Source organism: Pseudomonas paraveronii (assembly GCF_963681955.1).
GTDB classification, from domain to species: Bacteria; Pseudomonadota; Gammaproteobacteria; order Pseudomonadales; family Pseudomonadaceae; genus Aquipseudomonas; species Aquipseudomonas paraveronii.
In genome coordinates this window covers 3365497-3419092 of sequence record NZ_OY817130.1, presented here as the reverse complement: position 1 = coordinate 3419092, position 53596 = coordinate 3365497, and the positions used below count along the sequence as shown (strand labels likewise).

General features: G+C 59.0%; 65 protein-coding genes, 1 tRNA gene and 2 pseudogenes (2 of these 68 running past the window's edge). 15 read left to right on the top strand and 53 right to left on the bottom strand.

What is annotated here, in order from left to right; genetic code table 11:
* From U5A08_RS15740 to U5A08_RS15640, 21 genes and pseudogenes are all read right to left on the bottom strand, one after another.
* A protein-coding gene (locus tag U5A08_RS15740; protein WP_321847364.1) for a PIG-L deacetylase family protein crosses the window boundary here: on the bottom strand, nt 1-19 show its 5' portion. The gene continues 743 nt to the left of window position 1, outside the view; 19 of the gene's 762 nt are visible here — the first part of the coding sequence; it begins with the start codon at nt 17-19; the stop codon falls past the left edge of the window.
* A gap of 177 nt (nt 20-196) precedes the next feature.
* The gene (locus tag U5A08_RS15735) at nt 197-325 is read right to left on the bottom strand and encodes a hypothetical protein (RefSeq protein WP_321847363.1); all 129 of its coding nucleotides are present in this window, start codon (nt 323-325) and stop codon (nt 197-199) included.
* A 2-nt stretch (nt 326-327) separates the two neighbouring features.
* Nucleotides 328-459, bottom strand: a complete 132-nt coding sequence (locus U5A08_RS15730; protein ID WP_425262805.1) for a hypothetical protein — start codon at nt 457-459, stop codon at nt 328-330.
* Nucleotides 456-1454: an acyl-CoA dehydrogenase family protein gene (locus U5A08_RS15725; RefSeq protein WP_321847362.1), complete on the bottom strand. Its 999-nt coding sequence runs from the start codon at nt 1452-1454 to the stop codon at nt 456-458. The genes U5A08_RS15730 and U5A08_RS15725 overlap by 4 nt, the downstream gene beginning before the upstream one ends.
* 1 nt (nt 1455) lies before the next feature.
* Entirely contained in the window at nt 1456-3615 is a 2160-nt protein-coding gene (gene glgX, locus U5A08_RS15720; protein WP_253396220.1) for a glycogen debranching protein GlgX, read from the bottom strand.
* A gap of 129 nt (nt 3616-3744) precedes the next feature.
* Nucleotides 3745-4014, bottom strand: a complete 270-nt coding sequence (locus U5A08_RS15715; RefSeq protein ID WP_321847361.1) for a DUF2934 domain-containing protein — start codon at nt 4012-4014, stop codon at nt 3745-3747.
* Between the two features lie 29 nt (nt 4015-4043).
* Complete coding sequence (locus tag U5A08_RS15710) at nt 4044-6806, bottom strand: malto-oligosyltrehalose synthase (RefSeq protein ID WP_321847360.1); 2763 nt, start codon at nt 6804-6806, stop codon at nt 4044-4046.
* On the bottom strand, nt 6803-8887 hold the full coding sequence (gene malQ / locus U5A08_RS15705) for a 4-alpha-glucanotransferase (protein WP_321847359.1): 2085 nt from the start codon (nt 8885-8887) through the stop codon (nt 6803-6805). Before malQ ends, U5A08_RS15710 begins: the two co-directional genes overlap by 4 nt.
* Complete coding sequence (treZ, locus tag U5A08_RS15700) at nt 8884-10629, bottom strand: malto-oligosyltrehalose trehalohydrolase (protein WP_321847358.1); 1746 nt, start codon at nt 10627-10629, stop codon at nt 8884-8886. The genes malQ and treZ overlap by 4 nt, the downstream gene beginning before the upstream one ends.
* 19 nt (nt 10630-10648) lie before the next feature.
* Entirely contained in the window at nt 10649-12205 is a 1557-nt protein-coding gene (gene glgA, locus U5A08_RS15695; RefSeq protein ID WP_321847357.1) for a glycogen synthase GlgA, read from the bottom strand.
* Nucleotides 12206-12698: 493 nt separating this feature from the next.
* Complete coding sequence (locus tag U5A08_RS15690) at nt 12699-13652, bottom strand: D-2-hydroxyacid dehydrogenase family protein (RefSeq protein ID WP_321847356.1); 954 nt, start codon at nt 13650-13652, stop codon at nt 12699-12701.
* Nucleotides 13653-13701: 49 nt separating this feature from the next.
* Nucleotides 13702-14157 carry a YqaA family protein gene (locus tag U5A08_RS15685; protein WP_321847355.1) on the bottom strand — a complete coding sequence of 152 codons (456 nt, stop codon included), beginning with the start codon at nt 14155-14157 and terminating at the stop codon, nt 13702-13704.
* A gap of 3 nt (nt 14158-14160) precedes the next feature.
* Nucleotides 14161-14607 (bottom strand): DUF411 domain-containing protein, encoded by a 447-nt coding sequence (locus U5A08_RS15680; protein WP_253396207.1) that lies wholly within the window; start codon nt 14605-14607, stop codon nt 14161-14163.
* A gap of 107 nt (nt 14608-14714) precedes the next feature.
* On the bottom strand, nt 14715-15968 hold the full coding sequence (locus U5A08_RS15675; protein WP_321847354.1) for a ferredoxin reductase family protein: 1254 nt from the start codon (nt 15966-15968) through the stop codon (nt 14715-14717).
* A gap of 136 nt (nt 15969-16104) precedes the next feature.
* Nucleotides 16105-17430, bottom strand: a complete 1326-nt coding sequence (locus tag U5A08_RS15670) for an MFS transporter (protein WP_321847353.1) — start codon at nt 17428-17430, stop codon at nt 16105-16107.
* Between the two features lie 82 nt (nt 17431-17512).
* Complete coding sequence (gene lhgO / locus U5A08_RS15665) at nt 17513-18706, bottom strand: L-2-hydroxyglutarate dehydrogenase (RefSeq protein WP_253396204.1); 1194 nt, start codon at nt 18704-18706, stop codon at nt 17513-17515.
* Between the two features lie 112 nt (nt 18707-18818).
* Entirely contained in the window at nt 18819-19529 is a 711-nt protein-coding gene (locus tag U5A08_RS15660) for a FadR/GntR family transcriptional regulator (protein WP_321847352.1), read from the bottom strand.
* A 152-nt stretch (nt 19530-19681) separates the two neighbouring features.
* Nucleotides 19682-20143, bottom strand: coding sequence for an SRPBCC family protein (locus U5A08_RS15655; protein WP_253396201.1), 462 nt, complete (start codon nt 20141-20143; stop codon nt 19682-19684).
* 90 nt (nt 20144-20233) lie between these two features.
* Nucleotides 20234-20428, bottom strand: a pseudogene (locus U5A08_RS15650) (hypothetical protein); the annotation flags it as partial.
* A gap of 29 nt (nt 20429-20457) precedes the next feature.
* Nucleotides 20458-22221, bottom strand: a complete 1764-nt coding sequence (locus U5A08_RS15645) for a M91 family zinc metallopeptidase (protein WP_321847351.1) — start codon at nt 22219-22221, stop codon at nt 20458-20460.
* A 6-nt stretch (nt 22222-22227) separates the two neighbouring features.
* A complete protein-coding gene (locus U5A08_RS15640; RefSeq protein ID WP_017846380.1) occupies nt 22228-22362 on the bottom strand; it encodes a hypothetical protein in 135 nt (44 codons plus the stop codon).
* A gap of 172 nt (nt 22363-22534) precedes the next feature.
* Between U5A08_RS15640 and U5A08_RS15635 the strand changes: the two genes are divergently transcribed.
* Nucleotides 22535-22729 (top strand): hypothetical protein, encoded by a 195-nt coding sequence (locus U5A08_RS15635; protein ID WP_321847350.1) that lies wholly within the window; start codon nt 22535-22537, stop codon nt 22727-22729.
* 14 nt (nt 22730-22743) lie between these two features.
* On the opposite strand, the gene U5A08_RS15630 is transcribed toward U5A08_RS15635, so the two are convergent.
* Both U5A08_RS15630 and U5A08_RS15625 read right to left on the bottom strand, forming a co-directional pair.
* Nucleotides 22744-23124 carry a fe2+ zn2+ uptake regulation protein gene (locus tag U5A08_RS15630; protein WP_253396197.1) on the bottom strand — a complete coding sequence of 127 codons (381 nt, stop codon included), beginning with the start codon at nt 23122-23124 and terminating at the stop codon, nt 22744-22746.
* Between the two features lie 166 nt (nt 23125-23290).
* Complete coding sequence (locus tag U5A08_RS15625) at nt 23291-26881, bottom strand: membrane-targeted effector domain-containing toxin (RefSeq protein WP_321847349.1); 3591 nt, start codon at nt 26879-26881, stop codon at nt 23291-23293.
* A 172-nt stretch (nt 26882-27053) separates the two neighbouring features.
* Here U5A08_RS15625 and U5A08_RS15620 point away from each other — a divergent pair.
* A pseudogene (locus U5A08_RS15620) lies at nt 27054-27216 on the top strand (penicillin acylase family protein); the annotation flags it as partial.
* Nucleotides 27217-27430: 214 nt separating this feature from the next.
* A tRNA-Cys gene (locus tag U5A08_RS15615) sits at nt 27431-27504 on the top strand.
* 100 nt (nt 27505-27604) lie between these two features.
* Here the strand turns inward: U5A08_RS15615 and U5A08_RS15610 are convergent.
* From U5A08_RS15610 to U5A08_RS15580, 7 genes are read right to left on the bottom strand one after another with little or no spacing between them, the layout of a single operon-like run.
* Nucleotides 27605-28654 (bottom strand): tyrosine-type recombinase/integrase, encoded by a 1050-nt coding sequence (locus U5A08_RS15610; protein WP_321847348.1) that lies wholly within the window; start codon nt 28652-28654, stop codon nt 27605-27607.
* A 1-nt stretch (nt 28655) separates the two neighbouring features.
* Nucleotides 28656-28898 carry a DUF4224 domain-containing protein gene (locus U5A08_RS15605; RefSeq protein WP_128191380.1) on the bottom strand — a complete coding sequence of 81 codons (243 nt, stop codon included), beginning with the start codon at nt 28896-28898 and terminating at the stop codon, nt 28656-28658.
* A 2-nt stretch (nt 28899-28900) separates the two neighbouring features.
* Nucleotides 28901-29122: a hypothetical protein gene (locus U5A08_RS15600; RefSeq protein ID WP_321847347.1), complete on the bottom strand. Its 222-nt coding sequence runs from the start codon at nt 29120-29122 to the stop codon at nt 28901-28903.
* Between the two features lie 49 nt (nt 29123-29171).
* Nucleotides 29172-29528, bottom strand: a complete 357-nt coding sequence (locus U5A08_RS15595) for a hypothetical protein (protein ID WP_321847346.1) — start codon at nt 29526-29528, stop codon at nt 29172-29174.
* 49 nt (nt 29529-29577) lie between these two features.
* Nucleotides 29578-29934: a hypothetical protein gene (locus tag U5A08_RS15590; RefSeq protein ID WP_321847345.1), complete on the bottom strand. Its 357-nt coding sequence runs from the start codon at nt 29932-29934 to the stop codon at nt 29578-29580.
* Entirely contained in the window at nt 29931-30530 is a 600-nt protein-coding gene (locus U5A08_RS15585; RefSeq protein ID WP_321847344.1) for an ASCH domain-containing protein, read from the bottom strand. The genes U5A08_RS15590 and U5A08_RS15585 overlap by 4 nt, the downstream gene beginning before the upstream one ends.
* 4 nt (nt 30531-30534) lie before the next feature.
* Nucleotides 30535-30846: a hypothetical protein gene (locus U5A08_RS15580; RefSeq protein ID WP_321847343.1), complete on the bottom strand. Its 312-nt coding sequence runs from the start codon at nt 30844-30846 to the stop codon at nt 30535-30537.
* Nucleotides 30847-30973: 127 nt separating this feature from the next.
* Between U5A08_RS15580 and U5A08_RS15575 the strand changes: the two genes are divergently transcribed.
* Together U5A08_RS15575 and U5A08_RS15570 are read left to right on the top strand one after the other, a co-directional pair.
* On the top strand, nt 30974-31306 hold the full coding sequence (locus tag U5A08_RS15575) for a hypothetical protein (protein WP_321847342.1): 333 nt from the start codon (nt 30974-30976) through the stop codon (nt 31304-31306).
* Nucleotides 31307-31405: 99 nt separating this feature from the next.
* Complete coding sequence (locus U5A08_RS15570; RefSeq protein WP_321847341.1) at nt 31406-31612, top strand: hypothetical protein; 207 nt, start codon at nt 31406-31408, stop codon at nt 31610-31612.
* Between the two features lie 288 nt (nt 31613-31900).
* Here U5A08_RS15570 and U5A08_RS15565 read toward each other — a convergent pair whose 3' ends face one another.
* The gene (locus tag U5A08_RS15565; RefSeq protein ID WP_321847340.1) at nt 31901-32581 is read right to left on the bottom strand and encodes a phiTE_072 family protein; all 681 of its coding nucleotides are present in this window, start codon (nt 32579-32581) and stop codon (nt 31901-31903) included.
* A gap of 49 nt (nt 32582-32630) precedes the next feature.
* On the opposite strand from U5A08_RS15565, the gene U5A08_RS15560 reads away from it, so the two are divergent.
* Nucleotides 32631-33455: a DUF2971 domain-containing protein gene (locus U5A08_RS15560; RefSeq protein ID WP_321847339.1), complete on the top strand. Its 825-nt coding sequence runs from the start codon at nt 32631-32633 to the stop codon at nt 33453-33455.
* 31 nt (nt 33456-33486) lie between these two features.
* Here the strand turns inward: U5A08_RS15560 and U5A08_RS15555 are convergent, their stop codons facing one another.
* Nucleotides 33487-35571, bottom strand: coding sequence for a DNA cytosine methyltransferase (locus tag U5A08_RS15555; RefSeq protein ID WP_321847338.1), 2085 nt, complete (start codon nt 35569-35571; stop codon nt 33487-33489).
* A gap of 47 nt (nt 35572-35618) precedes the next feature.
* Here U5A08_RS15555 and U5A08_RS15550 point away from each other — a divergent pair, with 47 nt between their 5' ends.
* Nucleotides 35619-36272: a hypothetical protein gene (locus tag U5A08_RS15550; RefSeq protein ID WP_321847337.1), complete on the top strand. Its 654-nt coding sequence runs from the start codon at nt 35619-35621 to the stop codon at nt 36270-36272.
* A gap of 1 nt (nt 36273) precedes the next feature.
* Here the strand turns inward: U5A08_RS15550 and U5A08_RS15545 are convergent, their stop codons facing one another.
* Nucleotides 36274-37041 carry a phosphoadenosine phosphosulfate reductase domain-containing protein gene (locus U5A08_RS15545; protein WP_321847336.1) on the bottom strand — a complete coding sequence of 256 codons (768 nt, stop codon included), beginning with the start codon at nt 37039-37041 and terminating at the stop codon, nt 36274-36276.
* 246 nt (nt 37042-37287) lie between these two features.
* On the opposite strand from U5A08_RS15545, the gene U5A08_RS15540 reads away from it, so the two are divergent.
* Together U5A08_RS15540 and U5A08_RS15535 are read left to right on the top strand one after the other, a co-directional pair.
* The gene (locus U5A08_RS15540) at nt 37288-37986 is read left to right on the top strand and encodes a hypothetical protein (RefSeq protein ID WP_321847335.1); all 699 of its coding nucleotides are present in this window, start codon (nt 37288-37290) and stop codon (nt 37984-37986) included.
* A gap of 118 nt (nt 37987-38104) precedes the next feature.
* Nucleotides 38105-38539 (top strand): hypothetical protein, encoded by a 435-nt coding sequence (locus U5A08_RS15535; RefSeq protein ID WP_321847334.1) that lies wholly within the window; start codon nt 38105-38107, stop codon nt 38537-38539.
* Here U5A08_RS15535 and U5A08_RS15530 read toward each other — a convergent pair.
* From U5A08_RS15530 to U5A08_RS15470, 13 genes are all read right to left on the bottom strand, one after another.
* Nucleotides 38532-38858 carry a hypothetical protein gene (locus U5A08_RS15530; RefSeq protein ID WP_321847333.1) on the bottom strand — a complete coding sequence of 109 codons (327 nt, stop codon included), beginning with the start codon at nt 38856-38858 and terminating at the stop codon, nt 38532-38534. The genes U5A08_RS15535 and U5A08_RS15530 overlap by 8 nt on opposite strands.
* An 81-nt stretch (nt 38859-38939) precedes the next feature.
* The gene (locus U5A08_RS15525; protein WP_321847332.1) at nt 38940-39401 is read right to left on the bottom strand and encodes a hypothetical protein; all 462 of its coding nucleotides are present in this window, start codon (nt 39399-39401) and stop codon (nt 38940-38942) included.
* Nucleotides 39398-39640, bottom strand: a complete 243-nt coding sequence (locus U5A08_RS15520) for a hypothetical protein (protein ID WP_046382944.1) — start codon at nt 39638-39640, stop codon at nt 39398-39400. The genes U5A08_RS15525 and U5A08_RS15520 overlap by 4 nt, the downstream gene beginning before the upstream one ends.
* A 2-nt stretch (nt 39641-39642) precedes the next feature.
* The gene (locus U5A08_RS15515; RefSeq protein ID WP_321847331.1) at nt 39643-40305 is read right to left on the bottom strand and encodes a lambda exonuclease family protein; all 663 of its coding nucleotides are present in this window, start codon (nt 40303-40305) and stop codon (nt 39643-39645) included.
* Complete coding sequence (locus U5A08_RS15510; RefSeq protein WP_321847330.1) at nt 40305-41294, bottom strand: RecT family recombinase; 990 nt, start codon at nt 41292-41294, stop codon at nt 40305-40307. Before U5A08_RS15510 ends, U5A08_RS15515 begins: the two co-directional genes overlap by 1 nt.
* 53 nt (nt 41295-41347) lie before the next feature.
* A complete protein-coding gene (locus U5A08_RS15505) occupies nt 41348-42475 on the bottom strand; it encodes a coiled-coil domain-containing protein (RefSeq protein ID WP_321847329.1) in 1128 nt (375 codons plus the stop codon).
* A 57-nt stretch (nt 42476-42532) separates the two neighbouring features.
* Nucleotides 42533-42760 carry a hypothetical protein gene (locus U5A08_RS15500; protein ID WP_321847328.1) on the bottom strand — a complete coding sequence of 76 codons (228 nt, stop codon included), beginning with the start codon at nt 42758-42760 and terminating at the stop codon, nt 42533-42535.
* Nucleotides 42757-42987: a hypothetical protein gene (locus U5A08_RS15495; protein WP_321847327.1), complete on the bottom strand. Its 231-nt coding sequence runs from the start codon at nt 42985-42987 to the stop codon at nt 42757-42759. The genes U5A08_RS15500 and U5A08_RS15495 overlap by 4 nt, the downstream gene beginning before the upstream one ends.
* On the bottom strand, nt 42965-43231 hold the full coding sequence (locus tag U5A08_RS15490) for a hypothetical protein (RefSeq protein WP_321847326.1): 267 nt from the start codon (nt 43229-43231) through the stop codon (nt 42965-42967). The genes U5A08_RS15495 and U5A08_RS15490 overlap by 23 nt, the downstream gene beginning before the upstream one ends.
* 19 nt (nt 43232-43250) lie before the next feature.
* Nucleotides 43251-43487: a DUF551 domain-containing protein gene (locus tag U5A08_RS15485; protein ID WP_321847325.1), complete on the bottom strand. Its 237-nt coding sequence runs from the start codon at nt 43485-43487 to the stop codon at nt 43251-43253.
* A 21-nt stretch (nt 43488-43508) separates the two neighbouring features.
* Nucleotides 43509-43805, bottom strand: a complete 297-nt coding sequence (locus U5A08_RS15480) for a hypothetical protein (protein ID WP_321847324.1) — start codon at nt 43803-43805, stop codon at nt 43509-43511.
* A 557-nt stretch (nt 43806-44362) separates the two neighbouring features.
* Nucleotides 44363-44560 (bottom strand): hypothetical protein, encoded by a 198-nt coding sequence (locus U5A08_RS15475; protein ID WP_321852234.1) that lies wholly within the window; start codon nt 44558-44560, stop codon nt 44363-44365.
* A 66-nt stretch (nt 44561-44626) separates the two neighbouring features.
* Complete coding sequence (locus U5A08_RS15470; protein WP_003212725.1) at nt 44627-44815, bottom strand: hypothetical protein; 189 nt, start codon at nt 44813-44815, stop codon at nt 44627-44629.
* A gap of 748 nt (nt 44816-45563) precedes the next feature.
* Here U5A08_RS15470 and U5A08_RS15465 point away from each other — a divergent pair.
* Nucleotides 45564-45881, top strand: a complete 318-nt coding sequence (locus tag U5A08_RS15465) for a DUF1654 domain-containing protein (protein ID WP_321847323.1) — start codon at nt 45564-45566, stop codon at nt 45879-45881.
* A gap of 79 nt (nt 45882-45960) precedes the next feature.
* Complete coding sequence (locus U5A08_RS15460) at nt 45961-46788, top strand: hypothetical protein (RefSeq protein WP_321847322.1); 828 nt, start codon at nt 45961-45963, stop codon at nt 46786-46788.
* A 75-nt stretch (nt 46789-46863) separates the two neighbouring features.
* Here the strand turns inward: U5A08_RS15460 and U5A08_RS29930 are convergent, their stop codons facing one another.
* The 4 genes from U5A08_RS29930 to U5A08_RS15445 all read right to left on the bottom strand — a co-directional run bounded on the left by U5A08_RS29930 (nt 46864) and on the right by U5A08_RS15445 (nt 48759).
* Nucleotides 46864-47274 (bottom strand): VOC family protein, encoded by a 411-nt coding sequence (locus U5A08_RS29930; RefSeq protein WP_425262804.1) that lies wholly within the window; start codon nt 47272-47274, stop codon nt 46864-46866.
* 380 nt (nt 47275-47654) lie between these two features.
* Nucleotides 47655-47873 (bottom strand): hypothetical protein, encoded by a 219-nt coding sequence (locus tag U5A08_RS15455; protein ID WP_321847321.1) that lies wholly within the window; start codon nt 47871-47873, stop codon nt 47655-47657.
* A 190-nt stretch (nt 47874-48063) separates the two neighbouring features.
* The gene (locus U5A08_RS15450) at nt 48064-48324 is read right to left on the bottom strand and encodes a hypothetical protein (protein WP_321847320.1); all 261 of its coding nucleotides are present in this window, start codon (nt 48322-48324) and stop codon (nt 48064-48066) included.
* A gap of 216 nt (nt 48325-48540) precedes the next feature.
* Nucleotides 48541-48759: a hypothetical protein gene (locus U5A08_RS15445; protein WP_321847319.1), complete on the bottom strand. Its 219-nt coding sequence runs from the start codon at nt 48757-48759 to the stop codon at nt 48541-48543.
* 160 nt (nt 48760-48919) lie between these two features.
* Here U5A08_RS15445 and tnpA point away from each other — a divergent pair, with 160 nt between their 5' ends.
* Genes tnpA through tnpC form a run of 3 tightly spaced genes read left to right on the top strand, consistent with a single transcriptional unit; the run spans nt 48920 to nt 51151 of the window.
* Nucleotides 48920-49243, top strand: a complete 324-nt coding sequence (gene tnpA / locus U5A08_RS15440; RefSeq protein ID WP_321847318.1) for an IS66-like element accessory protein TnpA — start codon at nt 48920-48922, stop codon at nt 49241-49243.
* Nucleotides 49240-49575, top strand: coding sequence for an IS66 family insertion sequence element accessory protein TnpB (tnpB, locus tag U5A08_RS15435; RefSeq protein WP_157900781.1), 336 nt, complete (start codon nt 49240-49242; stop codon nt 49573-49575). Before tnpA ends, tnpB begins: the two co-directional genes overlap by 4 nt.
* A 49-nt stretch (nt 49576-49624) precedes the next feature.
* The gene (gene tnpC / locus U5A08_RS15430) at nt 49625-51151 is read left to right on the top strand and encodes an IS66 family transposase (protein ID WP_321847317.1); all 1527 of its coding nucleotides are present in this window, start codon (nt 49625-49627) and stop codon (nt 51149-51151) included.
* Nucleotides 51152-51430: 279 nt separating this feature from the next.
* Here tnpC and U5A08_RS15425 read toward each other — a convergent pair whose 3' ends face one another.
* Genes U5A08_RS15425 through U5A08_RS15415 form a run of 3 tightly spaced genes read right to left on the bottom strand, consistent with a single transcriptional unit; the run spans nt 51431 to nt 53369 of the window.
* On the bottom strand, nt 51431-51880 hold the full coding sequence (locus U5A08_RS15425; protein WP_040266821.1) for a MaoC family dehydratase: 450 nt from the start codon (nt 51878-51880) through the stop codon (nt 51431-51433).
* Between the two features lie 17 nt (nt 51881-51897).
* The gene (gene panB / locus U5A08_RS15420) at nt 51898-52731 is read right to left on the bottom strand and encodes a 3-methyl-2-oxobutanoate hydroxymethyltransferase (RefSeq protein WP_040266819.1); all 834 of its coding nucleotides are present in this window, start codon (nt 52729-52731) and stop codon (nt 51898-51900) included.
* A 14-nt stretch (nt 52732-52745) separates the two neighbouring features.
* Complete coding sequence (locus U5A08_RS15415) at nt 52746-53369, bottom strand: LysE family translocator (protein WP_425262803.1); 624 nt, start codon at nt 53367-53369, stop codon at nt 52746-52748.
* Between the two features lie 133 nt (nt 53370-53502).
* On the opposite strand from U5A08_RS15415, the gene U5A08_RS15410 reads away from it, so the two are divergent.
* Nucleotides 53503-53596 carry the 5' end (the start) of an Lrp/AsnC family transcriptional regulator gene (locus U5A08_RS15410; RefSeq protein WP_040266815.1) on the top strand. The gene runs 362 nt beyond the window's last position, so only the first 94 of its 456 coding nucleotides appear in the window; its start codon is at nt 53503-53505; the stop codon falls past the right edge of the window.

The window sequence follows — 53596 nt, the reverse complement described above, 5'->3', positions numbered from 1 at the left end:
TCAGGGAGGCGGGCTTCATGGGAGTCACGTCCTTGTCAGTTGATGCAGGGTCGTAGCCCGTTGACGGGACGACGCTCTTTTATTGGCCGCAGGCTGCGCTGCAGTGTTCGCTCGGCATTCCATCCCTGGATTGCCGGCAGGGCGTCATCAGCATAGTCAAGGATTCGCCGCTTTCACATCCTGTAACCACGATTTTTTAAGGGGCCTGCATCTGGCTCTTCAAGTCATCGCCAAAGCCACCTTCGGCGCGGCAGTCCAGGCGGGCGCGATCAATCAGGCGGCCGAGGTCATCGGCGTCGAGGTAGTAACACAGTTCACTTAGCACGATCAGGTCGAACCTGCGCGATGGCCTTCAGGCACCAACTGTTCGACGCTGATCTGCGCCAGTTCGGCCATGTGGGACGAGGCCTGCCACTGATGCAGCGGCGTGCCCTGGCCCACGATCGGATTGGCTTTCATAACTGCCACCTCCCTGGGGGCTCGCCGGCAACCTGTTCGCCGAGGGCGGCCAGGTCGCGCTCGGCATGGCTTTGACGCACATACACCGGCAGATCCGCCATCAGTTGGGCAAAGTGCGGGTCTTTGCCAAAAGGCCCCGCGCCGGCTGCGCGACCAACATGGCGCATGACCTGTTCAACCGTGTCTTCGAGGGCCGCGCGTACCTGTTGGGCCAATTGCCTGGCATCGGCGCGCGGGGCGCGGTCGATCTGCCGCGCACTGGCGCGCAGCACACAGGCGGCACTGTTCAAGGCACTGTCGACCGCGCCGAGGTGTGCCAGGGCATGCGGCTCGGGACGCCTGTTGCACTGCTCGCGCAGCACTTCGGCCAGGCGTTGCGCAGCGCCATACCAGCACGCCGCGATACCAACGCCGCCTTGCCAGAAACCGGGGCGGGCGAGGTAGTCGCCGGGCCCACCGACGGCAATCCCGGTGGCGCCCGCGAACAGAATGTCGACGCTGCCGGTGGCCGCCATGCCCACGGCATGCCAGCCCTCATCGGTCACGGTGATGCCGGGCTGGCCCATGTCCACTGCGACCAATTGCTGGCGATCCTCCTCGTCCCAGGCGGTCAGCAACCCATGGCTGACCACCGCCGCACCGGAGCACCAGGCTTTACGCCCCTCCAGCAGCAGGCGGTGGCCATCGCGCCGCGCCCGCACCCTGGCCGTCGGCGGTTCGGCTGCCCACATGCCCCAGATGCTGCCCTCCGGCGGCAACGGGCTGCGCAGCTCGGCAATGACGGCCAAGGCATCGGCGTGGCCTTCGAACAACTTGCACAGTCGCAGGTCGTGCCCGGCCACCTGGGCCAGACGACTGAACCGCTCAAGGGTCTGGCCACTGCCGGGGAAGGGCAGTTGGTCCAGGCCCGCTGCCTGCAGCGCCTTCAGGGCCGCGCCCAGAGCCTGCGTGTCCGCATAACCCCGGTAGCCTTGAAGGAACCCATGTAGACCCACGTCACACCTCGTCGTCGTGTTGCAGTTCAAACAGCAGCAGCGAGCGCCCGGTGACGGCGTATTCATGGTGGAAATCAAAGCGCTCCTGACCGCGTACCGCCGTGTCATTGGTGTCGAGCATGCAGGTCCAGAACTGGCCTTCCGGAACGGGGGGCAGGCTGAAATTGACCTGGTCGTGATGGGCGTTGACCACCAGCAGCAAGGTCGCATCGCCACCCGGACGGCGAATCCCGGTCTCCTGGGCACGGCCATCCATCAGCATGCCCAGGCAGCGGCCGTGGCTGTCTTCCCATTGCTCGGTGCTCATCTCGTTGCCATCCGGCGCGAGCCAGGTGACGTCCTTCACGCCGATCTCTTCGTTGTAGTCGCCCACCAGGAAACGGCCACGCCGCAGGATCGGGTAAGCCATGCGCAGTTTGATCAAGCGTTTCACAAACTTGAGCAGCGCCTTGCCGTCATCGTCCAACTCCCAGTTGACCCAGCCGATCTCGCTGTCCTGGCAATAGGCGTTGTTGTTGCCGTGCTGGGTACGCGCGAACTCATCCCCGGCCACCAGCATCGGCGTGCCCTGGGCGAGCAACAGGGTGGCGAAGAAATTGCGCATCTGGCGCAGGCGCAGGGCGTTGATTTCCGGGTCGTCGGTGGGACCTTCGACGCCATGGTTCCACGACAGGTTGTTGTTGCTGCCGTCCTGGTTGTTTTCGTCGTTGGCTTCGTTGTGCTTGTCGTTGTACGACACCAAGTCATGCAGGGTGAAACCGTCGTGGGCGGTGATGAAGTTCATCGAGCTGTAAGGCCTGCGGCCACGGTGATTGAACATTTCGCCCGACGCGGTCATACGTCCGGCGAAGTCCGCCAGTTGGCCGTCATCGCCTTTCCAGAAGGCGCGCACGGTGTCGCGGAAACGGTCGTTCCATTCCACCCAGCCCGGCGGGAAATTGCCCACCTGATAGCCGCCGGGGCCGCAGTCCCAGGGTTCGGCGATGAGTTTCAACTGGCGCAGTACCGGGTCTTGACGGCAGGCGACGAGGAAACTGTGGCGCTCGTCGAACCCGTCACGATAACGGCCGAGGATGGTCGCCAGGTCGAAGCGGAACCCGTCGACATGCATCTCGGTGGCCCAGTAGCGCAGGGAGTCGGTGACCATCTGCAGCACGCACGGGTGGCTCAGGTCCAGGGTGTTGCCGGTGCCGGAGTCGTTGATATAGAAACGCTTGTCGTCCGGCATCAGGCGGTAGTAGGAGGCGTTGTCGATGCCGCGCATGGACAGGGTCGGGCCGCGCTCGTTGCCTTCGGCGGTGTGGTTGTAGACCACGTCGAGGATCACTTCGAGCTTGGCTTCGTGCAGGTGCGCGACCATCTCCTTGAACTCGGCGATCTTACCGCTGGCCAGGTAGCGCGGGTCCGGCGCGAAGAAGGCGATGCTGTTGTAGCCCCAGTAGTTGGTCATGTCTTTTTCCAGCAAATGCTGGTCGTTGACAAAGGCATGTACCGGCAACAGTTCGACGGAAGAAATACCCAACTGACGGATGTGCTTGAGCACATCGTCTTCCATCAGCCCGGCGCAGGTGCCGCGCACGGCTTCGCCGACGCTGGGGTGACGCATGCTGATGCCGCGCAGGTGGGTTTCATAAATGATCGTGCGGTCCCACGGCACGCGCACCGGCTGGTCGTTGCCCCAGGTGTGCGCCGGGTCGATGACCTTGCACTTGGGCACGAAGGGCGCGCTGTCGCGTTCGTCGAAACTGAGGTCGTCGTCGGGGTGACCGATGGTGTAGCCGAACAGCGCTTCGGACCATTTAAGTGCGCCCACCAGCTGTTTGGCGTAGGGGTCGATCAGCAATTTGTGGTGGTTGAAACGGTGGCCGTTGGCCGGGTCATACGCGCCGTACACACGGTAGCCGTAAATCAGCCCAGGGTGGGCGTCGGGCAGGTAGCCGTGGAAGATCTCATCGGTGTATTCGGGAAGTTCGATACGTTCGAGCTCGACAACGCCGGCGTCGTCGAACAGGCACAGCTCGACTTTGGTGGCGTTGGCCGAGAACAGCGCAAAGTTGACACCCAGGCCGTCCCAGGTCGCACCCAGGGGGAAGGGCAAACCTTCGCGAATCCGCGACGGCTCGGGGGCCGGCGTCGCTGGGGTTTTATCGGCTTTGCTCATTGTGTTGCTCCTGCACAGGTCTTTTTTCGGGCCGAACGTGGCCCTGCTGACGAGGGTTCAGCTGATGATCCAGAAAGTGCTCGACCTCCGACCGGGGTTGCCGGTGGGAGGTTCATGAGGCCACAGGGTTTACGGCTTGGGTTTTTTCGCGGCCGCCGGCTTTTTAGCCGCCGGCGCTGCCGGTTTGCCTGGGGCCGCTGCCGGCGGCTTGGCTTTCGCTGTGGGCTTGGCTGGGGTTTTCGGCTTGGCGGCGGGTTTGGGTTTGCTTGGCGTCAGCGCTTCGGCCTCGGCCAGCTTGCGGGCCATCTCCCAATGGCGCGCCTCCTGACCTTGCGGCTTACCCTCCGATTCCCAGATCTGATACGCGAATTCTCGAACACGTTTGTCTTCAGTACTCATCACAATGCTCCTCGCAGAAAATTTCAGCTTTATTGATCATCAGGATTGATAAAGACATTGACCGGGAAATCCTCCAGCGCAGTACTGATTAACAGCTCCTTGTCTGCTGTGACTGCGCCTGTATGAAAAAGTCCCTTCCAGTTTTCGGTTGGCGCGGCGAACGGTAATTTCACCCGCGTATCGCCCCAAACCCGCGCATTGACCTGGGGATACACACCATTTTCCAGCAGGCGATGGGGCCAGCGTGGCACCACCACCAGTACGCGCATGCCCTGGTGTTCGCGGCAGAACGCAACCACGTGCTCGGCGTGTTGGCCGACCACGTCCAAGGGCGTGTAGCTGCCCCGATGGAACACCTCAGGGTGGGCCTTGCGCAAGGCCAGCACCTGGGCAATCAAGGCTTGTTTGATGCGCCCGTCATGCCAGTTGAACAACAGCTCGCCCATGTCTGGCAGGGTCTCCAGCGCGCGTTGCCGTGCGTTGAAATCCACCGGGCGACGGTTGTCCGGGTCCACCAGGCTGAAGTCCCAGAACTCATCGCCCTGGTACAGGTCCGGCACACCCGGCACGGTGACTCGAAGCAAGGATTGCGCCAGCCCATTGAGTGCGCCGGCGGGGGCAATGGCCTGGGCGACGGCGCTGATGGCCGTGCGCAGTGTGCGGCCTGCGTCGCTGAGCAGCAGGCGCGTGAGAAAGGTTTCCACGCCCTGCTCGTAGGCCTCGTTGGGCGCACTCCAACTGCTCTGCAATTTGGCTTCGCGCAGGGCTTTTTGTTGCCATTGCCAGAGGCGTTGTTGATAGGCCTCGAGTGCCGGCTGGTCATCCAGGTGCAGGTCCAGCGGCCAACTGCCGAGCAGGGCCTGATAGAGGATCAATTCATCGCCCGCCGACGGGCTGGTGGCATCGCTGCGCAACGGTGCGGCTAGCGTGCGCCAATGCTCCACGTGTTCGGCATACCAGGCGGCGCACTCACTCAGCACGGCCAAGCGGGCGCGGCTGTCTTCGCCGCGTTTGTGGTCGTGGGTGGCGGTGGCCAGCAGGTTGTCGGGGAACGCCTGCAAGCGCTGCTGATTGGCCGCGTGAAAATCGGCCAGCGGTGCGCTGAACTGTTCGGTACTGAAGCCCACGTCGTTGCGCGACAGCAACACCGCCGAGCGATAGAACGCGGTGTCTTCCACGGCTTTGGCGGCGGCAGGCGAGGTCAATTGCTGGAAGCGCACGCAGGCATGCTTGAGCAGTTTGCGCTCGCGGCCGATCGGACGATTGCGCCACGGCTGGCCACCCAGCCATTTGTCCAGGTTGTCCAGCACCGGCCAGTCGCCTTCGCTCAAGGTGTTGCGAGCGCCGGCCAGGGCTTGCTGGAAAAACACATCGTCGCGCTCGCTACGGCCAAGGGCGCTGACGTAAGTGCGGTACACCGGGAAATGCACGATCAATTCTTGCAGCGCACGGCGGATCGCGCCGAGCGTCAGGTCACGGCTCATCACGTCGTCGCGGGCCACTTGCAGCAGGGCCTGGGCCACGCTTTCGAAGTCGCCGGCGAGGGAACCGTTGAGGATCTGCTGGCGCGCCAGCCAGGCTTCTTCGATAAAGGCCGACGGCCGTTCGCTGTGGCGTGTCCACAGCTCGGCCAGCGTTTCGAAGCCCTGCGGGTCGTGTTGCAGCAGCGACAGCTGGTTCATGAATTCGTAGCCGGTGGTGCCGTCCACCTTCCAGTCGTGGCGCAGGGTTTCGCCTTCGCCGAGGATTTTTTCGACGAAGATCGGTAAGTGACGTTCGGGCGACAGCGCATCGACCCGACGGCGCAGCTTGCGGCAATACCCGCGTGGGTCGGCCAGCCCGTCGATATGGTCGATGCGCAGGCCATCCACCAGACCTGCGTTGATCAGATCGAAGATCTTGCCGTGGGTGGCTTCGAACACGGCGCTGCGCTCTACGCGCAGGCCGCCCAGTTCGTTGACATCGAAGAAGCGTCGCCAGTTGATATCGTCCGCTGCGGTGCGCCAGCTAGCCAGGCGGTAAGCCTGTTGCTCCAACAGCGCGTGCAGGCGCTGGAAACCTTCGGGTTGGCGTGCGTCGAAGGCGCCCAGGCGGTGTTCGATGGCCTTTCCCACGGCGCTATTAGTGGCGCGTTCGGCCAGGGCTTGTTTGAGCCAGGCGGCTTCGGCGTAGGCGTCGTCCTGGAAGGCGAGGGCGCTGAAGCGGTCGGCGAGCGGTTTGAGCAGGTCATCGGCGCCCAGAATCATCGCGTAATCCCGTGGGCAGATCGGGAAGCGGTGCTCGTAGTGCTCGACGAAAAAACTGCCGTGTGCCGCGTCGAAGTGCAGGGTCAGCGTGCCGGTTTGCAGGGCTTCGCCGTAGTCGCTGCCGAGGAACGGCATGAGCAGTTGGCCCTTGAGCAGCGGGTCGGGCGAGTGCCATTGAATGTCAAAAAATTCACTGTAGGGGCTCAACCGGCCCCATTCCAGCAGGTCGAGCCACCAGGGGTTATCGGCGCCGCCCACGGCCATGTGGTTGGACACGATGTCGAGGATCAGCCCCATGTCGTGCTCGCGCAGAGCGGCCACCAGGCGGCGCAACGCCGCTTCGCCGCCCAGTTCCGGGTTGACGCTGGTCGGGTCGACGACGTCATAGCCATGCATCGAACCTGCGCGGGCGCTGAGCAGCGGTGAGGCATACACATGGCTGATACCCAGCCGCGCGAAATACGGCACCAGGGGCACCGCGTCATCGAGGGTGAAGCCTTTATGGAATTGCAGGCGCTGGGTGGCGCGCAGGGGCAGGGCCTTCATCGGTCACGCTCATGGGCTTGATTGCGCGCCACGGCCAGCAGTTCCAGGCGGCGGGCGGCACCGGCATTGTCGAGCAGGCTCGCCGCCTCACCTGGCAGGCGCCGACGCCAGTTGGGGTGGGTGTCGGTGGTGCCGGGCAGGTTGGCTTGTTCTTCGAGGCCCAAGGCATCTTCCAACGGCAGCAGCACCAGCGGCGCACGGGTGTGGCCCAGGTAGCGCACGCTGGCGTCGATCATGTGGTCGGTTTCATTGCGCACTTCATCGACGAAGTTCTGCGGGTCCTGGCTCAAGGCCTGGCGCAGTGCCTGGCGTTCGCGCAGGCGGTGCTCGCGCCATTGCTCCGTGCCGGGTGCATCAATCAAGCCGAGCTGGACGTTCCAGTCGATGTCGCGGCTGTGCCACCAGCCATTGAGGGTGGGCAAATCGTGGGTGCTGGTGGTGGCCAGGGCGTTGTCCGGCCAGTCGAGGATCGGCTTGAATTGGCCGTCGTGGCCCTGTTCGAACAGCAGCACGCGCATGCCGAGAATCGAGCGGCCGATGAGTTTGTCGCGCAGGCCGTCGGGCACGGTGCCGAGGTCTTCGCCGAGGACGATGGCCTGGTGGCGGTGGGATTCCAGCGCCAGCAGACGCAACAGGTCGTCCACCGGGTAATACAGGTAGGCGCCGTCCTGCGGCGAGGCGTCCATGGGGATCACCCACAGGCGCTGCAGGCCCATCACGTGGTCGATACGCAAGCCGCCAGCATGGGCGAAATTGGCCCGCAGCATTTCGATAAAGGCGCGGAAGCCGTGGCGCTTGAGACCTTCGGGGGCGAAGGCGGAGATGCCCCAGCCTTGGCCGGCGCGGTTGAGGATGTCCGGCGGCGCGCCGACGGTCAGGCCGGCGAGCAATTCATCCTGACGGCTCCAGGCCTGGCTGCCGCCGCCGTCGGCACCGACGGCCAGGTCGGCGATCAGGCCGATACCCATGCCGCTGCCACGGGCGGCTTGTTGCGCGCGTTCCAGGCAGCGTGCGATCAGCCATTGGCCGAAGGCGTAAAAGCCGATGTCGTCGCGGTTTGCTTCGGCGAAGTGTACGAGCGCCGGGCTTTGCGGGCTGCGCCATTCCTCTGGCCAATGGCGCCAGTCGAGGTCTTCCCCGGCAGCGGCACGCACGGCCTGTATGGCTTCGAAACGGCAGTGGTTTTCCAGGGCTTCAGCGCCGGCCTGGCGGAAACTGAGGAAGTCGGCGTGTTGCGGGTGATGACCGTGACGGAAGTCGTCATACAGGGCACGCAACAGGCGTTGTTTGGCCTTGGCTGCGGCGGGCCAGTCGATCAGGGTGTGTTGTTCGAGGGTGTGCAGTTCATCGGCCAAACCGCAGGCCTCGATGGCATTGCGCACTTCGCGCTCACCCAGGATGCAGCCGGGCGATGCGTACAGGCTATTGAGAAACAGCCGGCTCGACGGCGAATACGGGCTGTAGCGCTCGGGGTCGGCGCTGAACATCGCGTGCATCGGGCTGATCGCCAGGGCATCGGCGCCGCGTTCGGCGGCCGAGCGGGCCAGGTGTTCCAGGGCCAGGGTGTCGCCGAACCCGCCATCGCCGAGGCGGCGCAGGGCATACAACTGGGCGCTCAAGCCCCAGGCTCGCGGGGTGTGGCTGTCGACGGCGTCAGCGACGCGGTAGCAGTGGCGGGGCGCCACGGCCAGGGTGAAGGTCTGGCCGGCGATATGCACTTGGTGGTAACCGAGGGCGATCACGCCGGGCAGCACCGCGTCGCGGTCGAGGCGCAATTCCATGACTTCGCCGCCTTCCAGGCTGACCCGGCAGGCGGTGTCGGGCTCGAAGTAGCGCGCCAGGTCCAGGCCTTCGCCGCTGTCGACGGTGAGCAAGGGCGGCAGGTGTTTGTCCTGTTGGACCTGCTCCAGGTCGCGCAGGCTGGCGTTGATCTCGGCATCGTTGTCGGCCGGGTGGCCCAGGCCTTTGAGGACGGCGCGCAGGGCGTCGGGGCTGACACGTTGCGGGCGGCCGTTTGCGTCGATCCAATCGACGGCCAGGCCCGCTCGGCCAGCGAGGATTTCCAGGTTCGCTTCGCTCAAGAGTGCTCTCCAACAGGGGATAGGGTAACGCGTGCGCTGAAGGGCGCCAGGTGCGTGTGGTCATGGGCCGGCGTCTGGAACAGTACGTGCTGCCCAGCGGCGTGAGCCAGGGCCGTGGCACTCAGGTTCAGGTCGATCTGCAACAGGCTGCCATTGCCCAGGCGCCAACGCGCGGTGACGGCGCCGTCTGCCAGCACCTGGGCACCGAGCGCAATGCTGCCGGGTAAATGCGGCACGATATGCGTGTGCCGCAGGTTCAGCAGGTGACGGTAGAACTGGGTGTGCGCGTTCTCGGCGAAAGACGGCGCTGACTGCTCAAAGGTCGACAGCGCGTTGGGGTCGGGAATCCGCGCGCGGCGCTCCGGGTCGTGGAACGCGGCAAAGTCGGCGAATTCATTGCGTCGACCTTCACGTACCGCTTCAGCCAGTTCGCCATGGTGGTCGGTGAAAAACAGAAACGGCTCGCTGGCGTTGACTTCGTCGCCCATGAACAGCAACGGGATCATCGGCGACAACAGCAGCAAGGTGGTCGCTGCCTTGAGTGCCTGGGGCGAACAAAGCTGGTGCAGGCGTTCGCCGAGGGCGCGGTTGCCGATCTGGTCGTGGTTCTGCAAAAACGCGACGAAGGCGGTGGGTGGCAAACCGCTACTGGGTTCGCCGCGCGCATGCCCGTGGCGTGTGGTGTGGCCCTGGTAAATAAAGCCTTCGCCGAGGCAACGTGCGAGTTTGGCGGTAGGCGTTTGGGCAAAGTCGCTGTAGTAGGCATCGGTTTCGCCGGTCAGTAAAACGTGCAGCACGTTGTGGAAGTCGTCGTTCCATTGCGCATCGAAATCGTGCTTCAACAGGCTGGCCTGGTTGAGTTCGTTTTCCAGCACCAGCCATACGTGACGGCCGGTGTCGACCTGTTGGCGCACCCGTTGTGCCAGCTCATGCAGGAAGCCGGGATTGTCGATGGCGTGTACCGCGTCCAGGCGCAGGCCGTCGAAGCGGTAGTCGAGCAGCCACATCAGGGCGTTATCCAGAAAGAAGTTCCGCACTTCACGCCGATCGAAGTCGATGCCGGCGCCCCATGGCGTGTGTACATCTTCCTGGAAGAAGTCTTTGGCGTACTGGCCCAGGTAGTTGCCATCGGGGCCGAAGTGGTTGTAGACCACGTCGAGGATGACCGCGAGCCCGTGTTCATGCGCGCTGTCGATCAGATGCTTGAGTTGTTCGGGACTGCCGTAGGAGGACTGCGGTGCGTAGGGCAGAACGCCGTCATAGCCCCAATTGCGCTCGCCGGGAAATTGCGCCAGGGGCATCAGCTCAATCGCGGTAACGCCCAGCTCGGCCAGGCGCGGCAGGTGTTTTTCGACTTGCGCGTAGCCCCCCAGCGCACCGACATGCAGTTCGTAGATCACGGCTTCATGCCAGGGCCGGCCTTGCCAGTGGTTGTGTCGCCATGCATAGGCGAGCGAGTCGACCACCAGGCTCCAGCCGTGCACGTCCGCGTCCTGGGCCCTGGACGCGGGGTCGGGAACATCCATTTCGCCATCGATGTTGTAGCGATAGCGCGTGCCCGCGGGGCACGTTATCTCCGTCTCGAACCAGCCATCTGCCTGGGGCAGCATGGCTATTGACTTACCATCTTCCAATTCAACGCTGACATAAAACGCGTCTGGCGCCCACAACGCGAAACGCGTGTGTTGCGCGTCCAGCATGATTGCGCCGTGGGGCCAGGTTTCCAGAGTCCGTAACGGCATCTATGAAGACCTCCCTTGATTATTTAGTCGATTTCCCCAAGGCCTTGGCCACCAGTTGTTCATACAGTTCTGCATAGGGTTCGACCGCCTGGCACCAGTTGAATGGCTGGGTCATGGCGCGGCAGCGCATGGCGTTGAGCAGGCCTGGGTAGGCGAACACCTTGAACGCACGGCTCAGGGCTTCGCGGTAGCTGTCCACGCTGGATTCGTTGAACAAGAACCCGGTGACGCCGTCTTCGATGGTGTCCGCCAGGCCGCCGGTGTTGCGCGCGACCGGCAGCGAGCCGAAACGCTGGGCGTACATCTGGCTCAAACCGCATGGTTCATAGCGCGACGGCATCAGCAGAAAGTCACTGCCGGCAAACATGCGACGGGCGTCGGTTTCGTTGAAGCCGATGCGCACACCGACCTGGCCCGGGAAGCGCAGCGCCAGTTCGCGCATGGCGTGTTCTTCTTCCGGCTCGCCACGGCCGATGATCGCGATCTGGCCGCCGTTCTCGACGATAAAACTGGCGACCGCTTCGGTCAGGTCCAGGCCTTTCTGATAGACCAGCCGCGAGACCACGGCGAACAGCGGGCCGCTGGAGTCGTGCAGGCCAAACAGGCTGCGCACGTGAGCGGCGTTGAGCGCCTTGCCTTCCCAGTCGCCGATATTGAAGTTGTGGGTCAGGTGCGTGTCAGTGGAGGCTTCCCAGCTTTCGTCGATACCGTTGGGAATGCCGCTGAGCAGGCCTTGCTGGGTCTTGCTGGCGAGAAAGCCGTCCAGCCCGCAGCCGAATTCCGGGGTGGTGATTTCCTGGGCGTAAGTGGCGCTCACGGTGGTGATGTGACTGGAGTAGGCCATCCCCGCCTTGAGGAACGACATCTTGCCGTAGAACTCCATGCCTTCCTGTTGCAGGGCATGGGGCGGAATACCCAGCTCCGGCGTGGAAGCCAGGCTGACCACGCCCTGATACGCCAGGTTATGGATGGTGAACAGGGTGGGCGTGCGTGACCCACGCCAGTGCATATAGGCAGGCGCCAGGCCGGCGGGCCAGTCGTGGGCATGCACCAGGTCCGGGCACCAGTGGATTTGGGCGAGGTTGGCGGCCATGTCGGCAGCGGCCAGGCCCAGGCGTGCGAAGCGAATATGGTTATCCGGCCAGTCGCGGCCGTTGTTGGCGCCATAGGGCGTACCTTCGCGCTCGTACAGTTCAGGGCAGATCAGTACGTAGATCACCAGGCCGTCCTTGAGGTCCATACGCCCGATCTTGCACGGCGGCAGCGCGGCGTGGCCACCCAGTTCACCGATGATATGGATCGGGTTGTCGCTTTCCATCACCTGCGGGTAACCGGGGATCAGCACACGCACATCGTGCAAGTGCGCCATGGCGCGGGGCAGGGCAGCGGAGACGTCGCCGAGGCCGCCGGTTTTAATCAGGTCGGCAAATTCGGAGGTGACGAACAAGACTTTCTTTCGATTGGGGTTATGACTCGCGATCGGCCGCACAGTGTTGGGCAGATCGACCAACGATGTTGGCCCCCCTGCCGATTTACTAAAACGCTCTCCCTGAGTATCTACTGCGGCACTGATCATAGTTCTCTCCCACATGTTGGTTGGCTGGTGGCCCGCTGCCACTAGCTCCGAAGACCGCTTCCTGCGGCCAGACGCACAAGCGCTATACAAACTGGCAAGGCTTGTGCCAGTTGCACGGTTAGCTGAAATAGATTGGATGGACGGGCATTCGGTCTGAACCGTTTATGCACGCCTAACCCTAAACCTGACCTACGGCAGAGTTCTAAAGTTTCGATTTTTTGCGGGGCTTTTGTTTTGGAACGGACCCATCGGTGATGAGTCTAGGACAAATCCTAAAGACTGTAGGGTTTATGTGGAAATTTTGTAGGACAAAAAACTTGTAACGATATGCGACATTGAAAAGCTGCGCAGGCGCTTGCGGATTAGCGCACTACGACTGTGGCTCGGGAGCGTGCTCACGCTGGGCGCGAAGCGGCCCCGATACAGGGCCGCGATGTAGCCAACGGGAGCAAGCGCCCTCGCCACAGTAGTGCGCGTGCGCCGAGTTGGTGCGTTAGCCGAGCACGCGAATGGGCGTGCCCTCGGCCCAGGCTTGGATATCCTCGATCATCTGCTGATAAAACTGCCGGTAATTCTGCTCGCTCACATACCCGACGTGAGGGGTGGCCAGCACATTCGGCAAATGGCGCAACGGATGTTCCACCGGCAGCGGCTCCTCGGCGTACACATCCAGCGCTGCCCCCGCCAGGCGGCCGTTGCTCAATGCCTGCAGCAGCGCGGGTTCGTCCACAATCGGCCCGCGTGCCGTGTTGACCAGGCGTGCCGTCGGTTTCATCCAGCCCAGCGCCTCGGCATCCACCAGCCCACGGCTACGCTCGCTGAGCACCAGGTGGATGGTGAGAATATCGGCCTGTTCGAACAAGTCGCGCTTGCTGACCCACGTGACCCCGGATTCCGCCGCGCGTTGCGGTGTAAGGTTTTCACTCCAGGCAATCACCCGCATCCCGAACACCTGGGCAAATTGCGCGACCTTCTGGCCGATGCTGCCCAGCCCGAGAATCCCCAGGGTCTGGCCATGCAGGTCGCCGCCCAGGCCCACCTGCCAGTGGCCGGCGCGCAGGGAATTGGCTTCGGCCAGCAGGTTGCGCGTGGACGCCATGATCAACGCCCAGGTCAGCTCCGGCGCCGCGTGTTTATAACTGTCGGTACCGCACACCTGGATACCGAGGGCTTTGGCGGCAGGGAGGTCGATGGCGGCGTTGCGCATGCCGCCGGTCACCAGCAGCTTGAGGTTCGGCAGGCCTTGCAGCAGGGGTTTGTCGAAGGTCGAGCGTTCGCGCATCACGCAGATCACGTCGAAGCCTTTGAGGCGTTCGACCATCGTGGTGGTGTCTGCCGGATACTCATGCAGAAAATGCACCTGGCCGAGCGCCGCCAGGGCTGACCAGTCCACCACATCGCGGGCGACGTTCTGCCAATCATCAATGACTGCGATCTGTAGCGACATTTATGCTTGCCTCTTAAGAAGGTGGATTAGACCGATAAGTGGGGGGCTTTTAGCTCGCCGGGTAAGGGGGGCTGGATACCCATTGCAGGGTCAACGCGACCAGCACGCCATAACGCACGCCCTTGGCCAGGGTCACCAACAGCAAAAAACGCCACAATGGCTCGCGCATCACCCCGGCGATCAAGGTCAGCGGGTCGCCAATGATCGGCAGCCAACTGAGCAATAACGTCCAATGCCCCCAGCGTTCATAGTGGCGGCGCGCCTTGTCGAGTTGCCTGGCGTTGACCGGAAACCAGCGCCGCGCCTTGAAGTGCTCGATCGAGCGCCCCAGCAGCCAATTGACCAGCGAGCCGAGTACATTGCCCAGCGTTGCGATGACCAGCAGCCACCACAGGCTGTAATGCCCGCTGAGCAGCAGGCCCACCAGCACGGCTTCCGACTGCAAGGGCAGGAGGGTGGCGGCGCCGAATGCAGCGAAAAACAGCCCCAGGTAACCCGTCAGCATCGATCAGTGTGCCGGGTAGTCGGCCACCACCACATCTTTGCCGTCGCGGGTCAGGCCGATGACTTGGTAGGCGTCACCATGGCCGTTCATTTCCATGCCGGGCGACCCCATGGGCATGCCCGGCGCGGCGATCCCGAGCAAATCATCGCGCTTGCGCAGCGCCAACACGTGCTCGGCGGGTACGTGGCCTTCGACGAACTTGCCGTCGATCACGGCGGTATGGCACGACCCCAGGCGCGGCGCGACGCCGAGGCGTTGTTTGACCGCGCTCATATCGGCTTCAACGTGGTCATTGACCTTGAAACCGTGGCTTTCCAGATGGCTGATCCATTGCTTGCAGCACCCGCAGTTGGCGTCGCGGTGTACGTCGATGGGGATCAGGTCGGCCGCCTGGGCCAGGCCGGTGGTCAACAGGGCTGAAAGCAGGGCCAGTCGCAATGGGGTTTTCATGGGGCATCTCGCTAGTCAGAGCAGGTCGTCGGATGGGCACTATCATGCCAGTTTATGTGCACCGCCAAACCCCCTTCGGGGGCTGGGTTGATCCGCGTTCGGTTGTTTCAGCGAAACTCGAACCGTTCGCTGTGCAGGTTGGCCGGCGGAATCCGCTGGGCGTTCATCAGTTCGCGGACCTTGACCAGCAAGCCCTTGGGGCCACAGAAGCTGACATGCACCTTGTCGGGGGCGGTCTCGGTCACGGCCTGGCGCAGGGTGTCGGCCAAGCGCTCCAGACCGCCGGCATTACTGACGAATTGCGCACCGCGTAAGCGGGCCATGGTTTGCACCTGCTCGGCAGGCGGGAAGGCGCGCGAGGGCGTGAAGCAATAGACCAGCGTGGCTTTGTCGAAGTCTTTGGCCGCGGGGTCTTGCAGCCAGGAAATAAACGGCGAAATTCCCACGCCGGCACCGATCCAGATCTCCCGCTCGGCCTGGACGACGCGCTTGAAGCGCCCGTAAGGCGCATACAGGTCGGCGCGCATGCCGACCTTGGCGCAGTCTGCCAGGGCGTTGGTGTAATCCCCCAGCCCTCTGATCATGAACGAAATCTGCCCGTTCGCACTGTTTGCGCTGGCGATCGTGAACGGATGCGGCTCGCGCAGTCCTTTGACCTGCATCGCCAGGAACGCGAACTGCCCGGCCTTGAAGTCGAACCCTTTGTGAATCGGCGCCAGCGTCAAGTGCAGGGCGCCGTTGGCGCGGTTGACGGCCGTCACCTGGTATTCGCCGGCACGAGCTACCGAGGGGTAAAGCACCAACTTATAGAAGACCGCGATTACGCCCAGGCCACAGCACACCATCAACCAAACGCCCGATGGGCTGGCCAGGGTGATCGGCGATTTGAAGCTCAGCCAGTGCAGGATCACGATCAGGAACAGCGGGCCAGACAGTTTGTGCCACCAGCGCCAGACGCTGTAAGGGATGTTGCGGTTCAACGCCAACAACACGATCAGGCCCAGCGCCACGTAGCTCAACTGACGGACCAGGCGCGTCCAGTATTTGGGCAGCTCCATGATGGGCACGCTGTTCCACACATCCAGGTTGGCCTTGAACACAAAGTGATACGTGGCAAATACCAGCGCCCAGATGCCCAGCCACTTGTGTACCTCATAGACGCGATCCAGGCCGCCAAACACGCTCTCCACTACCGACCAACGACTGGCCAGAATGCAGGAAGTCGCCATGTACACCAGGGCGGCAGTGCCGAGCAGCAAGCTGAGGGTCGCTGAGGTCAGCCAGGTATCGACCGGGATATCAGCGAGTAACGTCAACGTCGTGATCAGGAAGAGGACGACGAGGCAGTGGCGGGTTTTCAACGGGTACTCCTAGGGTTTCTTCGGGGGTGAGTGAGTGCTCATCTCTCGTTTTTCAGGGTATCCGGTTACGCGAAGGGCGGCCTTGACGTCGGTCATGCGCAGGGGCATGGGCCGACGTCTGGCCGACGTTTCTCGCTCAGTTCTTGAAGGTCGAGTGTTTACGGCCCTGGTCGCACAGGGCAAACACCACCACCAGCAGTGCCGCGATCGCGAGGATAATCACCACGCCACCCGTAGCGTGGGTCGGTGACGCGGCCACCAGGGACAAGGCACCCAGCGGCGCCAGGCCGCCGGCGATAGCAGTGCCGATTTCGCGGCCGGTGCCGAAGCCCGAGGAGCGCGTCTGGGTGGGAAATTGACGGCTTAAGAACGAGCCCTGGGGTGCGAACATCATGGGGGCGAGCAGGCCGGTGCCGACGCCGATAGCAATGTAGATCATCAAGCTTTCGCCGGTATCGAGCAGGGCCAGGAACGGGTAGGCAAACAACAGCGAGCAGACGCCGCCGAGCACCAGTACTTTTTTGCTGCTCCATTTGTCGCACAGCCAGCCGAAGCACGGCACCGCGACGATGGCGATCAGGCTGGCAATGGTCACCGACAGCGACGTGACGTGCACATCGACGCCTTTGAACTGAGTCAGGTAGGCCAGGGAAAACGTCTTGAAGATATAGCTTAAGGCGTTGTAACCAATGGCTACGAAGAACACCACCGCCAACCCCTTGAGGTCATTCTTGAACAGCGCTTTGAGCGGCGAAGGCTTGGCGGCCGCAGCTGTCTGGCTCAACTCCTTGAACTCCGGGGTTTCCGGAATGCTGTTGCGCACCCACAGGCCGACGCCGACCAACGCGATGCTGCAGATGAACGGGATGCGCCAGCCGCCTGCCAGCATGAAGTCGTTGCCGTTGATGGTCAGCAGGTACACGGTCAACGAAGACAGCAGCAGGCCCAGGTTCAGGCCCAGCGCCGGCCAGGCGCCCTGGCTGCCGCGCTTGCCTTCCGATGCGTGCTCGTAGGAAGTGACCGCCGCGCCCGACAACTCGGCCCCGGCGCCCAGCCCCTGGATGATCCGGATAAACACCAGGATGATCGGCGCCCAGATGCCGATGGAGGCATAGCTGGGGATCAGGCCGATCAGCGTGGTACATACGCCCATCATGCAGAAGGTCAATACCAGCACTTGTTTTCGGCCGAACTTGTCGCCCAGGTAGCCGAACAGAATGCCGCCGAACGGCCGAGCGATAAAGCCGATGGCAAAGGTGGAAAAGGCCATGAGCGAGGCGGTTTTCGGGTCGCTGTTATCAAAGAAAATCTTCGAGAACACGATGGCCGCCATGGTGGCGTACAGGTAAAAGTCGTACCACTCCAGCATCGATCCGAAGATCGTGGCGGCGGCGACTTTGCGCAGGCGTTTTTTGCTGTGTGCCGGCGTTTCCGGGGCAGCGGTATGCGGTGTTGCCGTCATTCTGTACTTCCTTCTGAGTCATTATATTTATTGTCAAAGTGACGCTTGTTGCGTTGGTCCGGGTGAGGCCGGGGAAGCGGTATCAGCTGGGTGTGAACATGCGATCGGCGATCATTTCGCCGATGGGAATCGCCGAGGTCGCCGCGGGTGAGGGCGCGTTGCAGACGTGGAGCATGCGGGGCGTCTGGGCGAACAGAAAGTCGTGGACCAGGCTGCCGTCGCGCATCACGGCCTGGGCGCGGATGCCCGCTTCATAGGGCAGTAAATCGTCGAGGTTCAACGACGGGCAGTACTTGCGGCATTGCTCCAGGTAGCCGGACTTGAACAGTGAGTTCTTCATCTCGACGCTGCCCGACCCCAGGTTCTGCCAGAGGGTTTTCCAGAAACCGGGGAAGCTGGCGTACTGCGCCACGTCGCGCCAGTTGATCGAGAACTTGCGGTAGTTCTCCCGGCCCAGGCCCAGCACGGCGTTGGGGCCGACCGTGATGCTGCCGTCGATCATCCGCGTCAGGTGAACGCCGAGGAACGGCAGTTCCGGGTCCGGGATCGGGTAGATCAGGTGGTTGACGAGGTTGTTCTTCGACGCCGGCAGGCGGAAGTACTCGCCGCGAAAGGGAATGATCTGGTGGTCGATCTTGACCCCGGCCATCGTCGCCAGCCGATCCGACTGCAGGCCGGCGCAGACCACCAAGTGCCTGGCTTGCCAGGCTTCGCCGCGGGTGTTGACGGTGACCTTGTCGGTGTCTTCCGAAATCGCGGTGACGGTGCGCTCCAGGCAGATTTCACCGCCTTGTCGGCGAATCACCTGGGCCATGGTTTCGCAGACTTCGCGGTAATCGACAATGCCGGTCGCATCGAGAAACAAGCCGCCCAGACCGATGATGTTGGGCTCGCGCTGGCGCAGTTGGTCGGCGTCCAGGCGTTCGACCTTCAGGTGATTTAACTGCGAACGCGCATAGAGTGCCTCCATCCGCTGCATTTCCAGAGGTGTGGAGGCCACCAGCAACTTGCCGCACACCTCGAACTTGATCCCGTGTTCGCGGCAAAACCGTTTGGTGGCCTCGGCCCCGCGTTTACACAAATCGGCCTTGAGGCTGCCGGGGGCGTAGTAGATGCCGGCGTGAATCACCCCGCTGTTATGCCCGGTCTGGTGCTTGGCCAGCGTGGCTTCTTTTTCCAGGATCACCAGTGAAGCGTTGGGCTGACGTTTGAGCAGCTCCATCGCAGTGGCCAGGCCGACGATGCCACCGCCGATGATGCAGAAGTCATAAATCATGGTTTGGAGTACCTAGGGGCTGCACATTTCAGTCTGCTTATCAGGTTGTCAGACTAATGTTTTTGTTAAAAAAATGGCGTGCCCGAGGCACGCTGCAGAAAGCTTGGATCATTCAGTTCGTGGCAGGCAGCTCAAGTTGCAGGCGTTTGGCCGCTGCGCGCAGGTGCGCTTCAGCATTGGCTGCGGCCGCTTGAGCATCACCATCGGCGATGGCCTGGTAAAGCGCCTGGTGTTCCTGGGTGGCGTCGGCCGAGCCACTGGCAAAACGCGACGCCGAGTTTTCCCAGGCGGTTTTGCGCGCACTGGCCAACTGGCTGCGCAGAAAGTCGTGGAAGGCGACAAAGTAGTCATTCTTGCTGGCTTCGGCGATGGCGCGGTGAAACTCGACATCGGCGAGGGCGGCGGCCTCGAAGTCGGCGCGCTGGTCGTGCATTTCCTGCAGGGCCTTCTGCATGCGTTGCAGGTCGTCGGCATCACGGCGTTGGGCGGCGATTGAGGCGGCCTGGGTTTCGATCCACAGGCGCACTTCGAACATTTGCGCCAGATCTGGACGGCGACCGTTTTTTTCCGGGAAGCGAAACACCGTGCCCGTAGGGGTTTGCGAGATAAATGAGCCCAGGCCGCGCTTGGCCGTCAGCACGCCGTCGGCCTTGAGCTGGGCAATCGCTTCGCGCACCACCGAACGGCTGACGTTCAGTTGTTCAGCCAGTTGCTGTTCGGTGGGCAAACGCGACTCGGGCGCCAATTGGCCAGAATCGATTTCGGCGCGGATGGCGCTGACAACCCGTACAACGAGCGAGTCAGGGCGCTGGAGCTCAAGCATGGGAAAACCTTAGTAGTCAGGTTGTCAGACAATAGAGGTTGCGGTTTTACCTTGTCAAGAGGGTGTCGGATCTGTCTGCTCGTTGAGTCGGTAGGCTTGCAGTCGATACTTCGGCGCAGCGCGGCCGCGCTGAAGCTCGATGGCATGTTGGCTTATTTTACGACGGCGGGGTTTTCCAAGCGCTGCTTGAGCCGGTCCAGCGCGACCGTGGACAGCTCCGCCATGCGCTCGTGCAAGCCGGCGAGTTGCAGTTCGGTTTCATAGGTCAACACGCGCTTGAACAGCGTGCCGTCACGACAGGCCTGCAGGCTGTAGTGAATCGAGCCGTCGACGGCCAGGGAGGTGAACACCGCCTTGAATTCTTCCGGGGGGCGGGCGATCTGTACGCGGTAGCTCATGGGCACCCGCACGCCCAGCAGGTCGATCATCTCGGTAAAGCGCGCGCCGGCGGGGAGTGAGCCGGTGGTGCCGGTGTCGGCGCTGAGGGAGGTGGGGTGCCATTCGTGCCAGCGATCGGGCTGGGTCACATAGTTGTAGACAGCCTCGATAGGGGCTTGGATAAAGCGCTCCTGACTGATCCGCTCCAAACGGACCGACTGCTCGACAGCGCGCATGGAACACCTCCTGTGTGGCGAAACTATGCACCGCAAGCTGTCAGAATAGACCTACTCCCATGCATTGCACGGGAGTGTCTCATTAATTTATCACTGCACCTTGAAGCGGCTCATCAGCGCGATCACCCAGGCATTGGCGTTGAGCAGGCTTTGCGTATTGGTTTCAGTGGCATGGCCGCTTTGCACCCGCTCTTCGACCATATGTCGGATATGGACCATGCTGCGGTTGATCCACTCGGTCACAGCGCTTTGCTGCTCGGCAGCCGTGGTTGAGGTTGTTGATATGGCTGACTGGCCGGCGTGTGAAGCGTGTTCTAGAGACCGTCCCCCTGAGCACTGGTTTCAAATAGGTATTTTTTCCTAAGCGGTTTACCCATTTCTTCGGTCAAACCGTTCTCGGTGAAGGGTTTTGGATTAATGGTGCTTGGTGGCGTGGCGGGGTCGTTATCGAAGTCAAAAGGTTCGTCATCGCTGGGCAGGCCAACGACTTGGTATTCTTGATGCGAGACGACGTCCGATATGCCTGATTCCCGACGTTCGGTACTCTCGCCCGCCAGGAGCGTGCCGGTGGCGCCATTGTAGGCATGCCCGATTTCGTGAAAGAGGGTGGTTACGGGAATCAATGTAAAGGTGCCGTCAGCACTCTCCAGGGTACTTTGGGGGTCAAAAAAAATCTGGGCGCTATTGGCGCCCAAGCCGGCCACGCCATTTTGGATGACTCCCCAATCCGATGGGGGGAGAGCATCTTGTGCCTCAGGTGTCAGCGCGTCCTGATCAGTTCTCCAAAACCGGTATGACGACTCCTCGCCCGAGGCAATTCGTTCGATGGTGACTTTGCCGCCGTTCAGCACGGCGAGTTCATCCATTTTGGCAAGGGTCTGTTGGCCTAGCGGCGAACTGCGCAGGAATTCGAGGTCGTCGGTTACCCGTTGTTTGAACTCCAGGTGCCCGTCTTTCACGATGAACGCCTGCTCGCCGGCGTTGCTGGGTTTCACCTCGGTGAAAGCCGAGCCTTGGGTACGGTCGAAATGATCACTGGCGTTGGCGTAGATACGGTCCTTGCGCTGATTATTCAAAATGGTGTCGTGGCCTTTCCCTGTATAGAAGGTGGTACTGTCACGCCCTATAAGAAGGTCATCGTCATTGCCGCCATGTGAAACCGTATGCCCGCTGCCTGAGACGAGTACATCTTCGTTGTCGCCACCGTCCAGATAACTCTGCTTGGTGGCGGGACCGTCGCCGGCAATGAGCAGATCCATACCCTTATTGCCATACATCACGGCATGGCCGCTTCCCCCAAGGATGGTGTCGTCGCCGTCATTGCCCTCGGCATAGCCGAGACCACTGCCCAGTTGCAGGAAGTCCTTGCCGTTCCCGCCATAGAGTCTGCTCCGGCCTCCGCCTGCCCGGATGTAGTCGTTGCCATCGCCACCTTCAACGTCAACACGAAGCTTGACGTCATCGTCGATTATTACCGTGTCATCGCCCCCTCGGGTTTCGATCCAGAGGTGCTGCTCCGGGCCCTGTTTTTCTTTGATGTCGAAAAAATAGGGCTTGTCGTTGATCAGGATTTGCAGCTTGTCGCCGGGCCAACTGCGTACATGGATACGGTCCGATTGGTTACCGCTTTCCACTAAAAGCCAATTGCTCTTAATCTTCAGCTTTTCGGGGTCCGATGTATCCCAGTCAATGAGTCGACTGATTGTCACCTCGCCGTCAGTGTGCAGCGGGTGTTTTCTGCGGTTACTGCCGTCTGGCGTCAGATCTGATGGGGGATCGTAAGGCGAGGGTTTATCGCGAGGGGCAGGTTGTGGCGTGTGGGTATGAGTGGCTGCGAAATAAACGAGAGGAAATAGCATCGGCGGGGCCTTCACATTCAATGAGGTGAGCATCTGATTGCGCATCAGGGCTGCCCATTCCGTGGTGGGTTGGCTGAATGTGTTCCGCAGGATGGCGAGAAGCTTGGTGCAAAATGTTTCGTGCCGGCGGTGATCGGCGGGCCAAACGCGTCCTTTGAAGGCAGGTGGATAAGTGACGGCTTGAACGGTCTCGCTCTGCGCAGGCAGAGCGAGACGCAAGTGCGATCAGCGGTGGTAGTAACCCGGCCCGCCTCCGTAGTAACGGTGGTCATGCCAGCCACCACCGTGTGGGAAAATGATGCAGCCGCTCATGCTCAGGATGATCAATAAGGGAATCAGCAGTGTGATTCGACGGAACATTTCAAAATCCTCTAGGGTACTCACAAGTTCAATCAGGCGACGGACAAGCCAAAGTTTTTCATCGCCTGTAACATGAGACCCTGCCGACCCGATTCCATCCCCGCAAACGGGTATGTGCTTGGCATGTTCGGCGATACAAAGTGGATACATTCTCAAGGTTCAGGAACCCGTTATGACGCAAAAGCAACGTTTGAAATACTCGATTCTGATCTCCCTGGTCGTGCTGGGGACGATGTTTGGCCTGTCCTATTTGCAGAACACCGGGGTTATCAGCGAAAAAACGTTCCAGTACATCGCCATTGCGGTGGCGGTAATCGTGGTAGTGATCAATGGTGTGATGCGTCGCAAGGTCAAGCCTAACTTCTGATTCAAGTGCGTGAGTCAGGCGCGGCCTTCGAGTACTTTGGCAGCCTCTTCATGGAGGCTGTAGCTTTTATCGGCATTGAGGGTGATCACGCCTTCGCTGCACAGGCGCTTGAGCACCTCGCGCACGCTGAGAAACGACAACGGGATGCCCAGCTCCAGCAAATGACTGTGTACACCGCGTACCCCGAGGGTGCGCTGGTTGCCGGCGGCGGTGAGGAGGGCGTCGATGACCTTCAACCGGATCAGGCTGGTGCGCAAACCAAAACACTTGAGCAAATGGCGGATGCGCTGATTACCGTGCTGTTCAGGTGCGTTGCCGAACGCTTGGGCGCCTCTGCCATAAGCGGCATCGGCGGTCGGTGAATGTCCGTCCTTGGGCAGTTGCGAGTTGTACATGCAAAAAACTCCTTATCAGAGCCTGATCAGGAAAATGATGGCGCTCTTACCTAAATAAGACGAACGAGCGATGCAAATCATGAAGTGCCGGATGTAGAAATTTTGTCGGTATCCGTTTTGTCACATTGCGATCGCCCTGGATAACACCTTCCGGTTTCTGTTCCCGTTACGCGGACCACAGCTCGCCGGCGAAAATCTGCAGGTCGCCAGTCAAGTCATCCGAAGGGGTGAGGGTGCCTGATGGGCCTGGCCGTGGGTCTGCCGAGCGAATGCCGTAGGTACCGCGTCCTGCTCTTTCATACACAGCGATGCCGGTGGCGCCGGTCAATTCGGAAAGGCCTGGAACGTTCTGGGTGGTATTGACATGCTGGCGCCCCACCAGGGCAATCCACTTGTCCGCGCCGGCGTGTTGCTCGATGGTACGGGTGGCGTAGTAGTTGAACTCTTCGAGTCGTTGTTTGGCCTGTTCAGGTGTCTTGATGGCACCGAACAGGTGGCGTTCGTCGTTGTGCCGCGTCAGGTAAAAATGGTCGAGCGGTACGATTTCGATCTGGTTGTCTTCGAATTTCTTCAACAGCTCGCCCAGGGTCGGGCGTTGGTTGGGTGGGCGGTGTGCGTGCCCGATCCGGCCCATGCCATCGTCTTTCCAACGCATGATTTTGTCGTACACCACGCCTTCGACGAATAGCTTTTTTACCTTGTTTTGAACAAACAGATCGACGTTGTCATACAGGGTTCGGAACGTGGCCAAGTTGTTGTGGGATTCGCCAAATACCAGGCCAGGCGCCGTGCTAAATGCATCGGCAATGACATCGGGGGTTCTTTTGGGCGCGGTGATATTCGGGAAAACGGGGCGGGGCGGCTGTCCGTCGGTGGTCATGCGCGTGTAAAAATCGCGCATTTCCTGGGTGAATTTGTCACGGGTTGCCTGCTTTCGGCTGGGGGTGAAGTGGCCCTCACTGGGTCGACCACGAATACTGCTCACGTACTCGGTGTCGGGTAGATGGTCGGTTTTGCGCACCTGTTCGACCGGCTGCCCGGCCGGCGGTTGACTGAGTGGCGGGCGTGACGGTCGGCTCAGCGGGTTGAAGCGATGATCGCGAGCCGATCGCCCCGGTTGTTGGGCGGTGGGCGTGGGCGGCATCAGCGTATGGGTAGGGGTAAACGAGTCGAGGGCGGGACCATAAGGCTGCATCGTATCTGCATCGAAGGCATGCCATTTGCCATGTTGGCGCACGGCAGCGCCTTCCACTGATTGTGTGCCGACCTTGAAGAGACCTGTTGCAGCCGCTTCGTACTGTTGGCTGGCGCTGAGCAGGGCCTGGCTGTTTGCCGCGCCACGCAGTTTGCGGATGCCTTGCGCGCCGGCACTGACGCCACTGGTGACGAGTCTGCCGGCACCCACCGCCAGGTCACCGGTGCCGCTCAACGGGTTGAAGGCATTGAGTGCCGTGACACCGAGGATTTTGCCGCTCTGCGCCAATTTACCCAGGGTTGAGCCCGCGCCCGCCACTGCCTTGCCGAGTCTTGCCGCATTGCCCAGCCCGGCCGTCACAAAGCCAAATATATCAATCGCCAGGTCAATGGCGCCGTCCTTATAGTTGCCGTTGCGCAAGTTCGTGATGGCCGATCTGAGGGGGATCACGTTCAATAGTGCGTTTGTCGCTGAACTGACCCATTCGCGTCGCGCCTCGGCCGGCGTTTCGCCTGCCGCGTATTGCTTGATGGCGGGGTCATCAAACCCCTGCGCCTTGATCAACGCGTCGGCGATATAGTGGGTTCGCTGACTTTGGAAGGTGTTGAAAGTGGCGTACCGGGCTTCCTTTTCTTCGGCGTCGTAGTTATGGAGGGAGCGATGGGGGTGAAACGCTTCGATTTTGTTGACTTCATTCGACACGTATTGGTGGGGGCGGCGGGTCCTGCTCTGATCAACCTTGGAGATGATGCCGGTCGTGGTATCGAACTCGTATGTCTGTTGGCTGTTTTGATATTCGGTGTGTACGAGGACCGTTGGGCTGGTGTGGAAGAGCTTGTCCTGGGTAAAAGGGATCAAGCTGGTTCGGTAATCGTTTTCCTTGAAAAAAGTGATCTTTCCGTAATTTAGGCGTGTTCGGTCTGCCAGTGGCAAGCGGTCAATCGCGCTGATGATCGAGTATTTTTTGACCTGTTTGAGAGTGTCCAGTGCGCGGGTAAACGCCGTGTCGAACGCCTGCGGAATATTGAACGATGGGCTTCGGGTGAATTGCGCAAAAGCCTCAAGATTGATGGTTGCGCGCGCCCCGAAGACTTGCCAATCCTGCACGTTGATTTTGAGCCCCTGCTGGGTGATGTCGAGCATCGAATAGGCTTGGCCGAACCGCGGGGCTTTGGGGTCGTTGGATTTATAATTGATGCGCAACACTCGGTCCTCGAAGTCATCGCGGTCACCGAAGGTGGCTTTCAGCAGATCCAGCGCCATCTGTTTGCGGCTGGGCAGTGTCGAGTCGACGCCTTTGGAAGCCTCGCTCAATTCGTTTTGTTGGGCATTGAAGGCTTCACGGGTGTACTCGATTTCGGCGTTGTCGTATTCCGCATCGTTTTTGGCGTAGAGAAAACCGTTCACCACGCCCCAGTCGATCAAGGCGGCCTTCTGCGCCGATTCACCTACGGGTGCGATTGAGTCGGCGTTACGCATGACCTCGGTAAAATCCATGTGCATTGTCTTGCCGGGTGCCTGCTCTTCAATCGCGGCCACCGCGATGCACAAGTTGGCCCACGCCTGGCTGCCGTACACCACCGTGGCGGGAATATCCTTGACCAGGTATTGCGGCGCCACCCGGGCTAGCAGCAACCGCGCCCCGAGATCAGCGGTAGCGGCGGAGGTTTTGCCGCTGTCGCTCAGGTGTTTGGCCAGCGCGCTAATCACACTTGCCGGCGACATACCCCAAAGGCTGTCGGCCGCGAGGTTGAAGCCCGCTACGGTATTTCTGCCAGGTTGTTCGATGGACTCGGGGTCCAGCCCCAAGTGGATGGCTGTCAGCACATAGTCGTTTGCGCTGGTGTCGGTCGCTATGCCGCCGACTTTGGCTTGTATCGCCAGGCCCAGCGCCTGCGCCTTGGGGGAATCGAGGAGTTTTTCCAGCGCTTTGGCAGGGTCCTGTAACTCGGCGCTGGATAGCGGGTTGCCTTCCAGCAGATACCCCAATGCGCCACGCCGGCTATCGAAAAGAGGCAGCCCTGGCAGTTTCTCAGTGTTGTTGACCACCACGTCGTGCACCACGCGCTGGTTTTCCTCGCTGAGCGGCAATGCCCAACTGAGGCCTCCGCCCAAGTTGCCCAAAGGGTGTGACAACGAATGATTGATCAGCGCGTCGGCCATGTCGAAAAGGTCTTCACGCGTGGCCGGCATATAGGTGCCATGGCTGCTGATGAAGGTCTCAAGGCTGATTTTTTGCTCGTGCGCCAGCGCGGTTTGACGATGAAGCGTCGAGTCGGGATCAACGTCCATCAGGGTTTCTTGCAGTGCGCGCAGCACCGCCTCGCCCGTGGCATCCGGTGCCAGTGAGCGGGCCGCCTGGTTGAGTTGTCGGGCAAGCGTTTGCAGGTTGCGCCTATGCGCCAGTGCGGTTTTGAGCGCCTGGCGGTTGTCACTGCTGTCGACTTCGTGCTGCGCGGGCGGGTCTTCGACCTGGGCAATGCTGTCGGTAGGTAAAGCCGTGGGCAACAGGCGGTAAACCGGCTGTAGGGGTGAGCCGGAAGATAGGGTAACGGACGTCATGATGAGCACCTTCTTTCACACGGAGAGGCAGTCCTTGCCGACAAACGCCTTTGTCTGAAGGCGCTCGTTTGGGTGTTGAAAGCAGGTGTTTGTGTTCCGCTTGCGGGCTCTACAGGTTGTCAGAATGTGTAACGGTGGCGATCAGCGCTGGGAGCGTCCTGGTGTGAGGCAGGCCCAAAGCGTGCTGACATTCTCCCTTGTCCAGCAACCCCGCATCGAAATATGCAAAGGACCAAACACGCGCATTCTCCGAGAAAAACCTCCGCCCGCTGCCCATCACCGAAGCGCAGATCAAGGCCGATCCGCAGTACCAATCGCAGGTCATCAAGGCGTAGGGCAAACACGCAAGCCCTTGATGCCAAGGCAGAATATTTTTTGAAATCAAGGGGTTGCAGGCAAAAGCAAATGAGTACATAATGGCGCCCATCGAACGCAATGAAGCAATAAAAACTTCAATGTATTCAATGAGTTAGAGTAGAGGCGCGCTTCGCATAGCCCACTCAAGTTTGTATGCGGTGAGTGCCAGCAACCAGGGCATTGATCGTTTGAGGCCGAGTAGCAAAATGGTTATGCAGCGGATTGCAAATCCGCCTACGCCGGTTCGATTCCGACCTCGGCCTCCACTCTTAGAAACCCCGTAGATTAGCGTCTACGGGGTTTTTTATTGTCTGTGGGAAAGTGCTGGAGTTCCGAAACTTTAGGGGGTGGAGTTCCGAAACTAGCTCATTTTGAAGGTTGCGCGACCGCACCGATGCGACGGTACACGCGCTTGGTGATCTCCTGTTCCGAGTGCCCGAGGAGGAGGCTGGCGTCTGCGATATCTGTAATTTCGGATGCCGCCTTCGGTCGGATATCCTTGAACTGAAACTGTTGGATCTTCTCCGCGTCATCAACTCGTCCCTCACTGGCGGCCAAGGAGCGAGCAGCTTCTCGGGCGTCATCCCACCGGTTACGCAGCATTTGTTGAGACACGCGCATCCCCGTCCTGCTGAGGATGAAGTGCTGCGAGTTGTGCTGACTGTTTCTGGCCATGATGTCCTCAATGAGCAGGCCGAGGGTGTTCTTCACGCCGCCTGCCTGCATTTGAATCCTTAGGCGCTTGCCTGTTTTTCCCTGCTGCACGGTTAAGTAATCCCCTTCGATATCCCCCCGCCTCATTGCGATCACGTCTGCCGGGCGCTGGCCTGTCAGATACGCCAAGTCCATCGCGTCCCTAAGTTCTTGTGGGGCTTTTCCATAGACGGCGCTCCAAACCATTTCATTGGCGTAGTAGTCGCGGACCTTCTCTTTATTCTTTCTGACACCGGCGCAAGGATTTTCCCGATCCGTAAAGCCCCATTCTCGCGCCATGTTGTAGACGTGGGAGAGCAGGGCGATCTCTCTGTTTGCTCTGGTCTTCGCCGTCCTGGCGTCCCGGTACTGTGCAACCATGGAGGGGGTGATTGCATCGATGGGCGCTGCCTCGAACCCTTTGCGCAGGTGCTTGAGCTCTGCCTTGTTGTCTTTCTGCGTCCGCGGCGCTTTCTTCGGGATGATGTCTCGCTCGTACCTGTCAAAAATTCCCTTCATGATCTTCAGGTCTGCCGGCTTTGCCTTGGACTCAAGTTCTGCCCATTTGAGCCTGGCCTTGTCTAGATCTCCACCGAGAGACAACTCCTTTCCGTTTGCATCTCGATAGTAATACCCGACCCACACCGTACCGTTCTTGCGTGGGCGCTTGCGCCGCACCATACCTGGCGGCAAGTCCCTGTTTTCTGTCTTGCGGGGGCGCATATCAGTTCACTCTGGAAAAGTCTGGCGTCCAAACCGGTCGTGCCGGCGGCGGATTGTTTTCGACGATGGTGGGGCTGACCATGCCCAGTTTCATGCGGGCAAACATGCGACCCACCAAAGGCCGACCGCCGCGACTCTCGACGAATACCCAGTTTCGGTCCTTCAGCCACTTGCGCTGGTGGGCGCGGTGTTTGTAACCGGTCAGGTCGGCGAGTTCATCGTCCGACAGAATTTCTGCCTGCATAACTACCTCCCGCCGCCCGCTGTGGGCCGCGCTGTCTTGATGATGTGGATGACCAGGCCGAAGGTGATCAGCATCCAGGCGCAGGTGCCGGCGAATGCGCCGAGTAACGCTTCGGTGGTGCCGGTGCTGAGCAGGTCGGGCCCGAGCCAGGCGAGCCAGTAGCCGGTGCCGGCCAGGTACAGCAAAGCGCCCAGCAGGATCAGGGTTAGTTTCGTTGCGAACATGGGGTGTCCTTGCCCACCGCTCACCGGCAGGCATGTAGGGGGATTGGGGTTAGGGCTTGGCTTTCGAGGCCCGCTCGCAGTCGGCGGCCAGCTTTAACAGGTTGCGGGTAGTCGGCTTGAACCCTTCGGTGTTGGGGTAGCGCGCGAGCTGGTGGCCGTGCGGGTATTCCTCAAAGGGGCCATGCCACGGCCAGTTCGATTTCCAGTCAGCCCAGACCGTGTAGGCATCCTGGCCGTCGCCCCAGTAGTCCGTGCCACCGCCAACTGAAGGCACGTTGCTCACACGCGTGTTTTGCTCATAAGCCAGTTCGGACGGCTCGTCCTTGTCGATCCAGGCGCGTCGGTACAAAGCGGGGTGGGTCCGTACCAGGAGCTTGCTCAGCTTCTTTTCGGTGCGGGCTTTCATGGCCTCGGCCCCTTGTAGATGAAGACGTAGACGAACCAGAGGGTGGCGATCATGGCGTCACCCTTTCAGCCGCCTGCAGTTCGGCGTGGAGCTCGGCGGCCAGGCCAACCGGCCACCAGTAGCGCGCACGCTGATAATCCGGATAGCTCTCTTCGCGAATCGCCAGGCCCTTGCGGCGAAGAGCCTTGAAGGTGCTCAGCACTGACGGCGCAGAGGTGCCCAGGCGGTGCGCTACCTGATAGCTCAGGCCGCCCATTCCGAAGACGCAGGCCACGTCACCAAGAGCGATCTTTCGGAGGTCTTCCTGGTGCAGATACGCTTGTTTATCAAGATATTTATAGGCGTTTTGGCGCCCAATTTTGCGCAGCTCATCGAGGACGAGTTGCTGTTTCTCTGTGACCTTCATTGCATCACCCGCTTGAACTCGACCACCCAGACCCATGGGTTAGCGTCCCAGTCGCCGCCGACGGATTGCCACAGATCGCGGAAGGCGGGCACCGGGTACTTGTGGCAGGCGCCACCTTCGTCGCTCGCACACCACTCACGTAGCGGGCCTCGGTGAACCCCTTCGGCTGCGGCCTGCTCGTAGGTGATGTCCTGCAACCGCTCGACGCGCACGTCGGTGATCTCCATCAGGATGCGGCTATCACGGCGGAACATATGGATGCTTGGCTTCCAGCGGATCTGGCTGGCAGGCGGGATGTTTTCCAGTCCTGGCGGCAGGCAGGAAGGGTAGGTGGCGCCGAAGGTCAGATAGCCCGGATCGTCATTGCCGACACGGGCCCAGGTCTCGCGCACCCACAGCCGCTGCCCCGGCACGCCATACGGGCAGTTGTTGCGTATTTCCTCCAGCCCGATTTCATTGCCGGAGAGCTCGCAACCGACCGCGCGGTCAATGAATGGAAACTTCACCGCCCGGCGCGTGACCGTCTTCCGGCCTTCCAGGATGGCGCGCACCATCGGCGCCGAGAACAGGATGGGGCGTTCTTTGATCGGGGTCATGAGCTCACTCCGTACCCATCAGGTAGGTGGGCTCAGTTGCTTCGGCCAACCAGTCGCGAAGGCATCCACATTCAGCGTGCGGCGGATCCTCGTCCGTCCACTGCCGATCAAGCATGGTTTCGCTGGTCAATTCGACGTCCCAGTCTGCGTAGTCGACAGGGTCATCGCCGTTCATCTCAGCCAGCACGCGCCGGGCTTCATCTTCGCTGGTTGCAGCTACCCAGTCTTGATCGCCGACGCTGTAGCAGCGCAGATCGGGGCGTGCGGGTTGGGCACCGCTCAGTTCGAACTCAGGGCTTTGGTTTTCAGTGGTCATGACTTCGTCCTTGCCGCTATAGCGGCTGACTTTGAAGGGGGAGGGGCAAATAAATATTTGTTGCTTGGTATTTCGTTCAGATTTGTACAGGTCGCATAATCGCCGCCTAAATATCAGGGCGACATAGATGAGAAACAGAGGCAAGGTTTTCTGGGATTGGGCGGATCCCGCTCTTCATGCTCGCTCCGTTGATGAGCGACGGGTCGATGGCACGGCGCTGAATGTGCAAGTCCGGATGTCTCTTCTTGGTAGAACTCAGTTGTTCATCGGTGTCTACGGTGATGATGGCGCAGTGATTTCAGAAGAGGCATTTGATTCCCTGCCCGACGAAACGATGACTAAGGCCTTGGCGTGGGGACTTGAGCGGGCAAGGTTAAGCCCCCCTAGCTCGATCCGCTCAATTAAGAGCGCGAAGCCCGATAGGCTACCAAGGGCGGGGTCAAAGCAAGCGAAAGAGTAGCTGGTCATCGGCATCTCGGAACGTTTACCTACACAGTCTGTCTTTCACTTGACAGTTACAACACGGAGCTTCCGGCTAGATCTGTCGCAAGGTGAGTGTATGAGCGATATGGATGATTTTAGATTCCGGTCCCACGAACTATTGGTAGCGCTTGATGCCGCCACTACCAAAATGATGATGATGGTTGTTTCAAAGAAAGTTTCTGGACCGGATTGGGAGGAGGTCGCCCAAAAGCATCACGACGCTTTCGAAGCGTGGAACTCTTTCCTTAATTCCTCCAATACACCACCAAGCGATCAACACTGACCTCAGTCCCGCAGAGCGATAGCTGGTGACTTTGAGGGCGGGAGGGGGGGACGACCCTGGACGAGATTGAGGGTTATTGCTAGATATCATATGTCGCGCATGTATTTCAGATATGTGTTGTTGAAGTACTTTGCCGGCGGGCGCTTTATTACGTCATTTGAGCGTGCCCCTTAAGCTGTGGGCAGTGATTTAGTGGGTCGAAGTAGTTAGCTGCGAGTTAAACAACTCCCTTCCTCTGGGCTAGTAACTCAACGCCTTGATCCACTGATCACATCCTCGCCCAGTCGCTCATACAGCCTCCCTTGTTGCCCGATCATGGGCATTCACAACCGTCATGCCGGCCTGTTGTTCCTGGCGCAGCGCCTGCTGCACTGCCTCGACAACCCGACGCAGGTACGTGAACTTGTGGTTTTCCTCGACCGCCTTACCGTCGAGCGGGTAGTGCCATTCCTCACCGAATAGCTCGGTCAACAATCTGCTCTGGTGCCAGCATTCGTTCGGGCTCTCGATACTGCGCAATGAGTCGATGTCGTGCCAAAGCGCGCGGGCCTCGCTCTTGCTCAGCTCGCCCAGCTCCCATTCGTGGCGCCCGGTCTGTTGCCGGCGGCGCTGTACGACGCACTTCTTGGCCAGTGCGTGCAGCGCGTCTCCGCTGAACACGGTTGAGCTGATCCCGCGATCCAGGCAATTCAGCACATAGTCCCAACCACAGTTCGTGACGAACTCGGCGACGGTGCGCGGGCCCATACCACCCCAGTACGCATTCCAGCTGTTGTCCCAGCAGTTGATGGTGATCTTGCCCTGGGCTGTTTGGTAATTCGGGTCGGATTCGGTTGGGCAATCACGTCGGCCGAAGTCCTCGAGGAATACGGTGATCTGGTCCAGCCGTGGCGCGCCGGTGATGACCAGCTTCGTGACTGTCGAGCGCTCAACCTGCAGCGGCTCTGCCGTTTTGTTTTCTGTGGGCATGGGAGTACCTCGACGGTATATTGTGCGGATATTAATGTTGGAGATTAAAATGCGGCTTTTTCACTACACGGATGTCAATGCCGTCAAGTCTATTATTGAAAATGGAAAAATGTGGCTGACAGATTCTCGATTTCTGAATGACTCTCAAGAAATGCATGATGGGGTAGAAAGAATAATTAATTCTTTAGAACATCAAAAGAAACACTTCTCTCATAGGCGTGAATGTTTAGAGCTTGCTGCTAGATACTTAGCGCAGGATCTCGGACTGGGACCATATTTTAAGTCTGAAAGACGTCCCGTGTACGTTTGCTCATTCAGCGAACAAGGCGATTTATTGAGTCAGTGGAGAGCTTATGGGAGCTATGCTGTTGAATTTGAATCGGATGATATTCCTCTACATCTAAAATCTTGCGTATATGATGTTGACGAAAAAAACACGCAGGCATCACATGGAGCTTTGGATGCCCTGGAGGTCGTTGCAAATGAGATGAAAGACGACGGACTTTGTGGTGCTCCAAGTTTTGAAGCAGTTGCAAATCTTGTGTCACTAGCTGCAACATTCAAAGATTCCAGCTTTTCAGAAGAGCGCGAGGTCCGCCTAGTACTTGGTCACGATAAGGACCCGATGTTCAATCAACGGCTTAAAGTTTTGTTTAGGGCTAAAGGGAATTATTTGATTCCGTATGTCGAGCAAGAGATCCCCGTTAAAGCGATAAAGGCAATACATGTCGGGCCTATGCGAGACCAGGAGCTTGCTTATATCTCAATGAGCGCCTTCGTCCAAAGTCAGTCTCTAAGTAGTAGTATTTACGCTGACAGTAAGCAGCATTGCGTCAAAGTCATTAACTCTGCGATACCATACAGGGCACCTTAACCGGGTAAGCCCGGGCGGTAGAGTTGTGGTGTTATGCGGCCCGGGCTTGACGTTCTTCGGCGCGCCATGGATCGTTGGCCCGCGCCAGCGCGGCCATCGGCGGCGGGCTGACGCTGTTGCCGCACATGTGCACCTGTTGGGTCTTGGTGAACGGCTTGCCGTCGGCGCCGTGGCTGATGATGTAGTCGGCCGGGAAGCCCTGGGCCTTGTACAGCTCCGTGGGTTTCAGCATCCGCAGGTAGATGTCGACGATCACATACGGGGTGCCTTTCACCATAACGGTGACCATGGCGAGGCGGTCCTTGGTGGTGATGGTCGGCGCCGGTGAATCGCAGGCGCTGATGTTCTCGGTGCCGTAGTAGCTGATCAGGAAGGCAGCGACCCGGAGGGCGCCGGCTTCGTGCTCTGGCGAGAGGGTGAGCGACACCATTGAGCTCTTGCCGCCTCCACCGGCAGTAATGGTCGGCGCCGGATCCTCCAGGCCCTGGCCAACACTTCCGCCGAATGCCCGCTCCATGAATGCGCTGACCAACCCGTGGTGCTGGCCGCCGGCGCTGACGGTGTGCAGCGGGTCTTTCAAGTCGCGCGCATCACAGTTGCTGCGCAAGTGGACCAGGTTCGCCACTGCCAACTGCTGCTGACTGCCGGTGTTGGTCACCGTGGTCATCGGCTCGCGCATGTCCTTGGCGTGCGTGGTGTTGAATCCGCCGTTGGCCTGAATCATCACCGCGGTGCTGATGGACTGGCCGCCGCCGCTGGCTGTAACGGTGCCGATCGGCCCGCATATATCGTTCACCCCATGGGAGCGGCGTTTGTTTGCGCCAGAACCTTCGCCGTGCCCGGCCTGGACGATGCAGGCCGATGCAATCGCACGGTGACTGCGAGTCATGAGCGTGCCGATCGGCTGGTCTGCTGATACCGGGTGCCCGGCATAGACTGGGCCGCCGGCGCCGACCATCACAGGGCTGATCAGCGTCAGTTCTCCGCGATTGGCACACGTAACGGTCGGCAGCGGATCGAGCGGGTCGTTGATCCTGTCGCTGCCCTGGTGCGTTGCCGGGGCGATGATCGGACTGACCATCGAGAAGGCGCCGCCCTTTGGGTATGAGGTGACGGTACGCAGCGGCTCGTCGGCAGACTGCACTGTTTCCCCTGACCAGTTGGCGATCGGTACAATGAATGGCGTCGCGCTGTCGATGACGAACTTCTTCATGCCCTTGGCGACGCGGCGCAGGGTGGCCGGGGCCAGGTCTTTCTTGCGGCCGAATATGCTTTTGCCCAGGTCGGTGAAGTCGATGCAGTCAGCAGCGGTTTTCCACTTTTGCTGGCCCTTGGTGGGGTTCTTGGCGTGGGTTGGCTCCGGCCACACAATCGGCTGGCCGTCGCACCGGGCAATCATGAACAGGCGTTCCCGGCTGGTCGGCGCGCCGAAGTCACAGGCCTTGATCACCTTCCATTCGACGACATAGCCCATGCCTTCCAGCAGGGCCACGAAGCGGCGCCAGGTGCGGCCGCGCTGCTTCGGGTCAGGCACCAAGAACTGGTTGGAAACCGGCACCTGCTCGCCTGGCGACGCCACTCGGTTGGTGGTCGCTCCCTTCTTGGTTGGGTGCGGAATCTGGTCAAGGGTAACAACGCGGCCGGTGGCCTTGTCGCGCTTGGCGATCAACCGTCCCCACTGCAGGATCTGTTTCACGTTCTCAAGGCTGATCACCCGGGGCCGCTTCTTGCCTCCCCACTTCAAGCCGATCCACGACAGGTTGCGGATCTCGCGCTTGCGCGGTTGGCCGCCGGCTGCCTGTGAGTGGTGCGTGCAGTCCGGAGACATGTGGAACCAGCCCACAGCCTTGCCGCCACATTCGGTGTCCGGGTCACCTTCGAACACGTCGGTGGTGAAGTGCTGGGCGCCCGGGTGGTTGACGGTGTGCATGCTGATCGCCTGATGGCTGTGGTTCTTCGCCACGTTCACCGCGCGGCCCAGGCCAATTTCCAGGCCGGTACCAGCGCCGCCACCACCACAGAAGAAGTCGACAACGATCTCATCGTCCTGAGGGTTGAAGCCGAGTCCGTATTGGGTTTTGAAATCGAAGGGGTGTTTCTTCTGTTGTGCGGACATGGGGGATCCTCGCCGGTATAGTTCGGCCAATTTTCAGGAGGTTGATGATGTCGATTTGTTTAGCGATCACGGATGCGGACTGGGCGCTTACTAAGGATGTGTTCAGCGTCATTGGTACAGTCGTTAGCGCAATTGGTGTCGGGCTGGCGGCCTGGGTCGGGTTTTCTGGTCTGGCTACATGGCGCAGACAGAACAAGGGGACGTCAGATCACGACCTTTCCAGGAGGCTACTTATGGATATTTACAGGCTTCGAGATGGCATTGGGCATGTAAGGAACCCAGTAATGTTTGGTAGCGAAGGGGGAGCAGAGGAGCAGGGGCAGAACCTGAACTTCCAACAAATCAATTACAGAGCCACCGTTCGCGCCTATCAGAAACGCTTCGCTATGGTTGATGAGGTCCGCGCACGCCTGGACACATCGCTAGTGGAAAGCGAGGCCGTATGGGATGGAGAGGTTAAATCACGCTTCGCCGTTATTTTTAAGCTTCAGCACGAACTGGTAATCAACGTCCGCAGCTATTTGATTACGATGAACCCGGACGAGAAGGATGATACCGTTCAGGCGTATGTGAAAATCTTGGCTAAGCGCAGAGATGTACTCTACGAGTCCCCGCTTGAAGGTGAAGACATCTTCAAGACGGAACTAGATGCCGCTTTATCCATGATAGAAGACTATCTAAGGCCTAAGCTCATTAAGTAGGTCACTCGCATAGCCCGTAGGCTGAAGAGCAGCTTTTCTGGCTGTCGGTGCGGGCGATCAGGTCGACCATGTCGAACTGGCGTCCGCCACGGGCGGTGTTGCTCCAGTCGACGATCCTGTCAATTCCGTGCGTGACGGCGCTCACCTTGTCATCTGACCGGACGGTGGGGTCGGTGACGGCGGTGAAGAACGTAGCGGAGCCGCGCTTGCTGGCGATGCTCACCAGTCGCTCCCACTCACGTACCCGGTCTACTTCTTCTGGCCACCTGGCGGCTATCTGCCTGAGTTCGTCTTTCGCGCACATGATGCAGGGCATGCACCCCACGCGATTGCAGCCTTGCAAGTAAAGCGGGTTCGGCTTGATTCCGGCCGCGCGGTGAGCCTCGAAGACTGAATCAACCGTCCACTTCAAGATGGGCCGGTAGTTGAACAGTCCGCCTCCAACCTCATCGCACTCTGGTAAGTACTTGCGGGCCGGCGACTCATCGGCCCTAACACCTTGCCAGGACAGCAGCATGTTCTCTCCGTTCATTAGGGGCAGGTAAACCTGCTCGATTATCGGGTTTCGCTTGAGCTCATCAGTGCAAAAGCGCGCTTTGGTGCTGGGGAATCGGCCTTTCCACAGGCACAAGTCCAGGAATGGGTTGCCGGTAGGGTGCAGAACTTCCAGAGCACCCAGTACCACGGATTCCGCTACGCCTTTTTCGCGCCATTTTGTCTCGATGAACTTCCGCTTGCCGGCGATCTGCCTTGAGAAGTCCGCCTTCACCCAACGGATGGGAACGCCGGTGGCTTCGGCCAGGTAGTGGATGTAGTCGCCCTGTGTCAGCCACTACAGCGCTGAGGTTCGGCACCTCCAGCTCGCGGGCGACCAGCAGCGTAGCCGTGCTGTCTTTACCGCCGCTCATGCTGACGATGTTGTGAGTAGGCATAGGGGGTCCTCGCCGGCTGGCGTGATTCGTTGATATGGGGTATTACGGGTGACCGGCATGGAGCCGGATCTAGGAGAGGTGCTGTGGGGAAAAAACTAGAACTGTGGGGTGCTCTCGGAACGGTCAGCTACTTGATAGTTATATTTATAAAGGTGTTTCTAAACTTTGACGATTTTCAGGCTCTGAAGCTAAACGAGTTAGGTGATTTTCTGGCAGGGGTGTTTGGCCCAGTAGCTTTTTTCTGGCTGGTTCTTGGCTTCCTTCAGCAGGGACGCGAGCTAAAACTAAGTACAGATGCATTGCAGCTTCAGGCTCAGGAACTTAAGAACTCAGTAGAGCAACAATCAATAATGGCAGCGGCTGCTACCCAGCAAATTGAATCGCATAGAGCTGCTCTATTGTTACAGGAGCAGGAGCGTGATCGCGCAATATCTCCAATCCTAACCTCGAGGACGGGTACCCGCCAAGGCGGTGGACCGGATTGTGATATTCATACCTCGATTCAGATTCATAATGCAGGGGAAGAGGCTAGGGATGTAGTTATCTCATTTGATCCATCTATTGCAAGTGTTTCGTCCGTTGATCTCGGAAAGCTAACTAGGGGGGCAATTAGTAAAGTCATTGATTTCGTGTACCCGTCTAGCGAGGAAGATAGATTAGGTATTTGCACTATAAAATACCTCCGTGCTGATGGTAAGTTGATTGAAGAAAGACATGATTATAGGATTCCAGTAGAAAACCCCTTTGTATTTATTCAGAAGCATATAACTGCTCAGCACTAGATCGTGCGAGGATTTCTCGGAGCCGCCCTCCGGTTACCGGATGCAGCGAGCAGGATGGAATTTTGGAAAGGATAAGGTATCAATCCGCACCTTGGATTTGAGCCTATAAGGAGCACTGATGCGACACAAGATTTTTTGGCGCTGTATAGCAATGACTTTGTTCAGCTTCACGCTGACCGGGTGTATTCATTACGAACACAAAAGTGCAGAAGGAAAATCAAACTCCGAAATCGCTACGATTCAGCAGTTCGACAAATCTTTGACGATATTTAAGATTGACGACGATCAAACTCTTTATTGGCTGAGCCGCCAAAGCGAATACCGGCTGGGTGCAGGCAGGCATAAGATTCAAGTTCGTAAATTTATTACCGCGGAACAGCAAACTGCTCCGATTGAAATGACTGTTGATCTGGTAGGCGGCCGTACTTATGGGCTCTATGGGATCTCTTCGCTATCCTGGTGGAGATACGAGGTTCGTGACGTGGAGACTGGGCAGCCAGCAGATGTTGCGGATCCTGTTGCCAACGCAACGCCTCCGACATCGGTTAAATAAATGGCTCGATAATCTCGTCACCCGGGTCTTTCTGGATGGCAAGCAGGCTTTTGTTGCGGAATTCCCGCGCCACGTTTTCCGATATATGGATTTTGTGGCGCGGAGGATCAAGTAAAAACTGAGCCTTTGAGCCAAGCGCATGCAGGTGATGAATCATCAGCGTCATCGCCTCACCTTGCTCAGTAATGCCTGACCACTCCATCAGGTCGGCCAGGGCCTGACGGGTGCCGGGGCGAACCCTGAGCCTCAATTCCTCTTCGGCATTCGCCACGCGCTTCCTGGCAGTTTTGGCCGAGCGCTCCTGTACTGACTTCGCCATGCCCTACCTCTTCTATTCCGCTGGCCGGCAGTGCAAGCCAGGTTGGTCGGCGTCTCGCGCCGACCTGTTTGTGGATTCGCTTCACGCTGCGACCTTCTCCTGGTGCCAGGCGCCGACCGCTTCGAAGATCCGCGCGGCATGCGCCTCGTCCAGCGACATCGCTTCGGGAATCGCGATCCAGCCCGAAGCCACCATCTGGCTTTGGTTGGCCTCGTCGCGCAGCTTCTTGTAGCAATGCTCGATCACGTCCTCCAGGTGGTCGGAGAGGTAGACGCCATCGGGCGCGACCTCCACCGACTTGCTGTAGCGGTCGCCGCGGGCGTCGATGCAAAGCGCGCTGAGGTAGATCGTCCAGCGGTGGGGGATACCGCAGACGGCCTGGCCAATCTTCCCGGGTGCGATGTTCTTCAGCGACTTGTAATTGATCATGCCCTGGCGGCCACTGGGGCCGATGTTCACCACCGCGACGTGGTTGGTAGCCAGCAGTGAGCGGCACGACCGGGCGATGCGCGCCTGGAGGTTGTGTGCCTTGCGCTTGCTCATAATGCCTCCGCGAGTTTGCGCAGCGCATTACGCTCGGCCCTTGAAATAGGGGGCTTGCGGCGCTTCAGGATGGTTTCGGGGTCAATCTTTTCCGAACGCTTGGCGGGGTCTGGATTAATCACCGGGCTTTTACCGATGGTGTATTTCCCACCTGCTGCCAGGTGTTGCTGGACCTGAAAGGAAAGCTCCAGGGCTTTCGCACGCCGAAATTCGATGTCTGATTTTAGGTTGCTGATCATTATCAGGCTCCTAAGCGATGGGCTTGCGCCCGAGCTTTGTCTGCCACCTCATCAACCATGCGATTCAGCTCTAGGTTGAACTGGACCAGCTCTCTATGCAGGTTGGCGATGTAGTCTTCGTCGCGGTAAATCGTCTCGATATAGAGCTGACACTCTTCATCTTGGCGAGAATCAAAGGACAGGAAGTCCCACCATTTGCGGCCCGTAACGAACATGCAGCCTTGGACCTGCGGCATGTGTTCCTCGGGCATGCCTTCGAGCCAAGTTCTGACGTGTATCGCTTCGTTGAAGGGGCACTTCGATTCGGTACCGCCGTCATCGTTGATAAGTCCGTCTGGCGAACATCCAAGCCAGTCGTACTTCGGGTGGACGATGAACTCTGACGGTATGACGATGTTGCCCGTCAGCATCTCGTAGGCGTCTTGGGCCTTTTGTTCTTCGGTGTGGCCCCACTTTAAAGAGGCGCTGCTGACGTTGTGCTTGGACTTCTTTGCCAGCCGCTCGAAGCAAAGCTCACGCATGTACGAGGTGCGCGCGCCCATAGGCTCGCGCTTACCATTTTTGTCAGGCTTCCCCCAGGCCATCACGTCTTTAAAGCGGCTGGCTGTCACGCGACCAGATCGGTCCGCATGCCACTTTTCTGTGCCCTGAAGCTCAGTTCTCACTACGCAGCCTCCTCTGAATGGGACTGGTCACCGCTGGGGCCGGTTATATCGGTAAAGTCGGCATCGACGGTAGCCGCCAAGCCTTTTAGGGCTTCGTGGCATTCCAATCCGATCGCTGCGCGCTGCTTCGGCTTGAGACCTGCCCAGGCGGCCGCGTAGGCGTCGATGTCCTGTTGCTTTGCAACGACCAGGAGGTCTGCGAATACACCGTCTATTTCCGGTGATGGGGATTTGGGGCCGAACGAAACGCCAGCAGCGGCAGCGATGTTTGCGGCTTGTTTGGTGGGAGTGATATCAATCTCGCCGCCGTATGAATCCTCGAATTCATCGGGCGTATAAACGCCAAGGATCACGTCAGGACAGAAGAGGCGTGCCCATTTTTTGGTCACCAAGTAGGCGATCTGTTGTTTGGGGTCTTCCGCCCAAAGCGTAGAGTTGCGCGTGCGGACCTGGGTCAGCAGAAGTTCCAGAATGCGCGGCTCGTCTTCGCCCCGGAAGGTCGCCCAAACCTTGATGCCGAGCCCTTTTTCGTCGTCAAAGCTCCAGGCAGGAACGCGATATTTTTTAAACTCGCCAGTGTCCTCATCCTTCTTGGTCTTACTGGTAACTTCGCGCATCTTCCCGATGACGTTTTCCCAAGCGCCGAACCATTCAAAGTTCAATCGACCTTTGACCGGCGCCTTGGCGGTGATCACTGCGTTAACGAGCTGCGCCTCATAGCTCAATGCGCCGCCGTTAACGATGAACGTTTTCTGTGCCACAGCGAAGGGGTTCATTTGCCACTGCATTGCTTGAAGCACTACCGCCATGCAGTCGGCTTGGTTCCCCTTAAGGTGTTTCGGGACGGTTGTCACTCCCTTCGACATCATCAGCGCGAGGTCGCTCATCGACCGCATTGTGCCTGGGTCGAGGATGAGCGCGGCCGCGTTGTGCGATGGATCGTGATAAGTGGCGAGGCCGGTTTGTGCTTGGGTGTCTGTATCGGTCATTGCGCTCTCCGTGGCCGACGTGGAGTGGGTCGGCCGGCAGATGGAAAGGATGGTTAGAAGCGGGTGGCGCGTAGCCAATCGCGGGCAGTGGCGATGGTCACATCGAAGCCGAGTGCTACAACCTCGACAATGTCGTCAGCCGGGGGAGTGGCCGGGTCCACGTCGATGGGTTCAACGGATACGGCAACCACGGCAACAGGCGCGGTTTCAGCTTTCTTAACGATTGGAGCGGCGGTGACAGCCGCCACGGGCGCAGGCGCGGCAGCCTGGGCGCGCAGACGGACCAGCTCTTCCTGGTCGCGTTGATACTGTGCCTCGCGCTCGCGCTGCTGACGTTGCTGCGCCTCCATGTCGCGGCGCTGCTGGTCCAGTTCGTCCTGCTGCTGCTTCAACCGCTTGCGGTCTTCCTCTGCTCGCTGCTTGCGTAGCTCCTCGGCTTCGGCATCGGCGATGCGTTGTTTCTCGCGCAACTCATCCAGTTCTTTCTGCTGGGCCAGCAACTTGGCAGCAGCCTCTTCTCGCTCAGCGGCAGACTTGAGCAGCGCTTCCAGTTGCTCAATGGCGTTGTCACGAGCGATGGTGCCTTCGGCTTCAAATTCGCCATATTCTTCGGGCAGGATCACCGACTCTTTGACACCCTGCAAAATGCTGGAGACGTCTGCGGCGCTGCGGCTCGCATAGGCGGCAGCGACAGAACTGAAGCGGTTGATTTTTGCCCGGATGGCTTCGATGCGTTCTTGCTCCAGGCGCTCTTTCTCGGCCTTGGCGTCGGCGACGCGCTTCTCTTCGGCCTTGATGGCTTCGTCGATGGGCTCTTCAAGCACGAGGACGCGAGCCTTAAGCGCTTCGCCAAACTCCTTGACCTGATTGACTCGGGCCTGAGCGTCTTTGACCTTCTGCTGATATGGCACCAGCGCCGTCTTGGTGGTGTTTGTCAGGGCATAACGCACGTCGCGGATATCGACGCGAACCTCCTTCGCATTCGCCAAACCTTCGCTCGTCGAGCAGTCGACGACCAGCTTCGCGTAAGTTGTTTCCAGGCGAACGATTTGCTCCTCGTGTGGCCGATACTCCGCGATGTCGGTGACGGCGACAGCAGGGGCAATGGACTTCTTGGATTCTTCGGTTTCGCTCGCTTGGAGCGATTCTTGTGCGATTGCTTGGTTGGTATTTTTGGACATGACGATCCCTCGCCGCGCCAGGCGCAGCATTGAAAGTGTTGTGGTGGGGTGGTGCCGTCAGGCGGCAGAAACGAGCGATGCGTTGTAGTCGGCGTAGATTTGGTCGATGCGCGCCCTGTAATGCCTATGCTCGGCGTCATTGATCACGCGCAGCATGAAAGCCAGGGTGACGCACGATGTGGCAGCCGCACTTGCATTGGGCCTACCGAGGTCGCGGATCATGTTTTCGATCTCTCCCTCGATCCAGTTCACGGCGTTTAGGTGGTCCCGCTGAGTAGCATTCATTGATCGCCTCCTGCCGGCGGACATATCGCCTCCATCTGCGCCATCGTCAGCCCAATCCGCAGCTTGAGGCTGGCGCGCTCCTTGATTCGTTGCTCCTCGCGTCCTGCCAAGTCCTCTGCTGTGTACTCGTGGAATAGGTCGGCGTGCTGCTTCTTCCCAAAGTTCGGCAAGTCCCAGCGCCTGTCGGATTCCCTGGCCTGAGCGCTATCCGCGTAACTGGTCGGCATGTAGGCACTCCAGGCGCCGAGCGAGGGCGCAGGCTTCGTTGTGGTTGCGGCGGAACCCGATGACCTTGCCGGTACGGCTGTCCACCACATGGAAGAAGTTGCGGCCTGCAGGCTTCACCATCATCCGGAAGGTGACCGCCGGCTCAGGTCGCCCAATCAGCCGGTAGAACTCGGCGGTGGCGATCCGGGAACGCTGATGCAGGTTGTCGACGATGTCGCGACGTGATTGGATGCTGTGGTGCATGGTCACCTCCAGGATGGTGTTATTCGGTGGGCGGAGCGGGGAGTGGCTGCCAGTGGGTTGGCCAGTACAGCGGGTCTATCCAGTAATCATCGTTTTCAATGTTGTCTTCATCAGCGAACGGATGAAACTGATCATCCATGAACGTAAACGGGACAACGATTAGGCGTAAGCCCGACTGGTTAAAGGAATGAAGGGCGCACAATCCGTGCTCCCCATCTGCTGGCAACCTGTCGCTTACCTTGATCCAATCGCTCATGGCGACCTCCAGTGTTTGGGGTTAGGCGGTGGCTTTGGCTGCGATTAGCTGCTTGGCCTCTAGCTCTTCGTCGAATGACAGAAGGTGAGGCGCTACTAGGTAAAGGTTGAGCAATCGTTCGCTTTCATCCGTTGACCATGTCTGGTCGGCTAAGCGTTCTTCGTCGGACTTGGCATAAGCCAAAAGAGCCGACTCGATAACTCCACTCATGGCTCTGCGCTGGATGCGACCCATTACGTCGAGCATGTACTTAACGCGAGGGCTGATTCGAACGCCGATTTGGGCGCTCCTGGTTTTTACGCCAACCTTCTTGGCCATGACTCTCTCCATTCGTTGGTTCACCTGTATTCGTCAACACTCATGCCTCCCGCTGGTTGCCGATGGTCGCGGGGTGAGTGCTGACGTAATAGAGGTGGGGAAGGGTGCAGGCGCCCGGCACTGCCCGGGATGTGTCGAGTCTGGCCAGCTATGCCCTCGGACTCGCCTGCGGTGCTCTTCTTCATTTGGGGTGGGCCTACCTTTCGACCGATGCGCGGTGACATCGTCGGCCCTGCTGTCCGCTGCCTGTCAGGGTGATGGGCGAAGCCTTCAGGCTTGCTACGCCACGCGGGTGAATCGTTGATCTACTTCATGACCGTATCTCCTGTTGTTCGCTCACTGGGAAGGCAGTGGCCACCTATTGAGTCTGCATCGGAGATCGCTCGAATCTGTCTGGCGAGTAAACCGTCTTCGCCGCGTTGTTCGTCGCTCTGGCTCGGGTAAAGGTGGCCACCCTGCTATCTCGGGGCAGTCAGCCGAGCGATCTCCGATACAGCCTGCGCTTCGGCACGCAGGTGACCGGGCAGTTAACGACAGGCTGTCGTGGCGCTGGTTGTTCAGACGGCGCGTTCCAGCTCGCAGCATTGTTCGTAATGAGCTACTGCGATTGGCATGTGATAGCTATCGAGAGGCCACTTGCTGACTTTGCAGCCTTGACCTGCGGGGCAATGAAACACGAACAGCTCACCCGCCTCTTTGTCCATCTGCATGCTCACTTGGGCGCCGCTTGTGAAGTCGTCTTCGATGATGATCATCTCGTCTTGCCCTCGGTTGTTTTCCCAATGCCCACCGCTCTGGATGGGCATCAGTGAAAAGGTCCGTCAGCCTTCGCAGCCCATCTGGTAGTTGCTTGCATGCTCTGCGCTGCAAAACGACAACTCTCGAGTGCGAAGCACCTGTCGATTGGTGTATGGGTCGCGAGTGCGGTCGTGAATGTTGCGGCGCACCACCTTTTCGGCTGGCTTGCCGCAGTACGTGCACTTCGTCTGTGTTGCTGCTGCATCGGTCATCGTGTTGCCCTCCGTTGATTTCCAATGCCGCCTCATAGAAGCGGCATCAGCAAATCTGTGGAGCCCAGGCCCGCTACTGGCGACAGCCTGGGTTTGTTGCGTCAGCGATGTATGGCCCGTTGCCCGCTGCTGATTGCAGGGCTGGCCGGTCGTCTTCGTGGGTGGGCGGCGAGCTTCCTCCTCACGGCGTCAAACAGCATCTGTTCGCCGTGGATCACAGGTCCTTACAACATGCACGCTACAGCTCTGAGTGCCATGATTGAGTGGGGCAGGGTGCATGAGGTCCGGCGTTCCCAGCCGAGGCTATCGGGACCGCTAATTCGATTCGGTATCTCTCCCTTCTACCGCTAGGATTCGCGGGGCGCATTGCTTGCCAGGTCGTTCGCGCAGTTCGAGCGTTTCGCTCTCGATCAGCCGTACAGGGTTCTCCTGTCGTGGGCGGGCTATCTGACCCGTCTGATCGCCGGTCGCCGGTAGAGGCAATGCGGTCTGTTGGTATTCCTGTATTGCGCTGACTGTTAAAGAGCGGTTCAGGCCCTGAGGCCCTGGCGAGTCCCTGTTGGGTGACTCGATGGAGCGAATATGAACTAACGGTTCACATATCGTCAAGTACCATAAGTACATATTTCTCTCTTAGGTACAGAAATCCAGAAAATCCAGACGATGGTAGTAGGGGTATTTACCGAGAACCTATGGCTCGCTATGATTTTGCTAGTACTGGATGGATATACAGTTTAAGGGGTTTGAAATGGCAAAGTCTCAAAAGCAACCGAAACCGGCAGCGCGCCAGGAAATGAGCGGAGTAGAGCGCCTAGGGTTGCGTGTCTCTTCCATGATCAATCACCCGGTGGCGCAGGCGCAGCGCTGGGTGAAGATCCATCGCCTGGATACGGACGGGGATCGGGAGTGGGAGGAGGTACTGGGCGTGATCGCCGACACGGACGAGCTTGAGTTGACGCTCAACGACGACGGCAGCGTGACGGTGAGGTGGGAGCAGCAAGAAGTTGAAGCGGTGGGTAGGGTAGAGGCCGAACTCGAACCTGAAGAGGAGCCAGCGCCTTTCTGATAGGCATTGAAAAGCCCGCGCCGTTGGGCGTGTGATGGCGATTTGATAAGATGGCGAGATCTATAGGGAGAAGGGATTCATGAGGAAAATCGTTATTGCGACCGCGGTGGCTGCTTTGCTTTCCGGGTGCGGCCAAGCTGATAAGGAAAATGCTGCCAGGCTTCAGCAGGAGGTAGGTAAGCTACAGGGAGAGGTTAGCTCATTGCGCGCAGAGCTTGATGCTGAGCGAAATGGCCCGGCCAGAGCGCTTGCGAAGGCGAAGAACGAGATTTCTGAGGCGTCTTTGACTGCTGCAAAGAAAACCTTATCTGATTTGGTCTCCCGCTTCCCTGAATCACCGCAAGCCCAGGAGGCGAAGTCTTTGTCAGCCGAGACGGATCTCAAGATCGCCGCTGCCGAGAAAGCCCGGCAGGTTGAGGCTGCAAAGGCCGCAGAGGAATACCGCAAAACGCTTGCTCGCCTTGATGCCAATTTGATCAAAAGAACCGATGAAATTAAGGGCGTGACTTGGATCTCACACAAAGCCGTTCCCGTGCTCGACAATTATATGTCTCTGTACTTCGGCGTGAAGGATGGGTCTGCGGCGGCTTATCCCCTGCGCATGAAATTTAACTACTACGCCGATAGCTGGCTGTTCGTTCAGAGCGTAACCATCAAGGCCGATGATCAGGTTTTTGATCTGGGCAAGATAGACTTTGAGCGCGATAACGCCGCCGGGAGTATCTGGGAGTGGTCTGACTCAAGGGTGTATGACATGGCCATGCTGAATAAGATCTTGTCAGCTAAGAAGGTGGTTATTCGCTATGACGGGCGCCAGTACTACCACGACTTCGTTCTCCCGGAGTCGCAGAAGACAGCAATGAAGGAAACACTGCTGGCCTGGCAGAGATACGGCGGAAAGGCGTAACTGGCGGGGAAGGGAAGGGCAGATACAAGAAGCCCGGCGCTGGGCCGGGCTTCAAGCAAACACCGAGAATCGCATCTACCCAGGCAAGTGCAAATCGCCACGATGGACTATGTGCACTTTATTACCATCCGGGTCACGCAGGTAAGCGCCATAGTAGCCGTCCCCATAGTGCGGGCGTGGCCCTGGTGAACCTGTATCAACACCGCCATTGCTAAGGCCTGCGGCGTAGGCTTCATCCACAGCGTCTGCATGTGGCGCGGAAAAAGCCACCATACTCCCATTTCCCGCCTCGGCCTCTTTGAGATCGTAAGGGCAGTAAACATAAAAGCGAGGCAAGGGCCTGTTGGGGTTAACCCAGCATGCGGAAGCAGGCCCTCCATCGGGGGTTACAACCCGGCGGCACAGCCCAAGAGGGATCAATATGGCGTCATAAAACGCGGCAGCCTGATCAAGATCGTTTGTTCCAACGGTGATGTGACTGAACATTCGCGACTCTCCATCACTTTTGATGTGGGAACTCTATCGTCCCATTTTGTACGCTGAGGCGGACAGCCACCATTGGTCGCCCATAGTGCCATCTTGCTGAACGACCCCTGCAACCTGGCTCATACTCCCGAATATGATCATTAGGGGCTATCAATGAGAGAGGCGCAGCGGGGCCTGGCCCTCACAGGCTGGCGCGAGCTTTCTGCACTGGCTGGAAGTCGAATGGACGCAGAGGTTAAATACTTCGAATTGCTGAGGCGGGCTGACGCCATGGAGCGAGCCGACCTCATCACAAGTGATGAGTGGAGAAGGCTTGTGCAGCACGCCGGAGCATTACTTTGCAGCACTGCACAATGTATGGGCGGGCCGGGGTAGGGTGGTCAATCCGGCTCCTGCGCCTTCAGTCTGGCCAGGCCCTGCTTGATATGTCCGGCGTTCTCCCCAATCGCTTCAAGGGCGCCTCGGACGTTCTGGCCTGCATCCGTATGGCCTTGGCTTTCGACGAGCAACGTCAACTCCATCAGCGCAGCCTCAAGGGCGAGCTGGTTCTCGTAGATTCTTTCAAGGGTATCGGTGAGGGAGTATTCGTGGGAGGGCATTGCTTGTCTCCATTCGATGGTGCAATGAGCGTAGACCAGGCAAGCGCAGCAATTCCAGACAAATCGCATACAAAGAAAAGCCCGCGATGGGGAGTGCGGGCTGAAGGGTTTTCACTAGGAGCTGGGTTGAACCATAAACACTCGAATGTGAATAGGATGTGAATATGCCGAGTGAAGGCTTAGAGGTTCATTACGCTAGTTTAGAGCCGTCTCTACGAGACACTTGCCTAGAAATCACCATCTCCTCAAGAATTTCCCGAACGAGTTTATTGACTCCTGCGGCCCCGTGATATTGAGTGCGGTCAACATTCACAATGGTGAATTGAGCAGAGTCTGGCCCAGTCACATCTACCGACAACGTTCCATCAACTTTTAAAGCGCATGTGATCGAACAGTTCGGCAAGCGCTTAGCGAGAAGCGCCTCGATCTGCGCTCTGTTCAGGGTATCCATTGGAGTTTCCAGGCCGGACGAATGAGCCTTAAAGGCTAGCTGTTATGAGCAATTCGTAAATGATGGCAGATTGATTGTATTTGCTGAAAGGCCTGAGCAACGCACATCGAAATTCACAGTTCCGAGGGTTATAAGAACTCCTGCGCCGGTCAGGTCCTTGATGCAAGTTGCCACGTCCGTGTCGGATGACTTCATGGTGCTGAGTGTGCGATGGGATCAGTGGAGCGCAGGGGAAAAAAGTGCCTTGGCGGCCTCGTCCAGCTGCCTCTCGATCTCAATCAGTTCGGCTTCTTTAATACCAATCGCGCTTTTGTAGATGCCCGCCATGAGCTGCAGCAGCTCAAGGTTTGAAATCTTTGCAAGATCATTTTTCAGGTCGGGGCGCTGGCTGAGTAGAAGCGCTCGCATCTCTTCTACGCTCTTCGGCATATCCATAGGTGATCCCTCCAGAGCTCAGCTTGATTTTAGTCCAGTAGAGCGGGGCGCGGTATGGCCGTAAGCGTCTGCCAAACACACCTTCAGAATCCCCAGATTAAGGGCGATGGTGTCCACCTAAAAATACGTGGACACCGTCACCCTTAATTCAAGGAACAACATGCGCCAGCGCACCTCTTATCCCAAACCCTTCAAGGCCCAAGTTGTCCAGGAGTGCCTGAACCCTGACGTATCAATTGCCAGCATAGCCCTGCGACACGGCATCAACACCAATCTGGTTCGAAAGTGGATTTCCCTCTATCGCGACCAACAAGCTTCTACCCTACCTGCATTTATACCGTTGAAGCTTGAGGCCGCAGCGATACCGGTTCGACAGGCTGTAGCCCGCATCGATATTTCCTCCGGGCATCAAACACTCACTGTGAACTGGCCAATCTCCGACCCGGACGGCTGCGCACGTTTTATCCGCAGCCTCTCGCAATGATACGCATCGATGCTATCTGGCTCGCCACCGAGCCCATGGACATGCGCGCTGGCACCGAAACTGCGCTGGCCCGCGTGGTGGCGGTGTTCGGTGCGGCGAAGCCGCACTGCGCTTATCTGTTCGCCAACCGCCGAGCCAACCGGATGAAGGTGCTGGTGCACGATGGCGTGGGCATTTGGCTTGCTGCACGCCGGTTAAACCAAGGCAAGTTTCACTGGCCTGGTACTCATCGCGGCCTGGAAGTTGAACTCGATGCTGAACAACTGCAAGCGCTGGTGCTCGGTTTACCCTGGCAGCGTGTCGGTGTGAACGGCGTCATTACAGTGATTTAGTCCTGCCTTTGAGCTGTGGCGGATCAGTTGCTTTGGTAAAATCCACGGCATGACTTCCTCGCCCAATCTCGACCAAATGACACCCGACCAACTGCGCGCACTCGCTGTGCAGTTGCTATCGAAGGTCGACACCATGGGCCGAAAGATCCATCGTGACGAGACGATCATCGAACAGCTCTCTCACGAAATCGCCATCCTCAAACGCCACAAGTTCGCCAAGCGCAGCGAGCAGATCAGCCCGGCTCAAGGCAGCTTGCTGGATGACATGCTCAACACCGACATTGAGGCCATCGAGGCAGAACTGGACGCGCTTCGTCCTGCCACAGCGTCGGACGAAACCCGCCAAAAGCCGAAGCGTGCGCCGCTGCCGCCGCAGTTCCCACGCACCGTCATTCGTCACGAGCCAGAGAACACCCAGTGTGCTTGCGGCTGCCAGCTTCAGCGCATCGGCGAAGACGTCAGCGAGAAGCTGGATTACACACCGGGCGTGTTCACCGTTGAGCAGCATGTACGTGGGAAGTGGGCCTGCCGCCAGTGCGAAACGCTGATCCAGGCACCGGTGCCCGCCCAAGTCGTCGACAAGGGCATCCCTACTGCTGGACTGTTTGCTCATGTAATGGTGGCCAAGTTCTCCGATCATCTGCCGCTGTACCGGCAGGAAAAGATCTTTGGTCGAGCAGGCCTGGCGATCCCGCGTTCAACGCTGGCTCAGTGGGTGGGCCAAACCGGCGTACAACTCCAGCCGTTGGCGGATGCCCTTCGCGAGGCGGTGTTGGCTCAGCGAGTCGTGCATGCCGATGAAACTCCCGTACAGATGTTGGCGCCGGGAGAGAAGAAAACGCACCGCGCCTATGTCTGGGCTTACTGCACAACGCCGTTCTCGGCACTGAAAGCCGTGGTCTACGACTTCAGCCCCAGCCGTGCTGGCGAACATGCACGTAACTTCCTTGGCACGTGGAAAGGCAAGCTGGTCTGCGATGACTTCGCGGGCTACAAGGCCAGCTTCGAGCTGGGCATCACCGAAATTGGCTGCATGGCCCACGCACGCCGTAAGTTCTTCGAACTGCATGTGGCAAACAAAAGCCAACTGGCCGAACAGGCACTGCACTCAATCGGCGGTCTGTACGAGATCGAGCGGCAAGCCAAAGGCATGAACGATGAAGACCGCAGGCAATTACGTCAGAAGATAGCGGAGCCCATCGCAAAGAAACTGCATGAGTGGATGTTGGCTCAGCGCGAACTTGTGCCAGAAGGCTCGGCGACGGCCAAGGCTTTGGACTACAGCCTGAAACGCTGGGTAGCGATGATGCGCTACCTGGATGATGGTGCTGTGCCCATCGACAATAACCCGGTCGAAAACACGATCAGGCCATGGGCGCTTGGGCACTCCAATTGGTTGTTCGCCGGATCTCTGCGCAGTGGCAAACGAGCGGCAGCGATCATGAGCTTGATCCAGTCGGCACGCATGAACGGGCATGATCCGTATGCCTATCTCAAAGATGTGCTGATGCGGCTACCGACGCAGCGGGCCAATGAGATCGGACAATTGCTGCCGCATCAGTGGGTACCGGTCTGACCTATGTTACGTAAGTCAGGCTACAGCTTACAATTTGGTGTCCGCCACGTCAGATGAAGTACTAGAGTGGCGAACAACGCGAAAGGCAGTCCGATTCCCAGGGATATTTTGTGAGCCAACAGTGCTCCTGCACCACCACCCACAATAAAAGCCAGGATCAGGAAGCAGCTGTCAGCCAGTTCAGTTCCAGGCCGGATAATGAGTTTCAATAGATAATGCATGCTGAACTGTCTATTCCAGAGTTCGGTGGGATACGTTGATCACAGCATCGGGCCAAACCTAATCGCCTGGGGTTGCCGCGAGAACCGCCCTTTCAGCCTCGCTAGGAATCACCCCTGTAGTTTCAGCCAGCAGCACAGCTTGGCCGGTGCTGTTCTTCACGATGACTTCGGCTTCCGCTCGATGTCGGTCATCAATCCGGACAATTGTCCATACGCAGGTCAACTCCTCCCCAACATAGACAGGCCGCTTGAACTTGAAGCTCATTGATGTAGCCAGCCAACCCAAGTGCCCGCCAATCTCGGTGATCAAAGTCGCAGTAAGGAGTCCTTGAGCGATGGTGCCGTCAAAACCTTTAGCAACAGCGTATCCGGCATCGGAGTGGACTGGGTTGTGATCATGCGATAGTGCTTCGAACTGAACGATGTCCGCCTCCGAGAAGGTGCGCTTGATCTCGAATGTGTCGCCCTGTTCAAGCCCTTCAATCGCCCTCTGGCGTATCGCGTTCATTGGACTCTCCTGCCGCATCAAAAAGTGTGCTCAGATCCTGGGAATGATCCTGACTCCACATCCTTAGCAAAGGCTTGAGCAGCGTCATTCAACACCTTTCGCACATCAGCGTATTGCTTGACGAATCGAGGCAACTGACCTTGCCGCAGACCTGCCATGTCCTGCCATACCAGTACTTGAGCGTCACAGCCGTTCCCCGCCCCGATTCCAACGGTGGGAATGCCAACTGCCTCGGTGATTCGGCTTGCAACCTCGCCTGGCACCATCTCAATGAGCAGGCCAAACGCTCCTGCGCGCTCAAAAGCCATCCCTAAATCAATCAACCTTTGCGCGTCTGAGCCCTTGCCCTGGATACGGTAACCGCCCAGTTGATGCTCTGCCTGCGGAGTGAATCCAATATGGGCCATCACTGGAATCCCTGCGGCCACCAGCTTCTCGACCTGGGGGAGCATCTCAATTCCACCTTCGAGCTTAACGGCGTGCGCGCCACCTTCTTTCATAAAGCGCACGGCTGTATGGAAGCATTGCTCAGGTGACCCCTGGTACGAACCAAAAGGCAGATCGGCAATGATCAATGCGCGCTTGGTAGCCCGCGAGACCGCGCTGACCAAGGGCAACATTTCGTCAGCGGTTACTGCCAAGGTCGAGTCATAGCCGAAGACGTTGTTACCGGCTGAATCGCCGACCAGAAGCACAGGAATTCCTGCCTCCTCAAATATGGCTGCGGTGTACATGTCATAAGCGGTCAACATGGCCCATTTTTGGCCCCGCGCTTTCATCTGGTGTAGATGAGGAATTCTTACCCGCCCACGATTTTGGCTAGCGTAGGGGGCGGTGGTCTGTTCAGACATTGGTTTACCTTCCATTAAACGGTCAGCCGGTCAGCCGCGAGGACGACAGCGATGAGAATCATTGCGGCCCCTGAGATGCGGCTTACATTGAGCGCGGCCCCAGGTCGAGAAGTCAGTACTGCGCGGGCGCCATATCCCACGGCCAGATAAACGACTCCGCAACTGAAAGCATGGATGAGCCCTAGCGCAATGATCTGGACTGCAACCGGCCAAGCGGCAGACGAATCAGTAAACTGAGGCAGCAAAGCCAGGAACAGCAGCAGCACTTTTGGGTTCAGGCCGCTCACACAAAGTCCCTTGAATGCCCAGGTGATCCAGCCTCCATCATCTGCGGCGTACCCTTGAGCGGGAACTGAGGGTTTGAGCAGCATGTTAAAGCCTAACCACAAGAGATAAGCAGCCCCCATCAGCGTAAGCGTCAACAACGCATAAGGGATTTTCACCAGCAAGCCACCCACACCCGCCGCTACGATCAATGTCGCGAGAACATGGCCTGAGAGCATGCCCAATACCGCAGGCACCACGGTATGGCCTCGCAAACCCGCTGAAATGGCGTAAGCCCAATCAGCCCCTGGGGTGATAACAAACAGAAACGAAACGGCCCAGAAGGCCATCATCAAAGAAGCGCTCACGATCAATTTTCCTCTCGCTCATCACCAGTACGGCACCTTCGGCCCTGGTAGAAACTGAGAGAGAAGGATAAAGAAAGTCTGGTGTTATTATCTTGCGTAGTTACTCGCAGAGCCCTGAGGCCGTGGAAGGTTTTACGAAATGGATCGAATTGATAGGAAGATTCTTGCGGAGCTACAAGGAGATGGTCGCCAGTCACTCACGGACTTGGCCGAGCGCGTGGGGCTGAGCTTGT

What these genes read in the sequence shown, in the direction of transcription:
- U5A08_RS15730 (WP_425262805.1), bottom strand. Translation starts at nt 459, where the DNA reads ATGAAAGCCAATCCGATCGTGGGCCAGGGCACGCCGCTGCATCAGTGG.
- glgX (WP_253396220.1), bottom strand. Translation starts at nt 3,615, where the DNA reads ATGAGCAAAGCCGATAAAACCCCAGCGACGCCGGCCCCCGAGCCGTCG.
- U5A08_RS15715 (WP_321847361.1), bottom strand. Translation starts at nt 4,014, where the DNA reads ATGAGTACTGAAGACAAACGTGTTCGAGAATTCGCGTATCAGATCTGG.
- U5A08_RS15710 (WP_321847360.1), bottom strand. Translation starts at nt 6,806, where the DNA reads ATGAAGGCCCTGCCCCTGCGCGCCACCCAGCGCCTGCAATTCCATAAA.
- treZ (WP_321847358.1), bottom strand. Translation starts at nt 10,629, where the DNA reads ATGCCGTTACGGACTCTGGAAACCTGGCCCCACGGCGCAATCATGCTG.
- glgA (WP_321847357.1), bottom strand. Translation starts at nt 12,205, where the DNA reads ATGATCAGTGCCGCAGTAGATACTCAGGGAGAGCGTTTTAGTAAATCG.
- U5A08_RS15690 (WP_321847356.1), bottom strand. Translation starts at nt 13,652, where the DNA reads ATGTCGCTACAGATCGCAGTCATTGATGATTGGCAGAACGTCGCCCGC.
- U5A08_RS15685 (WP_321847355.1), bottom strand. Translation starts at nt 14,157, where the DNA reads ATGCTGACGGGTTACCTGGGGCTGTTTTTCGCTGCATTCGGCGCCGCC.
- U5A08_RS15680 (WP_253396207.1), bottom strand. Translation starts at nt 14,607, where the DNA reads ATGAAAACCCCATTGCGACTGGCCCTGCTTTCAGCCCTGTTGACCACC.
- U5A08_RS15670 (WP_321847353.1), bottom strand. Translation starts at nt 17,430, where the DNA reads ATGACGGCAACACCGCATACCGCTGCCCCGGAAACGCCGGCACACAGC.
- lhgO (WP_253396204.1), bottom strand. Translation starts at nt 18,706, where the DNA reads ATGATTTATGACTTCTGCATCATCGGCGGTGGCATCGTCGGCCTGGCC.
- U5A08_RS15660 (WP_321847352.1), bottom strand. Translation starts at nt 19,529, where the DNA reads ATGCTTGAGCTCCAGCGCCCTGACTCGCTCGTTGTACGGGTTGTCAGC.
- U5A08_RS15655 (WP_253396201.1), bottom strand. Translation starts at nt 20,143, where the DNA reads ATGCGCGCTGTCGAGCAGTCGGTCCGTTTGGAGCGGATCAGTCAGGAG.
- U5A08_RS15640 (WP_017846380.1), bottom strand. Translation starts at nt 22,362, where the DNA reads ATGTTCCGTCGAATCACACTGCTGATTCCCTTATTGATCATCCTGAGC.
- U5A08_RS15635 (WP_321847350.1), top strand. Translation starts at nt 22,535, where the DNA reads ATGACGCAAAAGCAACGTTTGAAATACTCGATTCTGATCTCCCTGGTC.
- U5A08_RS15630 (WP_253396197.1), bottom strand. Translation starts at nt 23,124, where the DNA reads ATGTACAACTCGCAACTGCCCAAGGACGGACATTCACCGACCGCCGAT.
- U5A08_RS15625 (WP_321847349.1), bottom strand. Translation starts at nt 26,881, where the DNA reads ATGACGTCCGTTACCCTATCTTCCGGCTCACCCCTACAGCCGGTTTAC.
- U5A08_RS15610 (WP_321847348.1), bottom strand. Translation starts at nt 28,654, where the DNA reads ATGCGCCCCCGCAAGACAGAAAACAGGGACTTGCCGCCAGGTATGGTG.
- U5A08_RS15605 (WP_128191380.1), bottom strand. Translation starts at nt 28,898, where the DNA reads ATGCAGGCAGAAATTCTGTCGGACGATGAACTCGCCGACCTGACCGGT.
- U5A08_RS15600 (WP_321847347.1), bottom strand. Translation starts at nt 29,122, where the DNA reads ATGTTCGCAACGAAACTAACCCTGATCCTGCTGGGCGCTTTGCTGTAC.
- U5A08_RS15595 (WP_321847346.1), bottom strand. Translation starts at nt 29,528, where the DNA reads ATGAAAGCCCGCACCGAAAAGAAGCTGAGCAAGCTCCTGGTACGGACC.
- U5A08_RS15590 (WP_321847345.1), bottom strand. Translation starts at nt 29,934, where the DNA reads ATGAAGGTCACAGAGAAACAGCAACTCGTCCTCGATGAGCTGCGCAAA.
- U5A08_RS15585 (WP_321847344.1), bottom strand. Translation starts at nt 30,530, where the DNA reads ATGACCCCGATCAAAGAACGCCCCATCCTGTTCTCGGCGCCGATGGTG.
- U5A08_RS15580 (WP_321847343.1), bottom strand. Translation starts at nt 30,846, where the DNA reads ATGACCACTGAAAACCAAAGCCCTGAGTTCGAACTGAGCGGTGCCCAA.
- U5A08_RS15575 (WP_321847342.1), top strand. Translation starts at nt 30,974, where the DNA reads ATGAGAAACAGAGGCAAGGTTTTCTGGGATTGGGCGGATCCCGCTCTT.
- U5A08_RS15570 (WP_321847341.1), top strand. Translation starts at nt 31,406, where the DNA reads ATGAGCGATATGGATGATTTTAGATTCCGGTCCCACGAACTATTGGTA.
- U5A08_RS15565 (WP_321847340.1), bottom strand. Translation starts at nt 32,581, where the DNA reads ATGCCCACAGAAAACAAAACGGCAGAGCCGCTGCAGGTTGAGCGCTCG.
- U5A08_RS15560 (WP_321847339.1), top strand. Translation starts at nt 32,631, where the DNA reads ATGCGGCTTTTTCACTACACGGATGTCAATGCCGTCAAGTCTATTATT.
- U5A08_RS15555 (WP_321847338.1), bottom strand. Translation starts at nt 35,571, where the DNA reads ATGTCCGCACAACAGAAGAAACACCCCTTCGATTTCAAAACCCAATAC.
- U5A08_RS15550 (WP_321847337.1), top strand. Translation starts at nt 35,619, where the DNA reads ATGTCGATTTGTTTAGCGATCACGGATGCGGACTGGGCGCTTACTAAG.
- U5A08_RS15535 (WP_321847334.1), top strand. Translation starts at nt 38,105, where the DNA reads ATGCGACACAAGATTTTTTGGCGCTGTATAGCAATGACTTTGTTCAGC.
- U5A08_RS15530 (WP_321847333.1), bottom strand. Translation starts at nt 38,858, where the DNA reads ATGGCGAAGTCAGTACAGGAGCGCTCGGCCAAAACTGCCAGGAAGCGC.
- U5A08_RS15525 (WP_321847332.1), bottom strand. Translation starts at nt 39,401, where the DNA reads ATGAGCAAGCGCAAGGCACACAACCTCCAGGCGCGCATCGCCCGGTCG.
- U5A08_RS15520 (WP_046382944.1), bottom strand. Translation starts at nt 39,640, where the DNA reads ATGATCAGCAACCTAAAATCAGACATCGAATTTCGGCGTGCGAAAGCC.
- U5A08_RS15510 (WP_321847330.1), bottom strand. Translation starts at nt 41,294, where the DNA reads ATGACCGATACAGACACCCAAGCACAAACCGGCCTCGCCACTTATCAC.
- U5A08_RS15505 (WP_321847329.1), bottom strand. Translation starts at nt 42,475, where the DNA reads ATGTCCAAAAATACCAACCAAGCAATCGCACAAGAATCGCTCCAAGCG.
- U5A08_RS15500 (WP_321847328.1), bottom strand. Translation starts at nt 42,760, where the DNA reads ATGAATGCTACTCAGCGGGACCACCTAAACGCCGTGAACTGGATCGAG.
- U5A08_RS15495 (WP_321847327.1), bottom strand. Translation starts at nt 42,987, where the DNA reads ATGCCGACCAGTTACGCGGATAGCGCTCAGGCCAGGGAATCCGACAGG.
- U5A08_RS15490 (WP_321847326.1), bottom strand. Translation starts at nt 43,231, where the DNA reads ATGCACCACAGCATCCAATCACGTCGCGACATCGTCGACAACCTGCAT.
- U5A08_RS15485 (WP_321847325.1), bottom strand. Translation starts at nt 43,487, where the DNA reads ATGAGCGATTGGATCAAGGTAAGCGACAGGTTGCCAGCAGATGGGGAG.
- U5A08_RS15480 (WP_321847324.1), bottom strand. Translation starts at nt 43,805, where the DNA reads ATGGCCAAGAAGGTTGGCGTAAAAACCAGGAGCGCCCAAATCGGCGTT.
- U5A08_RS15475 (WP_321852234.1), bottom strand. Translation starts at nt 44,560, where the DNA reads ATGATCATCATCGAAGACGACTTCACAAGCGGCGCCCAAGTGAGCATG.
- U5A08_RS15470 (WP_003212725.1), bottom strand. Translation starts at nt 44,815, where the DNA reads ATGACCGATGCAGCAGCAACACAGACGAAGTGCACGTACTGCGGCAAG.
- U5A08_RS15465 (WP_321847323.1), top strand. Translation starts at nt 45,564, where the DNA reads ATGGCAAAGTCTCAAAAGCAACCGAAACCGGCAGCGCGCCAGGAAATG.
- U5A08_RS15460 (WP_321847322.1), top strand. Translation starts at nt 45,961, where the DNA reads ATGAGGAAAATCGTTATTGCGACCGCGGTGGCTGCTTTGCTTTCCGGG.
- U5A08_RS29930 (WP_425262804.1), bottom strand. Translation starts at nt 47,274, where the DNA reads ATGTTCAGTCACATCACCGTTGGAACAAACGATCTTGATCAGGCTGCC.
- U5A08_RS15455 (WP_321847321.1), bottom strand. Translation starts at nt 47,873, where the DNA reads ATGCCCTCCCACGAATACTCCCTCACCGATACCCTTGAAAGAATCTAC.
- U5A08_RS15450 (WP_321847320.1), bottom strand. Translation starts at nt 48,324, where the DNA reads ATGGATACCCTGAACAGAGCGCAGATCGAGGCGCTTCTCGCTAAGCGC.
- U5A08_RS15445 (WP_321847319.1), bottom strand. Translation starts at nt 48,759, where the DNA reads ATGGATATGCCGAAGAGCGTAGAAGAGATGCGAGCGCTTCTACTCAGC.
- tnpA (WP_321847318.1), top strand. Translation starts at nt 48,920, where the DNA reads ATGCGCCAGCGCACCTCTTATCCCAAACCCTTCAAGGCCCAAGTTGTC.
- tnpB (WP_157900781.1), top strand. Translation starts at nt 49,240, where the DNA reads ATGATACGCATCGATGCTATCTGGCTCGCCACCGAGCCCATGGACATG.
- tnpC (WP_321847317.1), top strand. Translation starts at nt 49,625, where the DNA reads ATGACTTCCTCGCCCAATCTCGACCAAATGACACCCGACCAACTGCGC.
- U5A08_RS15425 (WP_040266821.1), bottom strand. Translation starts at nt 51,880, where the DNA reads ATGAACGCGATACGCCAGAGGGCGATTGAAGGGCTTGAACAGGGCGAC.
- panB (WP_040266819.1), bottom strand. Translation starts at nt 52,731, where the DNA reads ATGTCTGAACAGACCACCGCCCCCTACGCTAGCCAAAATCGTGGGCGG.